At 62.3% G+C, this 57,671-nt stretch carries 43 protein-coding genes (1 of these 43 running past the window's edge); 13 read left to right on the forward strand and 30 right to left on the reverse strand.

Annotation, left to right across the window (positions count from 1 at the left end; translation table 11 throughout):
* Positions 1 to 81: 81 nt before the first annotated feature.
* Positions 82 to 3,528, forward strand: a complete 3,447-nt coding sequence (locus OCL88_RS08415; RefSeq protein WP_264962225.1) for a chitobiase/beta-hexosaminidase C-terminal domain-containing protein — start codon at positions 82 to 84, stop codon at positions 3,526 to 3,528.
* A 105-nt stretch (positions 3,529 to 3,633) separates the two neighbouring features.
* On the opposite strand, the gene OCL88_RS08420 is transcribed toward OCL88_RS08415, so the two are convergent.
* From OCL88_RS08420 to OCL88_RS08465, 10 genes are all read right to left on the reverse strand, one after another.
* A complete protein-coding gene (locus OCL88_RS08420) occupies positions 3,634 to 4,590 on the reverse strand; it encodes a glycosyltransferase family 2 protein (protein ID WP_021471890.1) in 957 nt (318 codons plus the stop codon).
* Positions 4,591 to 4,593: 3 nt separating this feature from the next.
* Entirely contained in the window at positions 4,594 to 5,079 is a 486-nt protein-coding gene (locus OCL88_RS08425; RefSeq protein WP_021471889.1) for a GtrA family protein, read from the reverse strand.
* A gap of 2 nt (positions 5,080 to 5,081) precedes the next feature.
* On the reverse strand, positions 5,082 to 7,193 hold the full coding sequence (locus tag OCL88_RS08430; protein ID WP_166183315.1) for a DUF6541 family protein: 2,112 nt from the start codon (positions 7,191 to 7,193) through the stop codon (positions 5,082 to 5,084).
* 73 nt (positions 7,194 to 7,266) lie between these two features.
* A complete protein-coding gene (locus tag OCL88_RS08435) occupies positions 7,267 to 7,998 on the reverse strand; it encodes an ABC transporter ATP-binding protein (RefSeq protein WP_021471887.1) in 732 nt (243 codons plus the stop codon).
* The gene (locus OCL88_RS08440; RefSeq protein ID WP_021471886.1) at positions 7,999 to 8,856 is read right to left on the reverse strand and encodes an ABC transporter permease; all 858 of its coding nucleotides are present in this window, start codon (positions 8,854 to 8,856) and stop codon (positions 7,999 to 8,001) included.
* A gap of 2 nt (positions 8,857 to 8,858) precedes the next feature.
* Positions 8,859 to 10,871 carry a glycosyltransferase gene (locus tag OCL88_RS08445; RefSeq protein WP_021471885.1) on the reverse strand — a complete coding sequence of 671 codons (2,013 nt, stop codon included), beginning with the start codon at positions 10,869 to 10,871 and terminating at the stop codon, positions 8,859 to 8,861.
* A complete protein-coding gene (gene glf, locus OCL88_RS08450) occupies positions 10,868 to 12,052 on the reverse strand; it encodes a UDP-galactopyranose mutase (protein WP_021471884.1) in 1,185 nt (394 codons plus the stop codon). The genes OCL88_RS08445 and glf overlap by 4 nt, the downstream gene beginning before the upstream one ends.
* 183 nt (positions 12,053 to 12,235) lie before the next feature.
* Positions 12,236 to 13,222: a Gfo/Idh/MocA family protein gene (locus tag OCL88_RS08455; RefSeq protein ID WP_021471883.1), complete on the reverse strand. Its 987-nt coding sequence runs from the start codon at positions 13,220 to 13,222 to the stop codon at positions 12,236 to 12,238.
* Positions 13,222 to 14,313 carry a DegT/DnrJ/EryC1/StrS family aminotransferase gene (locus OCL88_RS08460; RefSeq protein ID WP_201433421.1) on the reverse strand — a complete coding sequence of 364 codons (1,092 nt, stop codon included), beginning with the start codon at positions 14,311 to 14,313 and terminating at the stop codon, positions 13,222 to 13,224. The genes OCL88_RS08455 and OCL88_RS08460 overlap by 1 nt, the downstream gene beginning before the upstream one ends.
* On the reverse strand, positions 14,310 to 14,927 hold the full coding sequence (locus OCL88_RS08465) for an acyltransferase (protein WP_201434887.1): 618 nt from the start codon (positions 14,925 to 14,927) through the stop codon (positions 14,310 to 14,312). The genes OCL88_RS08460 and OCL88_RS08465 overlap by 4 nt, the downstream gene beginning before the upstream one ends.
* 177 nt (positions 14,928 to 15,104) lie before the next feature.
* On the opposite strand from OCL88_RS08465, the gene OCL88_RS08470 reads away from it, so the two are divergent.
* Entirely contained in the window at positions 15,105 to 19,304 is a 4,200-nt protein-coding gene (locus OCL88_RS08470) for an FtsK/SpoIIIE domain-containing protein (protein ID WP_264962226.1), read from the forward strand.
* A gap of 25 nt (positions 19,305 to 19,329) precedes the next feature.
* Here OCL88_RS08470 and OCL88_RS08475 read toward each other — a convergent pair whose 3' ends face one another.
* Entirely contained in the window at positions 19,330 to 19,839 is a 510-nt protein-coding gene (locus OCL88_RS08475) for a hypothetical protein (protein WP_316560299.1), read from the reverse strand.
* A 237-nt stretch (positions 19,840 to 20,076) separates the two neighbouring features.
* Between OCL88_RS08475 and OCL88_RS08480 the strand changes: the two genes are divergently transcribed.
* Positions 20,077 to 20,325: a WhiB family transcriptional regulator gene (locus tag OCL88_RS08480; protein WP_003804966.1), complete on the forward strand. Its 249-nt coding sequence runs from the start codon at positions 20,077 to 20,079 to the stop codon at positions 20,323 to 20,325.
* A gap of 116 nt (positions 20,326 to 20,441) precedes the next feature.
* Here the strand turns inward: OCL88_RS08480 and OCL88_RS08485 are convergent, their stop codons facing one another.
* Genes OCL88_RS08485 through OCL88_RS08500 form a run of 4 tightly spaced genes read right to left on the reverse strand, consistent with a single transcriptional unit; the run spans position 20,442 to position 28,795 of the window.
* Complete coding sequence (locus OCL88_RS08485; protein ID WP_021471878.1) at positions 20,442 to 21,911, reverse strand: sensor histidine kinase; 1,470 nt, start codon at positions 21,909 to 21,911, stop codon at positions 20,442 to 20,444.
* A 30-nt stretch (positions 21,912 to 21,941) separates the two neighbouring features.
* Positions 21,942 to 26,798: an NAD-glutamate dehydrogenase gene (locus OCL88_RS08490; RefSeq protein ID WP_264962227.1), complete on the reverse strand. Its 4,857-nt coding sequence runs from the start codon at positions 26,796 to 26,798 to the stop codon at positions 21,942 to 21,944.
* Between the two features lie 57 nt (positions 26,799 to 26,855).
* Positions 26,856 to 28,154 (reverse strand): AAA family ATPase, encoded by a 1,299-nt coding sequence (locus tag OCL88_RS08495; protein WP_264962228.1) that lies wholly within the window; start codon positions 28,152 to 28,154, stop codon positions 26,856 to 26,858.
* On the reverse strand, positions 28,151 to 28,795 hold the full coding sequence (locus OCL88_RS08500; protein WP_264962264.1) for a hypothetical protein: 645 nt from the start codon (positions 28,793 to 28,795) through the stop codon (positions 28,151 to 28,153). The genes OCL88_RS08495 and OCL88_RS08500 overlap by 4 nt, the downstream gene beginning before the upstream one ends.
* Positions 28,796 to 28,946: 151 nt before the next feature.
* Between OCL88_RS08500 and OCL88_RS08505 the strand changes: the two genes are divergently transcribed.
* Positions 28,947 to 29,162 (forward strand): helix-turn-helix domain-containing protein, encoded by a 216-nt coding sequence (locus tag OCL88_RS08505; RefSeq protein ID WP_021471874.1) that lies wholly within the window; start codon positions 28,947 to 28,949, stop codon positions 29,160 to 29,162.
* Between the two features lie 23 nt (positions 29,163 to 29,185).
* Here the strand turns inward: OCL88_RS08505 and OCL88_RS08510 are convergent, their stop codons facing one another.
* Positions 29,186 to 29,752: a hypothetical protein gene (locus OCL88_RS08510; RefSeq protein WP_264962229.1), complete on the reverse strand. Its 567-nt coding sequence runs from the start codon at positions 29,750 to 29,752 to the stop codon at positions 29,186 to 29,188.
* A gap of 635 nt (positions 29,753 to 30,387) precedes the next feature.
* Between OCL88_RS08510 and OCL88_RS08515 the strand changes: the two genes are divergently transcribed.
* Together OCL88_RS08515 and OCL88_RS08520 are read left to right on the forward strand one after the other, a co-directional pair.
* Complete coding sequence (locus OCL88_RS08515; protein WP_236593328.1) at positions 30,388 to 30,603, forward strand: LysM peptidoglycan-binding domain-containing protein; 216 nt, start codon at positions 30,388 to 30,390, stop codon at positions 30,601 to 30,603.
* 140 nt (positions 30,604 to 30,743) lie between these two features.
* The gene (locus OCL88_RS08520; protein ID WP_062097266.1) at positions 30,744 to 31,166 is read left to right on the forward strand and encodes an Rv3235 family protein; all 423 of its coding nucleotides are present in this window, start codon (positions 30,744 to 30,746) and stop codon (positions 31,164 to 31,166) included.
* A gap of 81 nt (positions 31,167 to 31,247) precedes the next feature.
* On the opposite strand, the gene secA is transcribed toward OCL88_RS08520, so the two are convergent.
* The 7 genes from secA to mtrA all read right to left on the reverse strand — a co-directional run bounded on the left by secA (position 31,248) and on the right by mtrA (position 41,821).
* Positions 31,248 to 33,989 (reverse strand): preprotein translocase subunit SecA, encoded by a 2,742-nt coding sequence (gene secA / locus OCL88_RS08525; RefSeq protein ID WP_021471870.1) that lies wholly within the window; start codon positions 33,987 to 33,989, stop codon positions 31,248 to 31,250.
* 42 nt (positions 33,990 to 34,031) lie between these two features.
* On the reverse strand, positions 34,032 to 35,321 hold the full coding sequence (locus OCL88_RS08530; RefSeq protein WP_264962230.1) for a winged helix-turn-helix domain-containing protein: 1,290 nt from the start codon (positions 35,319 to 35,321) through the stop codon (positions 34,032 to 34,034).
* A gap of 31 nt (positions 35,322 to 35,352) precedes the next feature.
* Positions 35,353 to 36,081 carry a ribosome hibernation-promoting factor, HPF/YfiA family gene (gene hpf / locus OCL88_RS08535; protein WP_021471868.1) on the reverse strand — a complete coding sequence of 243 codons (729 nt, stop codon included), beginning with the start codon at positions 36,079 to 36,081 and terminating at the stop codon, positions 35,353 to 35,355.
* A gap of 142 nt (positions 36,082 to 36,223) precedes the next feature.
* On the reverse strand, positions 36,224 to 37,240 hold the full coding sequence (locus OCL88_RS08540) for a ComF family protein (protein WP_319951647.1): 1,017 nt from the start codon (positions 37,238 to 37,240) through the stop codon (positions 36,224 to 36,226).
* 123 nt (positions 37,241 to 37,363) lie between these two features.
* Positions 37,364 to 39,082 (reverse strand): LpqB family beta-propeller domain-containing protein, encoded by a 1,719-nt coding sequence (locus OCL88_RS08545; protein ID WP_264962231.1) that lies wholly within the window; start codon positions 39,080 to 39,082, stop codon positions 37,364 to 37,366.
* The gene (gene mtrB, locus OCL88_RS08550; RefSeq protein WP_264962266.1) at positions 39,079 to 40,998 is read right to left on the reverse strand and encodes an MtrAB system histidine kinase MtrB; all 1,920 of its coding nucleotides are present in this window, start codon (positions 40,996 to 40,998) and stop codon (positions 39,079 to 39,081) included. The genes OCL88_RS08545 and mtrB overlap by 4 nt, the downstream gene beginning before the upstream one ends.
* 148 nt (positions 40,999 to 41,146) lie before the next feature.
* Positions 41,147 to 41,821, reverse strand: coding sequence for an MtrAB system response regulator MtrA (mtrA, locus tag OCL88_RS08555; RefSeq protein ID WP_021471864.1), 675 nt, complete (start codon positions 41,819 to 41,821; stop codon positions 41,147 to 41,149).
* Between the two features lie 223 nt (positions 41,822 to 42,044).
* On the opposite strand from mtrA, the gene OCL88_RS08560 reads away from it, so the two are divergent.
* Genes OCL88_RS08560 through OCL88_RS08585 form a run of 6 tightly spaced genes read left to right on the forward strand, consistent with a single transcriptional unit; the run spans position 42,045 to position 48,273 of the window.
* Positions 42,045 to 43,280 (forward strand): glycerophosphoryl diester phosphodiesterase membrane domain-containing protein, encoded by a 1,236-nt coding sequence (locus tag OCL88_RS08560; protein WP_264962232.1) that lies wholly within the window; start codon positions 42,045 to 42,047, stop codon positions 43,278 to 43,280.
* Positions 43,277 to 43,969: a DUF4129 domain-containing protein gene (locus tag OCL88_RS08565; protein WP_243541098.1), complete on the forward strand. Its 693-nt coding sequence runs from the start codon at positions 43,277 to 43,279 to the stop codon at positions 43,967 to 43,969. Before OCL88_RS08560 ends, OCL88_RS08565 begins: the two co-directional genes overlap by 4 nt.
* Entirely contained in the window at positions 43,966 to 45,183 is a 1,218-nt protein-coding gene (locus tag OCL88_RS08570) for a DUF4350 domain-containing protein (RefSeq protein WP_264962233.1), read from the forward strand. The genes OCL88_RS08565 and OCL88_RS08570 overlap by 4 nt, the downstream gene beginning before the upstream one ends.
* Positions 45,180 to 46,244: an AAA family ATPase gene (locus tag OCL88_RS08575; protein ID WP_166183346.1), complete on the forward strand. Its 1,065-nt coding sequence runs from the start codon at positions 45,180 to 45,182 to the stop codon at positions 46,242 to 46,244. Before OCL88_RS08570 ends, OCL88_RS08575 begins: the two co-directional genes overlap by 4 nt.
* Before the next feature lie 14 nt (positions 46,245 to 46,258).
* Entirely contained in the window at positions 46,259 to 47,551 is a 1,293-nt protein-coding gene (locus OCL88_RS08580; RefSeq protein WP_217376307.1) for a DUF58 domain-containing protein, read from the forward strand.
* A 17-nt stretch (positions 47,552 to 47,568) separates the two neighbouring features.
* On the forward strand, positions 47,569 to 48,273 hold the full coding sequence (locus tag OCL88_RS08585; protein ID WP_166183350.1) for a DUF4166 domain-containing protein: 705 nt from the start codon (positions 47,569 to 47,571) through the stop codon (positions 48,271 to 48,273).
* An 81-nt stretch (positions 48,274 to 48,354) separates the two neighbouring features.
* On the opposite strand, the gene OCL88_RS08590 is transcribed toward OCL88_RS08585, so the two are convergent.
* The 6 genes from OCL88_RS08590 to OCL88_RS08615 form a co-directional block, all read right to left on the reverse strand.
* The gene (locus OCL88_RS08590; protein ID WP_201433429.1) at positions 48,355 to 49,380 is read right to left on the reverse strand and encodes a hypothetical protein; all 1,026 of its coding nucleotides are present in this window, start codon (positions 49,378 to 49,380) and stop codon (positions 48,355 to 48,357) included.
* A gap of 2 nt (positions 49,381 to 49,382) precedes the next feature.
* Complete coding sequence (locus tag OCL88_RS08595) at positions 49,383 to 49,772, reverse strand: chorismate mutase (RefSeq protein ID WP_264962234.1); 390 nt, start codon at positions 49,770 to 49,772, stop codon at positions 49,383 to 49,385.
* A gap of 41 nt (positions 49,773 to 49,813) precedes the next feature.
* A complete protein-coding gene (locus OCL88_RS08600) occupies positions 49,814 to 51,532 on the reverse strand; it encodes an ABC transporter ATP-binding protein (RefSeq protein ID WP_264962235.1) in 1,719 nt (572 codons plus the stop codon).
* Positions 51,529 to 52,497, reverse strand: coding sequence for an ABC transporter permease (locus OCL88_RS08605; RefSeq protein WP_264962267.1), 969 nt, complete (start codon positions 52,495 to 52,497; stop codon positions 51,529 to 51,531). The genes OCL88_RS08600 and OCL88_RS08605 overlap by 4 nt, the downstream gene beginning before the upstream one ends.
* Before the next feature lie 44 nt (positions 52,498 to 52,541).
* On the reverse strand, positions 52,542 to 53,633 hold the full coding sequence (locus OCL88_RS08610; RefSeq protein ID WP_021471853.1) for an ABC transporter permease: 1,092 nt from the start codon (positions 53,631 to 53,633) through the stop codon (positions 52,542 to 52,544).
* Positions 53,634 to 53,769: 136 nt separating this feature from the next.
* Positions 53,770 to 55,398, reverse strand: coding sequence for an ABC transporter substrate-binding protein (locus OCL88_RS08615; RefSeq protein ID WP_062097280.1), 1,629 nt, complete (start codon positions 55,396 to 55,398; stop codon positions 53,770 to 53,772).
* 204 nt (positions 55,399 to 55,602) lie between these two features.
* Here OCL88_RS08615 and OCL88_RS08620 point away from each other — a divergent pair, with 204 nt between their 5' ends.
* Positions 55,603 to 56,430 (forward strand): caspase family protein, encoded by an 828-nt coding sequence (locus OCL88_RS08620; protein ID WP_166183362.1) that lies wholly within the window; start codon positions 55,603 to 55,605, stop codon positions 56,428 to 56,430.
* A gap of 73 nt (positions 56,431 to 56,503) precedes the next feature.
* Here the strand turns inward: OCL88_RS08620 and OCL88_RS08625 are convergent, their stop codons facing one another.
* Positions 56,504 to 57,671, reverse strand: partial view of a hypothetical protein gene (locus OCL88_RS08625; RefSeq protein WP_166183364.1) — the 3' portion only. It continues 464 nt past the right edge of the window; 1,168 of the gene's 1,632 nt are visible here — the last part of the coding sequence; its start codon lies beyond the right edge, outside the window — the gene reads right to left on this strand; its stop codon occupies positions 56,504 to 56,506.

Here is a 57,671-nt window from a genome sequence, read left to right on the forward strand (position 1 = left end):
AGACGCAGCCGGAAACGGCGTGGGGCGAATAACCAATGCATGCGGAGCTGGGGAGCATCCGAATGAAGTGGGGATCCCTCGGTGGACACGCGCAATCGCAGTGTTCTTCAGCTTGGTTTGGCATGTCTTGCACTCGCCGGTCGCTCAAGAACCTCTCATAAGACCCTCCCGCGCCCTGATCGGGCCAACGCCGGCGACGGACGCCGCCGTCGCAAGCTCACAGCCCTGGTGGCCGCGGCCAGCCTTGCCACGGCGAGCCTCGCCGGCTTGGCGGGGGCGGGACCCGCGGCAGCCGACCAGGCGCGCCAGACCCTGGCAGTAGGCCTCACCAAGGCAGCCGGATCCATCGTCGATCCGGATGGCCGGATCTGGGTCTCCGATGCCAGGGCCGGTTTTTGCCGTGTCACGGAGACTGCCGGCGCTGTTACGGGCGGATTGGAAACCAACACCTGCCTTGGGGGCACCCTGGCCGGAAGTGATGACGGAGCGAAGCTTCCGGGAGCCCCTGCGATGGTGGACCCGACGCCGGGGAATCCGGGCAGCGGTGACGAGATCGCTTTCATTCCTGATGCCGCCGTCGGAAGTTCCGAAGTGGTGCGTGCTTCGTGGAACTCCGGAAGCAGTGTCTTCGAGTACGACAGCCGCCTGACCATTTTCGACGGCGACCTTCGCCCGAATGCGGCCAGCGACGGCCCTGACGGGAATATCTACCTGTCGTTCGCCAACGCCAGGATGATCCTCAAGATCGTGGACCCCACGGCGCTGCATCCGAGTATCGAAAACATAGCCTCCGTTAACTCAAGTGCCTTGGGACTGGCCGCCACGCACCGCAACAGCGCCGGTAACGTCGTGGTCTATGTCGCTGAAACCTCGGGGCTGACAGTCTTCACCGCACCCGATGACGGGGATCTCACCAACTATGTCCCCTCGCCGCTGTACAACGTCGGCAAGCCGACGGCCATCTACTACGACTGGGAGTCACCCCTCGTCCTGTACACCGGTACGGGCGGCGGCACCACAACAGCTGATGCGGGCAAAGACACCATCTCCCGGATCGACCTGAGCACAGACACGGTGGACAACCAGTGGGCTTTGGGCTTCAGCAAGATCGGCGGGCTTCACATTCGTGACGGGAAGCTGCTGGTGATGGAAGACCCCGGCCAGCTGGAGACGGCCAAGCCGACCCAAAAAGGCAGGCTCTTGAGCCTTGGCGGTGTTGTTCCGTCCATCGTTAGCGGTCCGACCGCCGCAAACGGCGGCCAGGCACCGAACCCGGCCTTCACCAACGACTCCACGCCTACCTTCACTGTGGCCTCGACGCCGCCGGGAGGAGCACTGGAATGCAGCCTCCAGTTGAGCACTGCCACCCCGGTCTGGCAGGTTTGCACCAACGGAACGTTTACGCCCTCTACCGCCTTGGCGGCAGGCGCCTACACGTTCTCTGTCCGGGCCGCTCCGTCGGGGACGCCGGTCTCCAGGTCATTCACCATCGACCTGACGGCACCTGCAGCCCCCGTCATTACGTCCCCCGCTGCAGGAGCAACGGTCAATGGATCGCCGGTCCTCGGGGTCACCTCGGAGGCTGACTCAGTCCTGGCCTGTTCCATCGATTCCACAACCACGTTCACGCCCTGCGCCAACGCGCAGACGTTGACCCTCTCCACCGCCGGCCAGCACATCATCAGGGTCCGGGCGACGGACAGGGCCGGCAACGTCAGCGCTGATGCCGCTGTGACGGTCACGGCGGACCTGACGGCACCCCAGGTCAGCATCACCTCACCGGCAGAGGGAGCAACGGTGGGCCTCTCGCCGTCGTTCGTCTTTGCCTCCACATCAAGCGACGTGGCAGGCTTCAGGTGCAAGCTGGGATCGAACGCCTTCACGGAGTGCACCTCGCCCAAGACGTACACGGATGTTCCGAGTGGCCCGGCGACGTTCACGGTCGAAGCCCGTGACCAGGCAGGGAACACCTCCACGGCCACCCGAACGGTGACGGTCTTCGCGCCGGATACTGCGGCGCCGGTTGTCACGGTGGACCCCCCGGCAGGAACGTACGGTCCCAACAGGACCATCACCCTGTCGGTCAACGAAGCCTCGAGCATCTACGTCACCACGGACGGAAGCACGCCAACAGCCTCCAGTCCGGTGTACTCGGGACCAATCCCCCTGACCACCATGACCCTGAAGTACTTTGCGCGGGACACGGCAGGCAACTCGTCAGCAGTGGCTACGCAGGCCTACGTCCTGGACAACACTGCTCCGTCGTTGACCATCACCCCGGCTGACGGAGCTTACGCCTCGGGCCAGCTGGTCACCATGACGGCCAGCGAGTCCGGCAGCACCATCTACTACACAACGGATGGGTCCAACCCAGGCACGGCGGCGGGTGGAAGCACCAAGGCCTACGCTGCTCCGTTCGCGATCACCGGGAACACAACGGTCAAAGCCTTGGCAGTGGACGCCTTCGGCAACTCGTCAGCGGTGGCCACGCGGACCTACACGGTCCTCGATACGACGCCTCCCGTGGTGACCGTCAACCCACCTGCTGGAAGCTACCCGGCGAACCAGCAGATCACGTTGACGGCCAACGAAGCAGGATCGAGCATCTACTTCACCACGAACGGCACCAACCCCACGGCAACGGCCGCCCACAAGTACTCCAGCCCCATTACGCTAACGTCGTCGATGACACTGAAGTACTTTGCAGTTGATCCAGCGAACAACAGTTCCGCGATCGTCACCCAGGCCTACACAGTGACCGTGCCTCCCTCCAATACATGGAAGGACTACAACGGCGACGCCAAGAACGACGTCGTGGCACGCGACAATGGCGGCACGCTGTGGCTCTACCCCGGAAACGGCTCCGGCGGTTGGCTCACACAGCGTTCGATCGGGACCGGTTGGAACTCGCTCACATCGATTGTGCCCACCAAGGACTTCAACGGCGATGGCCGAAGCGACATCCTGGCGCGGGATTCCAACGGCGTTCTGTGGCTCTACCCCGGCAACGGCAGCGGCGGTCTGCAGCCACGCGTCCAAGCCGGGACGGCGTGGAACGGAATGACCATGATCATCGCACCCGGTGATTTCAGCGGCGATGGGAAAGCCGACCTGCTGGCCAGGGACTCGTCGGGCATTCTGAGGCTCTACAGGGGGAACGGCACCGGTGGTTTCGGTACCGTCTCGCAGGTGGGCACGGGATGGAACGTCATGTCAGCCATCCTGAGCACGGGTGACTTCAACGGGGACGGCAAAACCGACGTCCTCGCAAGGGATACGTCCGGACTGCTGTGGCTCTACCCGGGCAACGGCGCCGGAGGCTGGCTTAGCCGTGTACAAGTGGGAAGCGGTTGGAATTCCATGACGGCGATCCTCGGCCCTGGCGACTTCAACGGGGATGGCAAGAACGACGTTCTGGCCCGTGATTCCGGCGGCAGCCTCTTCCTATACCCCGGAAACGGAACCTCCGGCTGGCTCCCAAGGAGCCAGGTCGGTTGGGGCTGGGGAGGATTTACTTCCCTTCCATGACGCCCTGGCAGGCGATCCCCGCCGAACCGTAACCCGGCGGATAGGAAAGGCCCGGACACACACAGTGTGTCCGGGCCTTTCGCTGTCGTGGAGCCTGTTACGGCGTCAGGCACGTTCCTTCATGGGATGCATCGTTGGCCTGTCGGGACTTGCCTGAATGTCCAGTTGCAAGGAAACGAGCAACATCTGCACACCCAGCACAAAGGGCACCACAGCAAGCATCACCGACCCCGCCGTCGGAGAACCGACGCTGGCCGCGAGCACCCAGGCACCGACACCAAGGCCCATGACGATCAGCGCCAGGCCCGCGATGAGAAGCAAGGCAACGGCTGAGAAGGACCACACCATGTACTTCCACCAGACACGGCGCCAGAAGCCGCCGAACAACATGGCAAGAAGTTCGGGAATGACCTTCCGCAGCTTGATGCTGGAAACTTCATTTCCATACACGGCCGGGATGGGAACGTCGACGATCGGGACATCAAGGATGTTGAGGTGGATCAGGAGGTCGTTCTCAAAGCTGTAGCGGGCCGCCACTTTATTCATCGGAAGCCGACGGAGGACCTCGGTCCGGATGGCCGTGTAACCGTTCTGGGGGTCGAAGATGTGCCAGTACCCCGAAGCCAACTTGGTCATGAAGGACAACACGATGTTGCCGAAGATCCGGTAACCGGGCATTCCGGCAAAGGACTCGCCGGAGAAGAAGCGGTTGGCCTTGGCGAAACCGTAGCCGTCAACCACCGGGTCCAGCAGCTGGGGCAGGTACTCCGGATCCATCTGCGCGTCGCCGGCCATGACCACGTTGATGTCCGAGCCCAATTCCATTGCGGCTTTGTGGGCCGTCAGGACAGCCCCGCCAACACCCTGGTTCACTTCATGGCGGATGAGCGTCACGCGTCCGTCATCGGCGCGCCGGGCAGCTCCCGAAGTGTCGTCGGGGCTGCAGTCATCGACAATGACGATGTGATCGACGAAATCCGGCATGGTCTTGATGACCTGGCCGATGTGGTTCTCTTCTTTGTAGGCCGGTACGACCGCGGCTATTCGAACGCCTCGATACATCGCTTATCCTTCGCTGCTCTTTGGTGTGAGGTTCTGTGGTGGTGCGTCGGTTCCGGACACTCCACCGGACTTGTGGCCGGCATCCGGCACAGGCTTCTTGTGCGGAAAGATCCAGTGCTTGTAGATGAAGTAGTTCCAGCCCATGGTCACGGCTGTCGCCACTACTTTACCGATGACGTAGCCGGCTCCCAGGAACTGGAAAAGCTCAACGATTCCCATGACGGCCAGGGTGTTGAAAACCAAGAGGACCGAGTACCGGAGCACACCGCCCAAGGCCGTCCCGCCCCCGCCAAAGGCGAAGTGGCGCTGCAAGAAGTAATTGAAGAAGAAACTTCCCCAGAAACCTGCGCCCGTGGCGAGCCACAGCGGCCAACCGAAGACCTGGAAGCAGAGAGCCAGCAGCCCCAGGTCAACCAGGAAGCTGAGCCCGCCGATCAGCAGGAACCGGAACAGGCTGGAGGTGAAGAACTTGGTGATGAAAGCCTTCATTGTCAGCAGATCCTTCCAAGCGGGGCGATGCCGTCAGGGTTCCGGTTCTCAAGGATTCCCGGAACGCCATCGACTTGGACGCGATCCTTGGCGGCCGCATCGAAGGCTTCTTTGCCACCGGGCAGTTGGGCCCAGTCGATCTTGTACAGTGCCGCATTGCCCTCGCGGGCAACAAGCTGCAGGTAGGGAATGGAGTCCGGCTGGGTCAAACCCTCTTTGGGCTCATCCCACGCGCGGATCCGGCCATCGGCAATGTAGACCCATTCGATGCCGAGTTCAGCCGCAGCCTCACGCGCTGCTGCATCCGTGGCCAGCTCCGGGAGCTTCTGCAGCACCAGCAATTGCCGGTTGGTCGGCAGGATCTCGAAGTGCCGGATCATGGGCATCCGGTTTCCGAGGGCGTACATCCACACGGAGCCGTCGCAGGAGTCGTTGAGGACAGTGGCCTCTTCGGGCACGTACTGGTCCATCCTGCTCAACAGATCCACTTCGTCGACGCTCAACGTGGGACCGTCCACCTTGGTGTTGATATTGATGCGTTCGGCATTCTGCTTGAAGTAGGGAATGGCAGCAATACCTGCTGCCAGCAGGACCACCGACGCCGCTGCCACAGCCACAAGGCGACTGGGCCGCCGTCGAACATCGTGTCCGGCCTCAGGGGACTGCCGACGGGCGCGGACCCTGCGGACCACCCACTCAGTTGCCTCCGCGGCCTGAGCAACACCCAACCCTGCCAAAGGAACCAGCAGCATGACCAGAATCCCGAAGATCCGCCATTGGTCGTCATAGAACGGCGCCGTCAGGTTCAGGAAGCGGGGGCTCTCGCTACCCATCGTGTAAACCGAGAGGAAAGCGAAAGCAAGAACGGGTCCGAAATACCACCACATGCGGATCCTGAAAACGACCGCAAGGCACCCCAACGCCACCAGTGCAGTCAGGACGGGCATGGCGATGGAGCCGTGGTGAAGGAAGATGATGTTTTGGATGGCGCCGTTACGGTCGGTATCCGGGGCCCACATCATCTTGGAGACACGTTCGGACTCCTTGAGCATCTGCTGGATGATGGGCAAGCCCAACACAACAGCCAACACCCCGGCGACGGCCAGGTAGACCGTGATCCCCAGAACCCGGCCCTTTCTCCTGACCAAGGCTGACAAGAACCAGAAAATCAGGAGCGGCAGGACCACGAACGCCAAGGAGGGGTGGACTGCAATGAGGCCTACGGCCCCGAAGGAGATGCCCGGGATCCAGAAGTATCGTCGCTCAAGGGCGCCCTTGATGGCCAGGAACGCGAACGGACCCACCAGGACCATCCCGGCAAAGAAAGGAATCAACGGCCCACGCCACAGGAGGTCATACGGGTAGACGGTGAACCAGCCTGACACCGCGCCTGCTGCAGCAACCGCGATCGGCCGCCGGGTCAACACCATGGTTAGCGCCATGGTGCTCAAAGGCAACTGCACGGCCATCATGACCAGGACGAACACATTGAGGAAGACGGGGAGGCTGACCCCGGTAAACGGCCAAACCAGGGAAAGCAATGCATGGAAAGCTATGGGGTAGCTTCGAATCGGAGCCTCCGGTATGGAGGTGTCGTAGTAGGCGAAGTTGCCGGCAATCCCCGGGTCCCATTCATGGTTTACCGAAATCAGGCGAATCATGTTCGCGTGCCACGGGATGTCCCAGTCCTGGTTGATGCCCAGGAGGCCTTCCGTGCCCACGGTCCAGGAGCCCGCCGCAACGGTACCGCCGGCCACGAGTCCGGCCAGCAGGATCCACCAGGCCCCGGCGATGTGGTGCTTCCCGAAGAGCCCGGCGCGACCCGGATCGTGCGTGCCGAACCTTTCCGGGAATCTTCGCTCAAGGAAGATCCGAAGGGCGAAAAGCACGACTGCCAAGAGCAGCAGGACTCCGGCAACGGGCAGGAGCTGCCAGCTCATTCCCAGGGAATGGCCGGTGACGCCAATGACTGTCAGGGCTCCCATTCCGAGCAACGGCGCCACGACAGGCAGGACGGTGCGACGAATTCCCAGTGCTTCACCAAGCAGCCAGCCCGGCCCCCACCACAACACGACAATCAGGAGTACACACAACAGCAGCGGGCCGATACCCATTCCTACGGTCGCCTTTCTTAGATGCTTCCACTAGCCATCCGTTGACAGACGACTTTTGGCGTTTGGAGGCCGGTTAGTTACGATCCCTCAGCCAGGCCACGGCCTGGTCCGCTGGACCTTCGAACTGGACGGTACCGGAAGAAAGGACCACTCCCCTGTCACAAATGCGGGAGATCATATCCAGGTCATGGCTCACCACTACCAGTGTGCGGCCCTCATCAGACAACTGCTTGATCTTGGCCAGGCACTTGCGCTGGAAGGGCTCATCACCGACAGCCAGGATTTCGTCCACGAGGAAGATATCCGGCTGGGTGTGCACCGCCACCGCAAACGCGAGGCGGAGGAACATACCCGAGGAATAGAACTTCACCTCAGTGTCGATGAATTGTTCAATCTCCGAGAACGCCACGATTTCATCGAACTTGGCGTTGATTTCGTCTTCGGTCATCCCAAGGATGGCTGCATTCAGGAACACGTTCTCGCGACCGGACAAATCAGGGTGGAATCCAGCGCCGACCTCAATGAGGCCCGCGACCCTTCCCTTCGTGCGGACTGTGCCCTTGTCCGGAAGGATGACGCCGGAGATCAGCTTCAGCAGCGTGGACTTGCCTGAACCATTGAACCCCAGCAGGGCCACTGTCTCGCCGGACTGGATCTCGAAGCTGACGTCGTGAAGGGCGTCGAACTTCTTGGAGAGGTCCCCTTTGCGCCCCTTCGCGAGCCACACCAGCGTCTCTTTCATGGAATGCGAGTGCCGCAGGTTGAAGGTTTTCTTCAGGTTCTTGACGATAATTGCGGCGCCCACTCAGACCTCCTGCGCGAAGTGGCCCTCAAGCCGGCGGAACACCAGCTGGCCGATGATAAGGAACAGGGCCGCCATGCCAAGACCGGCGAAGCCGGTCAACAACAAGTGCGGAGGCAGCTCTACAGGCTTGGTCACCGTCGGGTACCAGAAGGCCCAGTGGAACAGCTCCACGGCCACCGTCACCGGGTTCAGCTGGTAGATCGTCAGCGCCCAGTCAGGAGCCAGACGACGGATCATGGTCCAGTCGTAAAGGACCGGTGAAGTCCACGTAACCACCATCATGAGCATGTCGACGATGTTCTCGGCATCACGGAAGAAGACGTTGATGGCACCTGCCAGCAAGCCAAGGCCGGTAGCCGTGACGGCAACAATCACAAAGCCCAGAGCGGCCCCGAACAGCTGGACCGCGTCGGGTCGCCACCCGTTGAGCAGGGCCGCGGCAAGCAGGACGACCAGCTGAGGCAGGAAGTGCACCGCTGCAACCCACACTGATGCCACCGGGAAGAGCTCCCGGGGAAGGTAGATCTTCTTCACCAACGGCGCGTTCCACACGATTGAACGCGTTGCGTTGGAGAAGGCCTCCGTGAAGAAGTTGACCACAATCACGCCGGAGAACATATACAGCGCATAGTTCGGGATCTGGTCGCCCACCCGGAGAACGATGCCCAATGCCAGGAAGAGCACGACGTACTGCACGAGTGGCTTGACGTAGGACCAGGCCAACCCGAGTACAGAGCCCCGGTATCGGACCCGGAGTTCCTTGCGGACAATCAGTTTGAGGAGGTAACGGCGCCGGAAAACGTCCAGCAGTCCGGCACCAACCCCGGGAACAGCATATGTATCAGTCGAGTCGGCCATTGCTACTGTTTGGGCTCCGAAGCTTCAAATGTTTCACGCCAGGAATCCATGGAGGTGATCTCCGGCAAGGCATCGCGGTACTGGGCACGAAGCGTCTCCCAATTGGAGAAGAGCTGCGCGTGCAACTGTGCCGTTTCGGCGAGCATCTTGCGAACGAGCTTCGGATCGCGCCGGTACCAGGATGCGCCTGTTCCATCGGCGTTTGAGACCACTGCGCTGTCCAGGTGCGCCAGGCTCCACCACTTGCCGTCCTGGTGTGCGACATGTGCCTCAGGATTGCTGTGTGCCGATTCACGCACCGGTGCAATGGTCTGCTTCAGGACAGTCTTGACTGCCCATGGAAGGAGGCCAAGGGCACCGGGCTGCTTGTACGTCTGGGGTTTCTTGGGCGGGCGCTTCCTGAAGACCTCCGGGAATGCACCGGGATCGGTCTTGACCTGCGAGTCGACGAAGTCTTCACGCATTGTCCTGAGCTTGGGCATGGTGGTGGGCAACTGCTCATGCAGTTTGGACGGGCCCTCAAGAACATCGCGCAGGGCCATGAGGCGGGCCTGCTCGGGGTAGTACTGCATGGACACAAGATGCTTGATGTCCGTGTTCAGGCTTTCCCGGAAGATCCTTCCACCCTTGGGGAAAGGAGAGTGCAGCAGTGCGGCGATCAGTCGGTTCCGCTCGTGGTAATAGGCCTGCCAGTCAACGGAGTCGTCCTTGTCTGCCCAGGAGACGTGCCACACGGCAGCACCGGGGAGCGTGACGGTGGGGTATCCAGCGGCACGGGCACGCAGCGAATACTCGGCGTCGTCCCACTTGATGAATACCGGCAGCGAGAGGCCGATCTTCTCCACGACCGCCTTGGGGATGAGGCACATCCACCAGCCGTTGTAGTCCGCGTCCCACCTGCGGTGCAAGAGCGGCGTCGAGCGGAGCCCTTCAGCCGAGAAATCATGGTTGCCCAGGCCTTCCACAGGTCCCCAGAGGAACCTGTAGAAGTTCACTACCTCGGCGTACGCGTGCAGGACGGACTTGTTGTACATGTCGAACATGTGGCCGCCCACAATCGTGGGCTTGCGGCAAAGGTCCGCGAAGGCGACCGCGCGCATGACGCCTTCGGTTTCCAGTTCAATGTCATCGTCGAGGAGCATGACGTAATCGCTCTTGTCCGAGACGAGCATCTCGTACATGTTGCGGGCAAAGCCGCCGGAACCGCCCAGGTTGCCTTGGTTGATGATGCGCAACTGGTCACCCATCGAGGCTGCCACCGAGTCGAAGCCGTCCTCGTCGGCAACCTTCTTGTTGCCCTGGTCCACGATGATCAGCTCAGCGAGGATCCCGCGCAAGCCCGAATCGGCGTCAATCGCCTTAATGGTTTCCAAGCAGTAATCGGCACGGTTGAAGGTAGTCACGCCAAGCGTGACCTTACCCTGCGGCCGGCCTTCGGAAGCAACGGCCCAGTGGGCTTTCTTGAGTGTCATCCCGTCGCCGCCGGCAATCAGGTCGAACCAGTACCAGCCACCGTCACCGAACGGTGCGAGGGTCAGCTCAAAGTCGTTCGACGCGTTGCCCTCCACCAGGATCGAATCAACGCGCTGGGCAGCACCCCTGGCGTTGGAACGGTAGACGATGACTGTGCCTTCGCCTTCGGTCTCAATGTGGAGCACGGTTTTGGTGGCTATGGTCCACTTGCGCCAGTAGCTTGCCGGGAAGGCATTGAAGTAGGAGCCGAAGGAGAGTCGCTCGCCCCTGCGGACCTGAACCGAGCCGCGGTCCAGGATGTCTTCCGGGTGCAGTTTGCGGGCCATGCCCACGGCTTGCACGACGGCTGCACCGTTTTCCTCCTGCTTCCGGATCTTATTGGTATCCGGGTCCACGTACAGCGGCAAGGTATCGAGGTCGCGGTTAGCAGGAAAAACCACCCGCTGGACGATGCGAAGATCGCTCTCCCGGGGTGCTGCTTCAGCCTCGGCTTGCGTCGCCGTCATGTTCGTCTCCTGGCTTTCGTTCGTCGTGGCGGTCATGCGTCCACTCCACCGCTTTCCAACTTTGCGCCGCCGCTGAAGTGCGGCTTGATCTTGTTGTCGAACATGGACAGGGCCGAACCGATGGCCATGTGCATGTCCAGATACTTGTACGTGCCCAGGCGGCCGCCGAACAGCACTGATTTCTCGCCGCGCGCCAAGTCGCGGTAGGCCAGCAGTTTGCTGCGGTCATCGGAAGTGTTTACCGGGTAGTACGGCTCGTCGCCCTTCTCCGCAAACCGGGAGAACTCGCGCATGATGACGGTGGCGTCCTTGGTGTAGTCACGCTCCGGGTGGAAGTGACGGAACTCGTGGATGCGGGTGTAGGGAACATCGGCGTCGGGGTAGTTCATGACGGCACAACCCTGGAAGTCCTCAATCGGGAGGACTTCTTCTTCGAGGTCGATAGTGCGCCAGGAAAGATCACCTTCGGCATAGTCGAAGTAACGGTCCACGGGGCCGGTGTAGATGACCGGTACCTGTCCCAGCACGGACGAGCGGCCGAACTCTCCGTCATCGAAGAAGTCCGTATTCAGGATGACCTCGATATTCGGGTGGTCCGCCATTCGTTCGATCCACGCCGTGTAGCCATCCACGGGAAGGCCCTCGTAGGCGTCGTTGAAGTACCGGTTGTCGTAGTTGTAGCGCACGGGCAGCCGGGAAATGATTTCAGCCGGCAGGTCCTTCGGATCCGTCTGCCACTGCTTGCCCGTGTAGTGCTTGATGAACGCCTCATAGAGCGGGCGTCCAATCAACTGGATTCCCTTGTCGTTCAAGTTCTGCGGATCGGTGCCTGCGAGTTCGCCGGCCTGTTCCGTGATCAGGTCCCTGGCCTCGGCCGGGCTCATTGCCGAGCGGAAGAACTGGTTGATCGTGCCGAGGTTGATCGGCATGGGGTACACCTCGCCCTTGTGGCTGGTGTAGACCTTGTGCTGGTATTTCGTGAACTTGGTGAACTGGTTCACGTAGTTCCAAACGCGCTCATTCGACGTGTGGAAGAGGTGCGCCCCGTAGCGGTGGACCTCAATTCCTGTCTTGGCTTCGTTCTCGCTGTAGGCGTTTCCTCCAATATGGTGGCGGCGATCAAGAACCGCGACCTTCAGCCCCAACTCGGTAGCGGCGCGTTCTGCAATGGTCAGGCCAAAGAAACCCGAGCCGACGACGACGAGATCAGCGTTCACAAACTCTCCTGTGTATTGGCGTGCGGGCACAGAAGTGCCCACGTCTACTGGTCAAGGCTACCCGACGAGCCGCGGGTTCCCCGTATCCGCGGCCCTGCCGGCCGCTCACGGGCGCAGTGCCGGAACGGGAAAGGGAGGCCGGCAACAGCCGGCCTCCCCCACAACCCGAACCCGGGATAATCGCTAAAGCGCGACGACGGTACCCGACTTTGCGGAGTCCAAAACGGCCTCCGCGACGCGAAGGGTTTCAAGGCCCTCGGCCATGGTCACGATGTTCAGGGACTTGCCCAGAACAGCGTCCCGGAACGCTTCATGCTCCATCTTCAGCGGCTCGCGCTTGGCAAGCGCAAAGCGCGTGGACGAACCTTCCGATACGCCGCGGAAGGCGGCGATGGAATCCCAGTCGGTCTGGAACGTGCCGTTCTCCACGAACGTCAGGTCTGCCGAGATCGTATCGGCAATGAAAGCACCCCGCTCACCGAGGACAACGGTGGTGCGCTCCTTCATGGGCGAGAGCCAGTTCACGATGTGGTTGGTGACCACTCCGCTCTTGAGGTGGCCGATCGCAGTCACCATGTCTTCATGGTCACGGCCGCTTCGGGAAGTTGTGTGCGCCACGACGTTGACGAAGTTGCTCTGTGCCAGCCAAGCCGTGAGGTCGATGTCGTGGGTGGCAAGGTCCTTCACGACGCCAACATCCGCAATACGAGCCGGGAACGGTCCCTGCCGGCGCGTGCTGATCTGGTAAACCTCGCCCAGGTCACCGTTCTCAAGCCGCTCGCGGAGGCTCTGCAACGAGGGGTTGAAGCGTTCGATGTGACCAACGGCACCGATGAGGCCCTTGGACTCGAACGCTTCAGCAATTCTGCGTCCGGACGCCGAGTCATTGGCAATCGGCTTCTCGACGAGGCAGTGGACTCCGGCCTCAGCCAGCTGCAGGGCAACTTCCTCATGCAAAATCGTGGGGACGGCGGCAACTGCCATGTCGATCCCCTGCGCAATGAGTTCCTCGACCGAGCCATGGACTGTCAAGCCGTCGGCTACGTTGTGCGGATCGCCATATGAATCTGCCACCGCGACGAGGTCGACGCCTTCGAGCTCGCGGATAACCCGGGCATGATGGCGGCCCATCATGCCCAAGCCAATGAGGCCTGCGCGAAGATTAGCCACTAGCTGCCTGCCTTCGCCACAGCGTTGACGGCAGCAACGATGCGTTCCAGGTCATCCTGGCTCAGGGAGGGATGCACGGGGATCGAGAGCACGTGGGACGCGGCCTCTTCCGTGACCGGGAGGTCGTCCGACGTCTGGAACGGCGCAAGGCGGTGGTTGGGAATGGGGTAGTACACACCGCAACCAACCTGGTACTCCTCGCGAAGGGCCTTGGCGAAACCGTCGCGGTCATCGGCAATCCGGATGGTGTACTGGTGGTAGACGTGCTCGTATCCTTCGGCGACCTTCGGCGTGGTGACGCCTTCAATATTGGCGTCGAAGAAGGCTGCGTTGTCCTGCCGGGTCTTGGTCCAGCCGTCAACCTTGGTCAGCTGGACACGGCCGATCGCTGCGTGGATGTTGGTCATACGGCAGTTGAAGCCCACCAGCTCGTTTTCATACTGGCGTTCCATGCCCTGGTTCCGCAGAAGGCGAAGGCGACGTTCGACGTCGGCCAGGCCTGTGCTGACCATGCCGCCTTCCCCGGAGGTCATGTTCTTGGTGGGGTAAAGGCTGAACATGGCGAAGTCACCGAAGGTGCCTACCTTACGGCCGTTCACCGATGCCCCGTGAGCTTGGGCGGCGTCCTCGAATACCTTTACTCCATGCTTTTCGGCGACTGCCCCAATGGCATCAACGTTGAACGGGTGGCCGTAGAGGTGCACGGGCATGATTGCCGCCGTGCGATCGGTGATCCTGGACTCAACGGAGGCTGCGTCCAGGGTGTAGTAGTCAGGGTCAACGTCCGCGAAAACCGGAGTAGCTCCGGTCAGGGCGACGGAGTTGGCGGTGGCCGCAAACGTGAACGAGGGAACAATTACCTCGTCACCGGGACCAATTCCCGCAGCCAGGAGTCCCAAGTGCAGGCCGGAAGTTCCGGAGTTGACCGCTACGGCCGCCCGCCCGTCCAAGAGAACCTGGGAAAACTCCTGCTCGAAGGATGCAACTTCGGAGCCCTGGGCCAGCTGCCCGGAGGCCAGCACCGCCTGCACGGCTTTGGCCTCATCGTCACCGATGATCGGTTTGGCCGGGGGAATGAATTCGGGGCTCATGCCTCTACCTCTCGAAGGGTTTCGTTCTGTTCAACATACGTGGCGCCGGTCTCGGGGCAGACCCAGTTTTCACCGCGGCGTTCCAACGGGAAGCCGGCCTTGCCAACCCATCCGCGCCGCCTGGCAGGAACACCTACCATCAGGGCGAAGTCGGGGACATCCTTGGCCACCACTGCCCCGGCCGCGACGGTAGCCCAGCGCCCAATGGTTACCGGAGCCACGCATACGGCGCGCGCACCGATGGAGGCACCCTCACGGATGGTGACTCCAACGGGTTCCCAGTCATGGGCACTTTTCAGGCTTCCGTCCGGGCTGACTGCGCGCGGAAAGGTGTCATTGGTGAGCACCACTGCCGGGCCTATGAAGACACCCGCTTCCAGATCAGCCGGCTCGTAAACCAGCGCATAGTTCTGGACCTTGCAGTTATCCCCCATCTTTACTCCGGTACCAATGTAGGCGCCGCGCCCAACGATGCAGTTGGCACCGAGTTCGGCCTTCTCGCGGACTTGGGCCAGATGCCAGATCTTGGATCCATCACCAATTACCGCCTCGTCTGAAACATCGGCGGTCTCTGCAACCACTATCACCGGTGAAGGTCCTTCCTCATTGAGCACACGGGACAACGAGTTTCATCTTAGCGGAGACGTACACAGCGTTCGTATCAAGGTAGCTCCGCCGGTGCCGCCGTTCGTTTTCCACATAGCAGATGTCGTCCGTAGTGGCCTGCCGGCTGTCCGCGTAGCGTCGGGACGAGCAGGCGAACCTGCTCCGGACTACGAAAGGATCGGCCAATGCCCTTGCAGTGCACTTTGGCCCGGGGTCCCCTGGCTGCCACGCACGGGCCGCCCAAGGAACTCACGATCCACCTTCCGGAGGGGACGCCGGGAAGGAAGCTGGCGGCGCTGCTCGCCGATACCCACGGAACCGGCAGGATCCATGTTGCCGGGGAAGACTTGAGGACCTTGGTAGTTGGTGTCCCTCCATTGGTGAACGGTTCGGTCCTTGTGGACGGAGGTCAGGGCGGTCATGCACAGGCCAGCCCGCCGGCCATGCTTCTCGTGGCGCATTCCGGCCCGGCGGCAGGGGCAATGTATCCCGTTCTCCGCGGACGGAACCTCATAGGCCGCGGCACGGCCCACATTTCAGTCCCCGACCCTGACATTTCCCGCGAACATGCAGCACTGGACGTCTCTCTTGCGGACTTGACGCTGACCCGCCTGCCGGCGAATCGTTCCCCGGAGCCGAATCGCCGCCCGGCCACCCCGGAACCATCGCTCATGATCGACGGGAAACCCACGAACCTCGGCCCCGTCAACACGTCATCAACCATCCAATGCGGAAATTCGATATTCTCCCTGCTCGCCTCAAAAGCACCGGTGCCACTGCCCGGTACGGAGGCCGGCTGTTCAGTGCACCAGCCATTGGAGGTTCACCGGCCCACGGGCGGCGGCAACCGATGGGCGGGCCTTGTCACTGGCCTTCTGCCTTTGCTCCTCGGCGTCGGACTTGCCTTGGCTACAGGATCATGGATGTTCCTGAGTTTCACCGCGATCTCGGCCGTCAGCCTGTCAGTGGCGGCATTCTCCGGAAGACAAGCCCGCCGCGAGTTTCGCCGCGCCCTCGGCCAAGCCGTGAGTGAGGACATAAAACGTCGGAATCGTTCGTCGCCATCCGCTGCCGGGATTGCGACGGCGATACTCCTGGAGACGCCCCGGCCCCCGGCCTCTGCTGCTGGTCCCGGCGATTCCGCTTGTGGCGCCGCGGCCCCTGCTGACAGTGAAGGCCGTGCCCTGGCCCGCGTTGCGAAACCAGGTTCCGGCGGTCCAAGAACATCCGGTATCTGGCTGCGCCTTGGTTTGGCCTCGGTTCCGGCCAACATCCGGCTGCTTCCAGAGGACCCTCAGTTCCGCCCTCCCACTTTGGCAGGCGTTCCCCTGACTCTGCCTCCTTCCGCGGGGCAGATTCCGGTTACCGGCGACCCCCTCCACTTCGCTGGTCTGGTCCGCTTGATGCTTATGCAGCTTGCCGCGTATCCCGCAGCCGTTGGTGTCCCCGTGATCATCCTGGGCAGCGGCGCGAACGTGCCTCTTGCTGCCCGGTTCCTGAAGGACTGCCTTGTGGCGGCCACTTCTGAAGCTGCACTGGCGGGCTTGCATGCCTGCAGTGGCAGGCTGCCGGGAAGGCTCTTCGTGTTCAACGCCCCTCCCGCCGGTTCCTCCGGGGTGGAAGCATTGGTGGAGGCGGCCGTTCGAGCGGACTGGCAGGTGGTCAGACACGAAAGAGTCCACCCGGCCGGGTCCAGTGCGTGGACAATCGACATGGATCCGTCCGGAATATCGGCCACTCTGGGTTCTCCCGGCGCGCGGCAAAGATTCATTCCCGACCTGGTACCCGAGCCGGTCTTTGACCGCTTCTGCCGGGCAGTTTCAGCGCGACAAGCCACGTCAGCCGAGGCCGGCCCGCACCTGCTGCCGGATGAGTGTTCCTTGGAGGAAATCGTCCCAAGGGGTCCACGCAGCCTTGCCTCGAGATGGCACAAGAACAGCGGGTCCGGCACATTGAAAGCCGTTCTGGGTAGGGACGGCCACGGTCCGGTGGCCTTCGACTTCCTTATGGACGGTCCCCATTTGCTGGTAGCCGGGACCACTGGCGCCGGCAAGTCCGAACTCCTGCGGACCCTGTCGCTTTCCCTGGCAATGAATTACCCGCCCCAGGAATTGGTGTTCCTCTTCGTTGACTTCAAAGGAGGATCCGGCTTGGGGCCGCTGGAACGCCTGCCGCATTGCGCCGGGTTGGTCACCGACCTTGGCGGTCTGGGCATAAAGCGCGTCCTGGAATCGCTGCGCAGTGAAATCCGGTACCGCGAAGAAGCATTTCACGCCGGGGGCGTTGCCGATATCAAGGACTACCGCCCTCCCGCTTCGGGATCCGGTGGACCGATCCCCCGTTTGGTTCTGGTCATAGACGAGTTCCGGATGCTGGTGGATGAAGAGCCCGCAGCCCTCCGGGAGCTGATGCGGATAGCAGCCGTCGGCCGTTCCTTGGGCCTCCACCTGGTCATGGCCACGCAGCGCCCCCAAGGGGCACTTACGGCCGACATCCGTGCCAACGTAACCACAAGCATTGCCCTTCGGGTGCAATCAGAGGCCGAGTCAACAGACATCATCAAGACAGGGGCAGCTGCCGGGATCCCTGTGCGCCTCCCGGGTCGGGCGTTCCTGGCCAGGGCCTTTGGTGCGCCGGAAGAATTCCAATCCGCGTCCGTTCTGGTTGCACATCGCGGTCACTTGGATGAGACCTGCGTGCAGCCCGCCCTCGATGGCCCTGACACCCGGGACCGCGATGATTCGGATGCCTGGGAGGAAGCTGCCCCGGGGTCGGACAATCCGGGAGTCGGTCGCGACACCCCGCACCGGGCACCCCGCGGCAGATTGGCGGAGCAGGGTCTTCCGGCGTTCGTGGCAATGATTCAGGCGGCGGCAACCACTATGGGCGCAGGCAGCGCTCCCCGCCGAATCATTGCCCCGCCCCTGCCGACGGAGATTCCGTGGGACCCGGGGCCCGCTACTTGTGACGGCGTGACCACTGCCCCCAAGGATGTTCACAGTGGGCACGGCACCGGCCCTGGCATCGGTCTTGGCCTGGTCGACCGTCCCGAGGCCCAGACAGTCGAGCTGTTGTCGTGGACGCCGTCAGTGCATGGGCACTTCGCGATGATCGGCAGTACGGGCAGCGGCATGCCTGAAGCATTCAGGGCCGTCTCGGCGCGGATCGTCACTACCGACCCCGCAGTCCACAGCTACATCCTCGACGCCACTGGCACGTTCCAGGTACTGCCTGAATCCGACCGGTACGGCGCGGTGGCACACCTGCACCAATTGGCGTTCGCTGTACGGGTCCTTGAGCGGATAAAAAGCTTCATGGCGGACCGGCGCAGCTCAAGCGACGGGCCCGTTGCGAGCCAGGGAATCCTGCTCATCATCGCTGGATGGTGCACGTGGGTCTCTGCCATCAGGAACAGCCCTTACGCCTGGGCAGAAGACGTCTTACGCGACATCATCCGGGACGGAACGCCTCTGGGCGTGACGGTATTGATTTGCGGTGAACGCGAACTCGTCAGTTCGCGGTTCTTTGCGACCATCCCGAACCGTGCTTTCTTTCCGACCGGCGCCACCGAAGAATCCACTTTCCACTGGCCGAAGCTTCCCCCCGTCGATCCCCTCCCGGGACGCGCGGTGGCTCTGGGCAGCTTCGTTCAGGGGAAGAGTGCCGTCGCCCAATTCCAAAACACACCTGGCGGAAAGGTCTGGCCATACGGCCCCTTGGCTGCAGACTCCCCTGCCCCTCTGCGCCTCCAGCCTCTTCCTGCCTTCCTTGGGACTAAGGAATTACCGGAGCAGCCGCCTACCTGCGGTGACGCGGTGTCGGCAGCATGGTTTGGCGTAGGCGGTGACGACGCCGCGCCACTGGCTATTCCCCTCCGCCGCGGGGGCATTACCTTGGTCCTAGGCGGGCCGGGCTCCGGCAAGACCTCATTATTGCGAACACTCATGTCGGTCAACTCCACTGTGCCGTGGATCTCCCCGGAAGAGAACGTCGGAGACGGCGCATTCTGGACCGACCTCGCGGAAGCGGCGTCGCTTGGAGCCTTGAATAAGGACACCGTGTTGCTGGTGGACAACGCCGACACCTTGGACCCCCAAGCGCGCCAGTCCTTGGCCGGCTTGGCGGGTTCAGTAGGCGCGATAGTCATGACAGCTACCACTTCCCCGACGCTCCTGCACCGTCTTCCGTTCGCCGAGGTTGTGCAAGCCACCAGGTCGGGCCTTGTCCTCAGCCCCCGCACACCCTTGGATGGCGATGTTTTCGGAGTACGGCTGAACGTTGAGTCATCGGATCCCCCTGCCGGCCGCGGCATCCTCATCCGTGGGGCCAGCCAAATACCCTTTCAAGTGGCTTACGCCGGCGGGCGTTTCGAGGGGCGGGCTTGACCTGCCGAGGGGACCGGAACACTGGCTAGAGGGCGCCTTCGGTGCCACCAGTCCGGGACGCGAACGAAATAACGTTTGGCTGAAACAGGAAGAGGATGGCAGCCAGGGCAGGCAGAATCATGGCAAGTCCCGGCAGGATCAAGCCGCTGGTCGCCGTTGGAAACCCGATAGTCAGGACGAACAACTGCGCCACCAAGGCAGCGGCCCTCGTCCAACGGTAGCCGCGGAACAAGAAATGGCCCACCGCAAAGAGCCAGGCTGAGAACGCCAGCAGCAGACCCAAAGTGAACACTGCTCCCCAGAAGGTGAGCACAGGCGCTCCCGTCAGCAACTCGAAGGCGTACCACGCAGCTGCAGTCAGCAACGCAAGAGCTTCCAGCAGTACAACAACGGAAATCACCTTGATTCCCGGAGGACGCTTGGTTTTCGGCAGGGAACCATCAGCGGGACGGCCTACGGGAGCCGCAGCTGACCGGTCCTCGTTTCCATTGCTGTCAGGGGGCGGCTGGGCGGGGTTAGCGGGAGGTCTTGACACACTGGCACACTACCCGAGATAGTCGTTTAGCAGTGAGGGCACTGGCGGCTGGTGTGATGCATCGCTCACGGATTCCGGGCATTTCAACGACGAATACCCCTTGTTTACAAGGCGTTAACATGAAACGCTTGACTCAGACGACCAAGGGGGCCCATGCGGGCCCCTTTCCTTTGAAGCCTCTCGTGAATGTTTTCACAAGGGGCCCCCTAGTTCTCACGAATGGAGTGACTGATCAGCATGGATTGGCGTAATCGCGCAGCCTGCCTCGACAAGGACCCGGAGCTCTTCTTCCCAGTCGGCAACACGGGACCTGCACTTCTCCAAATTGAGGAAGCAAAGAGCGTTTGCCGCAGGTGCCCCGTGGTGGACACGTGTCTGCAGTGGGCCTTGGAGTCCGGCCAGGACGCCGGCGTCTGGGGAGGCATGAGCGAAGACGAGCGCCGCGCGCTCAAGCGACGCGCCGCCCGCGCCCGCCGCGCCTCATAAGCACAGGAAATACGTAAGGCTCAGGCCGCGGACCGAATGGTCCGCGGCCTGAGCCTTTTTGATCCGCTCTTGCCCACCACGGTGGGGAATCAGTGCTTTTCGGGAAACGGTGTCAGTTATCCCCTGGCCAGATTCAACACGATCTCGACGGCGGTACCGCCGCCGTCCCGCGGGCTCCACTGGATAGAGCCGCCAAGCTCGCTCGTGACGAGTGTCCGAACAATCTGCAAACCCAGCCCTTCCGTGTATTGCCCTTCGGGAAGTCCAACACCGTCGTCGGCGACGGTCACCGTCAAGAACTCATCGTTGCCTTCGCCGGGAGTGCGGTCGGCCAAGAGCCACACGGTACCGGTTCGGCCTTCCAGCCCGTGCTCGACGGCGTTGGTGACCAATTCGTTGATCACCAACGCCAGCGGCGTTGCAAAATCGCTCGGAAGCTCACCGAACATGCCTGAACGCTCCGTGCGGACATGTTGCGATGGAGAAGCGACCTCGGCTGAAAGCCGGAACTGCCTGCCAATCAATTCGTCGAAGTCGACACTCTGGGTCAGTCCCTGCGACAAGGTCTCGTGGACAAGGGCAATCGTGGCTACGCGCCTCATGGCTTGCTCAAGTCCCTGCTTCGCCTCATCACTGACCATCCGCCGGGACTGCATTCGTAAGAGAGCAGCAACAGTCTGGAGGTTGTTCTTGACGCGGTGATGGATCTCCCGAATGGTGGCATCCTTGGTGACGAGTTCCATCTCGCGCCGCCTCAATTCCGAGACGTCCCGGCACAGGACCAGGGCACCAAAGCGATGCTGTTCGTCCCGCAAAGGGATAGCCCGGAGGGACAGGCTGACGCCCCGGGATTCGATCTCACTCCGCCAAGGCATCCGGCCGGTTACCACCAGCGGGAGCGTCTCGTCCACCATCCGGCGGTCCTTGAGCAGCCCTGCCGTGACCTCGGCCAGCGACCGTCCCTCCAGGGACTCCACTTCTCCGAGACGACGGAAGGCGGAGACTCCGTTCGGGCTTGCGTACTGGACCACTCCGTCCGCGTCGAGTCGGATGAGTCCGTCGCCCACACGCGGCGCGCCACGCCGTGACCCGGTGGGCGATGCGAAATCCGGCCAAAGACCCAGGGTTCCCATCCTCAGGAGGTCGTAGGCGCACTGACGATACGTCAGCTCAAGCCTGGAAGGCATCCTGGAACTGGACAGGTCCATGTGCGACGTAACCACTGCAAGTGTCCTGCCGTTCCGGACCATGGGAACGGCCTCTACCCGCAATGCCATCTCGCTGCTCCAACTGGTCTCGCTGGAGCGTTCGATCGAGCGGCTGTTCCAGGCCTTCTCAACGAGGGGCCTCAGGTCGGAGCGGATGCCCTCACCCACGAAGTCCGCGTGGAACACCGTATGCGATGTCGAAGGACGGACGTGGGCGAGGGCAATGTAGCCCAGCTCCGGATGCGGAAACCACAGTGCGAGGTCCGCGAATGCCAAGTCGGCGACCATCTGCCAGTCACCGACCAGGAGGTGCAGCCATTCGGCATCTCCAGGCCCGAAATCAGCGTGTTCCCTGATGGGGTCCGTAAAGATTGCCACTGCACCTCCATTTTCGACGCCGGCTGACAGCTAGCGTCGGACGATTGACCTCAAGAGCCTTAATGCTACCGACAGTGAGGCCATGTCATCGGCCTCGAGTGCGTTCACTTCGTCGAACATGGTCTTCGCCCGCCCGAGTTGTTCAGCATTCTGCCCTTCCCAGGCCTTCAGCCGGTCCTCCGCGGAGGCGCCCTTTTCCGTCGACTCAAGCACCGACGTCGTCATGTCCGCAACTGTGGAATAGAGATCATCCCGTAACGCAGCCCGCGCCAGTGCCTGCCAGCGGTCATCCCGGGGCAAGGCGCTGATGCGCTCCAGCAGGGCGTCCACGTGGAACCGGTTGAACACCGTGTAGTAGACATTGGCCACGTCCTCGACGTCGGCGCTGCGCGAGGTGGCAATACGGGAGATATCCAGGAGGGCGTAGCTCTCGAACAGTTCCGCCCAACGGTGTGCCAGGTGGTCCGGGAGGTCCCAGGACAGGGCCTTCTCCAACCACTCGGCCACGCGGGCCTTGTCGTCTCCACGAAGGTAGTCCAGGAGCCGGGCACGCAGCGGCACCATCATCGGCTTGAAGGAATCCACGACGTCGGCGATCGGTTGGGATGCGATACCTTGCCCCAGCACCCAGCGGACGGCCCGGTCAAGGAGCCTGCGGATGTCCAGGTGGATCTCGCTCCAATGCTCCGTGGGGAAGGATGCCGGCAACGCGTTCAGCTGGTCCACCATCGAATCGAGCTCATAGATTTCCCGAAGGGCAACGAACGCTTTGGCGACGGCGGCCTCGTTGGCGGACGTCTCCTCAATGGCACGGAAGGCAAACGTGATGCCCCCGAGGTTGATGATGTCGTTTGCCACCACAGTCGCGATGATTTCCCGACGCAAAGGATGGGTATCCAACTCCGCATCGAAACGCTCGCGCAGTTGCTTGGGGAAGTACTGGCGGATGGTGTCCTTGAACCAAGGATCCTCTGAAAGGTCGCTCTCACGCAGCGCGGATGCCAGCTCGATCTTTGCGTAAGCAGCAAGGACCGAAAGCTCGGGAGAAGTCAGTCCCTGTCCCTGGTCGAGGCGCTGCCTCAGCGTGTCCGTGGAGGGCAGCGCCTCAAGATCACGCTTGAGGTCGGCCGACTTCTCCAGCCAGTCCATAAGCCGTTCGTAGCTGGGGCTCCACTCCGCCACCCGCGTGCGGTCGTTCAGCAACAAGATGTTTTGGTCGATGTTGTCCTGCAGGACGAGCCGCCCTACTTCTTCGGTCATGTCCGCAAGGAACCGGGAGCGTTCGGACTCCTCCAACTTCCCGGCGGACACCATCCGGTCGACGAAGATCTTGATGTTTACTTCGTGGTCGGAGCAGTCAACGCCGGCGGAATTGTCGATTGCGTCCGTATTGAGAATGACGCCTTGCAAGGCGGCCTCGATGCGGCCACGCTGCGTCAGGCCAAGGTTGCCGCCTTCACCGACGACCTTGACCCGCAGGTCCCGTCCGTCGACGCGGATGGCATCGTTTGCCTTGTCCCCTACGGACGCGTTGGTCTCCGTGCTCGCCTTGATGTAGGTGCCGATGCCGCCGTTGTACAGCAGATCCGCCGGTGCCAACAGGATGGCTCGGAGCAGCTCGGGCGGGCTCAGCTGGGTTGTTCCGTCGGGCAGTCCGAGTGACTGGCGGACCTGCTCGGAGACAGGAATCGTTTTCGCCTGCCTCGGGAAGACACCGCCGCCTTCGCTGATGAGCGCGCGGTCGTAATCGTCCCACGATGACCTGGGCAATTCGAACAGGCGCTGCCGCTCGGCGAAGGAAGCCGCTGCATCCGGCGTCGGGTCAAGAAAGATGTGCCGGTGGTCGAAGGCAGCCACCAAGCGGATGTGCCGGGAGAGGAGCATGCCGTTGCCGAAAACATCGCCCGACATATCCCCGACGCCCACCACCGTGAACTCTTCGGTCTGCGTGTCCAAGTCCAGCTCGCTGAAGTGCCGCTTGACGGACTCCCAGGCGCCGCGGGCGGTGATGCCCATGGCTTTGTGGTCATATCCAACCGAGCCTCCGGAAGCGAAGGCGTCACCCAGCCAGAAACCATACTCTGCCGCCAGCCCGTTGGCGGTATCCGAAAACGTCGCTGTTCCCTTGTCCGCGGCGACCACCAGGTAGGAGTCGTCGCCGTCGTGCCGGACAACGTCCGACGGCGGAACCAGCCTTTCGCCTTCAGGCGAGGTGACGAGGTTGTCGGTGATGTCCAACAGCCCACGGATGAAGGTCTTGTAGCTTTCGATGCCTTCTGCCATCCACGCGGCGCGGTCGACGGTGGGATTCGGAAGCTTCTTGGCGAAGAATCCTCCCTTTGCACCCGTGGGCACGATGACGGCGTTCTTTACGGTCTGGGCTTTGACGAGACCGAGGATCTCCGTTCGGAAATCTTCCCGGCGGTCGGACCAGCGGAGGCCGCCACGCGCCACCTTGCCAAAGCGGAGGTGGACACCTTCGACCCGTGGCGAGTAAACCCAGATTTCGTACATCGGCCGCGGGAAGGGCAATCCCTCGATGCTCGTCGGATCAAGTTTGAAGCTGAGGTAGCCCTTGTTCTGGAAGTAATTGGTGCGAAGCGTCGACTCGATCAGGTTGACGAAGGTCCGCAGAACACGGTCAGCATCCAGCGTCGCAACGTCTTCGATGGCTTCGGCGAGGGCGGCGCGGGCGGCAGCCTGGCGTTCCTTGCGTTCGTCCTCTGAAACTTCGGGATCGAACCGTGCAGCAAAGAGTACAGTCAGTCCGCGGGCGACTTCAGGGTTGGACAACAAGGTGTCGGCAATGAACCCGAACGAGTTCGTGTTGCCCATTTGGCGCATGTATTTGGCATACGCGCGAAGCACCGTGACCTGGCGCCAGTGCATCCCTTCCCGGAGCACCAAGCGGTCAAAGTCGTCGGACTCGACTGCACCTGTCACCGCGGCGCCGAAGGAATCAGCCAAGAGGTTGCCCGTGGCGAGAGGATCAATACCTGTGGGGTACTTCAGGCCAAGGTCATAGAGGAAGAAGTCGCGGTGGTCGGCGGTTTCGATTTCGAAGGGCCGTTCATCGAGCACTTCCAAGCCCAGGTTGTGGAAGTAAGGAAGGATCTGACTGAGGCTCTTGGGCTCCATGAGGTACAGCTTGACGCGGGCGTCTTCTTCAAGGGACTCTCCCGCCCCCTCCGGAAGGTAGACATGGACACCCGGACGCAGGTTCGCGTTGGTTTCCCCGTTGCGTTCCGCCTGGGCGCCATACTTCTCGAAGCGTTCGATGTCCTCGAGGGCGTCCTCCACCTCGTAGTCCACGCGGTAGCCGGCAGGGAAAGCTTCGGCCCACAACCCTGACAGTACGTCCGCTTCTTCTGCGGGCCGGTTCTCGCGGAGGACTTCGGCTATGCCTTCGCTCCATGAACGGGAGGCGCGCATCAACCGGTGTTCCAGCTCAGCAACGTTCACTTCTGCCATTTCAGCTGTTCGGGGTAGCCGGATCCGGAAGAACACGCGGGCGAGGGCCGACTCGGTGATCCTTGCCTCGTAGTCAATGCTTTCGGCCTGGAAGGTTTCCCGCAGCTCCTGCTCGATCCTGAGGCGGACGCTGGTGGTGTATCGGTCGCGCGGCAGGTACACCACGGCAGACATGAATCTGCCGTAGATGTCGGGGCGCAGGAAGAGCTTGGTCCTTCGGCGTTCCTGCAGCCGCTGGATTCCCGTCGCTGTGGCAGCAAGGTCGGGAACCTCGATCTGGAAGAGTTCGTCGCGCGGGTAGGTCTCCAGGATGCCCAGGAGGTCCTTGCCCGAGTGGGAGTCAATGGGGAACCCCGCGTTGCGAAGCACTGCATCCACCTTGTCCCGGACGATGGGAATGTTCCGAACGGATCCTGTGTACGCACTCGTGGCAAAAAGGCCAATGAAGCGACGCTCGCCGTTAACGTTGCCGGCGGCGTCGAAGCTCTTCACGCCAATGTAGTCAAGGTATGCCGGACGGTGAACGGTCGATCGGGAGTTGGCTTTAGTGATGACCAGCGCCCGCTTCTCCCGCGCACGCTTACGGCCGGCGTCGGTAAGGTGTTGGATTTGCCGGGTATTGTCGCCTGCACGCAGCAAGCCCAGGCCGCTGTCCTCGCGAAGCTCCAGGACATCCTCGCCGTCCTCATTGATGAGGTCGTACTCCCGGTATCCGAGGAACGTGAAGTTGCCCTTGTCCAACCATCGCAGGAGGTCCTGGGCCTGGCGGAGTTCGGCAATTTGCTCCGGGTGCGAAACGGTGCCCAACGCCTCGGCAAGTTCCAGGGCTTTGCTCCGCATCTTTGGCCAGTCCTCGACGGCGGCGCGGACGTCCCCCAAGACGCGCTGCAGGCCCTCGACCAGCTCTTTCCGCGCGTCGTCGTTAACGCGGTCAATTTCGACGGCGATCCAGGATTCCATGTGCGAGGCGTTGTCGCCGTTCCCCAGCAGGTGCGCCACGCTGGGCAATGCTGCGGTGTCGCCGCTTGAGATTCCGACGTTGGAGGGGACGCGCGAAACGCTGGCCAGATCCCCGGTTTCACGGTTGCGGGTAGCCACGAACAGGGGGTGCATGACCAGGCGGATGGCGCAGTTCTGCCGCACCAGTTCAGCGTTGACCGAGTCGACGAGGAAAGGCATATCGTCCGTGACAATGTAGACGACGCTTCGATCCGCCTCCCCAACGACTTCTACTACTGCATTTCCTGGCAGGCGGGAGGACGCCAGCTCCTTGTGCTTGTTGGCCCGGGCAATCAGGACCTCAGGAGAGTAGCCTCGGGAATCCTCCTCTGCGAGGTGCTCGTAGTAGTCACCGAAGAAACCTTCGCGGACAACTGCTGCATCGGACCGATCCTCCACACTGGACCCTGACGACATCTACAAACGCCTCCATCACCTGTTGATTGCTGCGACTCTGCAGCCCACAAAATGAGCCTAGCGCTTAAGGAACCCAAGGGCTCTGGTATTTCGTCCAGCGGATTCTCGATTTTGCTGGATATCTGCACAGGACAGCTCCGCAATGGCTTTACGAAGTGCGGAGTCGGGGGCGGACTCCAGGAGCACCGTTCCCGACAAGAGCGCCGCATCGCAGGCAGCAGGGTCTGAGGGCAGGTAAGCGGAAATGGCCATGCCCGGCCCGAACCGTTCCCAGGCTTGCAGCAGTTGTTGCCTTGGTCCCCGACCTACCGAAGATTGCCTGACCTTATTGAGGACCACCCGAATGTTGGCCTGTTCAGCGGCGTCCTTCAGCTCCCCAAGACCCCGGACGAGCCTCGGGATGCCCACGGCATCCGCCGCTCCGACTGCAATGACCTCGTCTGCGAGCTCCATGATTTTCAATGCGGCTCCGTTCCTGCGCGGGGTCATGGAGTCAAAGCTCAATTCCTCGTCAGCCTCCAGGCAAAACCCGACATCCACCACCACAACGTCCGCAAGCTGCTTGGCCCGCTCCACTACGGCTGACAGGGCAGAAGGCCGAAGTTCGGTCCATCGATCAGCGCGGGTAACGCCCCCAAGGAGACGGAAGCTGTTACCCCGCACATGCACCTCCTCCGCTATGCGGGTGAGTCCAGCGACATCCAGGACACCCTGATCTGCCAAGCGGCATGCCTGGGCAAGCCCAGCAGATTCATCAAGCAGACCCAGCATGGCTGATGCACTGGCACCGTAGCTGTCCGCATCCGCAAGAATGACTGAGCTTCCCCGGGCAGACAGTTCGGCAGCGACATTGACCGCAACCGTGGTCCTCCCCGGCGCTCCCACCGGTCCCCACACTGCGATGACCCGCCCTGCGCCCTCCCGGACCACCTCAGCTGCAGGCAGCTGCACCTCCGCATCCGGGATGAGCCCGGCGAAAGCCGTTCCTGCAGCAGCACGGGGGCTCTCCCTCTGCCGGTCAACCGCACGGGAAATGCGGTCGGCAAGGTCGGCGGCGGCTATGTCCGCCCGCTCCGGCAGCACGCCGATCGCTTCCAGTCGGAGCATTTCCTCAGCGTCATCTGTCAGCACGACAACGGAGACACCCACGGCGTCCAATCTCTCCACGAGGCTGGACGAGAGGTCTGAGGTGTCGGCCGAAATGACGGCGGCCATGGCCAAGCCACTTTCGCATGCTGCGAGCAGCTCCGTCAGTTCCGTGCAGCGCCGAACGACGGTGACCGGACCGTGCAATCGCTCAAGCCCACCCACCACGAACTGTTGGTCGGGGCCGAAGGTGACTACCGGAATGCTCATTGCCGAACGCCTGAAGGGTTCCAGACCGCGGATACCTTTGCGCCGTTAGCCTGCGCGCCCAGCAGCTCGGGCATCTGTTGATCTGTCACAAGGACCAGGAGAACTGTTGACTTGGACGCCCCCAAAGAACTGGAACCGGGCGTAACCGCGGTCACTTCCGCCCCGGGGAGCAACAGGACGGGCCTGTCGAAGCCGCGTGCAGAGTCCGGTTTCGAAACCCAGACGTCCACCCTGGCCCCGGGAACTACTTGGTCCGGCAGCGCTGTGTCCACAGGGATGGCCACGGGTTTGCGGTCCAAAACATCTGCCCGCCCGAGGCTTTGACGAGGCACCAACTGGTGCTTTTCGATCCGCTGAAGCGCCACGTCGCCTTCTGCAAGGCCGGCTGAAACCGTTAGATAGAACGCCTCCACATCTCCCAAACGCACATCAACCGCTTCGAGGTCATCGGCACTTATGGACTGGCCGACAGCGATTGGCTCCTTAGCCGCGTACAGCTTGTTGGTCTTGTCAGCGGAGCCGATAACGGCCACGACTCCTGACACGGACAGCAAGACCAACAGAATCCCGATGAGGAGCCTGGGGTCCTTCCATGAAGGGGCTTTCAATCGCGCCGTTCCGGTAGGTGACCCCTGCTCCATCATTCATGCTCCCCCGTCAGTCGTGACATGCGGCTGTTCCGCCACTTCATTGTCCGGGGATTCCATCACCAAGCCCAACCGAAGTGCCATGAAAAGCATGAAACTGTGGATAACTGCACCAAAGCCTGCATTTCGATGGCAAAATGGTCCCATGCCCCGTTTCTTGACCTTGGCCGACGTTGCCGAACAACTCCAGATCAACTCCCCCCAGGCCTACGCGCTCGTTAGGAGCGGAGAACTCAAGGCCATACAGGTAGGCGGCCGCGGCCAGTGGCGGATCGAAGAAAAGATGTTGGAGCAGTACATCGAAGAGCGCTATGCCGAGGCGAGCCGGATGATCGAGAAATCCAGGTCCAAATCTGCCTGAAACCGGCAGCGGTCCACCTACCTCTAATACTCGCGTCGCGAAGCAGAGCGCACCCCGAGCAGAGACCTAAAGGCCACGGTAGCTACAGCAGTCACGGCGGTGGCACGGCGCGCCTCTCCTCCTGTGACAGCGATCTCCAGGAAGTCCTTGCCCACCCTGTCGATGACTCCGCTGAGCACACGCCCCGCAGCGCCTGCCGCCACATGGACCTCAACACTCAGTCTTTCGCGGGCGAGGCCCCGAAGGGCACTGGCCAAGGGAAATACCAAAGCGGGCCCGTTCACAGGCTTCCGGGCCAGCCTGCCAAGATTCTCGAAATAGCTCACGGAATGCAGCGGAATGAGCCACTGACGGGTGGCAGTGTTGAGCACCAACCAGTCCGCCCCGACCCGCCCCAATGAACCGGCTTCCTTGCTGCCATCGTTCAGCGTGATCGAGACTTCGCGCCCGAGGGCGCCGCGTAGCCTGTCGGCGAGTTCGAACTGCGCGACCTCCACGCGGGCACGTTCGGCAACCTCCGCTTCCCGCGCCAACGTGCGGTCAGCAAAAAATTGCGCCTCCATGTCACCAAAAAGAGAGTCCCATCTCATCTGCTCAGGCTAGGCTCTGAAGAAACAAGCAGCAACACCACGGCGCGTAACAATTGGACACATTGCATCAAAGAAGTTCAAACTGAACTAATTGCATCAAATGACATCAAACTGCTGTGGGGAGCACGAGTCCGATGAGCCAGGAACTACGACCACTCCGGAACGACGCCGCGTTGGCCTTTGCCATCTTGTTCATCGGTTGCCTTTTGGTGGCTGTCGGCGGGCCTTGGCCACGTATAAAAGCGGTGCCGATTGACGCACTGACGTTTGACCAGCTCTTCGGCCTCGGCGCGAACCTCGCGGGTCTGGCGGTCGTGTCCTGGTGGTTACTCTCCTTTGTTCTCGGCCTCATGGCGAATGTCTTGAAGCGAACCGGACAAAGTACTGCCGCGCGAGTCACCTCCCAAGCCACTCCTGCTTTCATGATTCGCATCGGAGCAGCCGTTCTGAGCGTGAATCTTCTAGGAGGCACCGCGGCCTTCGCCGCTTCTGTTCCCGATCCGGGGTGGAGAAGCACGTCCACAGCACAGTCACCCGATGCCGCTTGGACGAAGACAGGCCTGAGCGTGACACCCGGGTGGAAGCCCAAGGCTCCAATCATCGACCCGGGTTTACTCAGTCGGTCTTCTGCACGCGTGGCAACGCCACGAGCTTCGGACGATGAAGGCGTTGTTGTCATGCCGGGCGACACCCTATGGTCCATCGCGGCCAGCCGGTCAGGACCATTCGCCAGTGACCTCGATATCGCCCTCGAGTGGCCCAAGTGGTACGCGGCCAACAAAACAACGATCGGCGAGGACCCTGCTGTTCTCCATCCCGGACAGGTCCTGAAACCTCCGCCGCGAACCTGACCATTCGTCCCACTCCAGCAAATCTGCCCGCTCAGGGGCATTTAGATCCAATTTCACCCCTTTCAGGGTCATCCCAGATAGCACTGGAGCCAGGCAAACCCCATGCCCGGCTCCCTCAAGCAACTCTCTGAGGATGGACCATGAGCGTAAGCACTACCCAACGACTGGGCGCCAGGCCAAAACCGAAACGCAGGCTTCCGGTCCGCGGCTCCGGCGGCAACAGTATCGATGTCCGGTTAGTTGCCCGCAGCATAGCCCAGGCAGTCGTGGAGGTGCTTGCCGGAACGCGTCCTATACAACAGCTGGCAGTTTCCTTGTCTGATGACTGCTATTTTTCGCTTCAACACAGAGCTGCCTTGACCCGTGAACACGCCGCGAAATCGCGCGCATCACAACGCATCCACCTCAGCCCCATGGTCCGCTCGGTACGTGTGTGCAGTATTTCCGACACCATCTGTGAGGCCTCAGTCGTGGTGGCGGAAGAGCAACGCTGCCGGGCTTTGGCAATCCGTCTGGAACTGATGGACGATGTGTGGCAGGTGACCGCGCTCGAGATTGGATGAATCTCTCGCCATCAGGCAAAAAGAAGTCCGGGATCGCTCGCATTGAACGATCCCGGACTCTCACGATTCGAACGAACCGAACTAACGCCGCTTCTTCTTAGCGGGCTTCCGCGGTTCCTGGGTGGCTGCCTTCGCCGGGTTTCCCGAACGGCCTGAAGACCTTCCCTCAATGCGCGTCTGGGTTCCTCCGTCTTCGCCGGGCGCCGTGTACTGCAGCTGAGCCGGCTTCTCAGGCGCTTCGAGGCCTGCCGCCCGGATTTGAGGCTCGTGGTGTTCGGTATGCGTGCCACCAACAGAGTCGTCGGCCACCACAACGTCTTCCGCCGGGGTTACCTCAACCTCGAGGTTATAGAGGAACCCAATGCTCTCTTCGCGGATGGCCTCCATCATGCTCTGGAACATGACATAGCCCTCGCGCTGGTACTCCACCAACGGGTCCCTCTGCGCCATCGCCCTCAGGCCGATGCCTTCCTTGAGGTAATCCATCTCGTAAAGATGCTCTTGCCACTTCCGTCCCAAGACCGAGAGGACGACGCGACGTTCAAGCTCACGCATGCTTTCAGAGCCGATAGCTTCTTCGCGTGCCTGGTAGACCAACTTCGCGTCGGAGAGGATCTCATTCCTCAGGAACTCGACCGTAACCTTGGACTTGCCTCCAGCTTCATCAATGATGTCCTGGGCGGTGACCGTTGCCGGGTAAAGGGTCTTAAGGTTCGACCAGAGCTGGTTGAAGTCCCAATCGTCGCCGGTACCTTCGGCAGTCGCGGCGTCTATCAGGGCGTTAATTGTGTCTTCCAGGAAGAACTGAACCTTTTCGTGGAGATCGTCCCCCTCAAGGATCCGACGGCGGTCACCGTAGATAGCCTCGCGCTGGCGGTTCAGGACATCATCGTATTTGAGGACGTTCTTGCGCTGTTCCGCGTTGCGGGCTTCCACCTGGCTTTGGGCCGAGGCGATGGCGCGGGATACGAGCTTCGATTCCAGGGCAACGTCGTCCGGGACCGAACTGTTCATGAGCCTTTCGGCTGCACCGGAGTTGAACAGCCTCATGAGGTCATCGGTCAGGGAGAGGTAGAAGCGGGACTCACCGGGATCACCTTGACGGCCGGACCGTCCGCGAAGCTGGTTGTCGATGCGGCGGGATTCGTGGCGCTCAGTGCCCAGGACGTAGAGACCGCCCAGATCCAACACTTCCTCATGCTCATCCTTGACGGCCTGCTTGGCCGCGGCGAGCGCCTCCGGCCAAGCGGCCTCGTACTCGTCCGAGTTTTCCTCGGGGTCGAGTCCGCGCTTGGCCAACTCGGCAATCGCAGTGAACTCGGCGTTTCCGCCCAACATGATGTCCGTGCCGCGGCCTGCCATGTTGGTAGCAACAGTCACGGCGCCTTTACGACCCGCTTGTGCCACGATCGAGGCTTCCCGGGCGTGGTTCTTTGCATTGAGTACCTCGTGGCGGATGCCTTCTTTACCCAGCAACTTGGAGAGATACTCGCTCTTCTCCACGCTGGTTGTACCCACAAGGACGGGCTGGCCCTTCTCATGCCGCTCGGCGATGTCCTTGACCACCGCGTCGAACTTCACGATTTCGTTCTTGTAGACGAGGTCGGGCTGGTCAATGCGCTGCATGTCCCGGTTGGTCGGGATGGCTACTACGCCCAGCTTGTAGGTGCTCATGAACTCTGCGGCTTCCGTCTCAGCCGTACCGGTCATGCCGGACAGCTTGGAATACATGCGGAAGTAGTTCTGCAGGGTGACGGTGGCGAGAGTCTGGTTCTCTGCCTTGATCTCGACGTTTTCCTTGGCCTCGATCGCTTGGTGCATGCCCTCGTTGTAGCGGCGTCCGGCGAGGATACGTCCGGTATGTTCATCGACGATCAGCACTTCGCCGTCCAGGATGACGTAGTCCTTATCCCGCTTGAAAAGCTCCTTGGCCTTGATGGCGTTGTTAAGGAATCCGATCAAAGGAGTGTTGGCTGATTCGTACAGGTTCTGGATGCCGAGGTAGTCCTCGACTTTTTCGATGCCGGATTCCAGCACGCCTACCGTGCGCTTCTTTTCGTCGACCTCGTAGTCAACGTCCGGCTGGAGGCGAAGAACAACCTTGGCGAACTCGCTGTACCAGCGGTTGGTGTCCCCCTGGGCGGGGCCGGAGATGATCAGCGGTGTACGTGCCTCGTCGATCAGGATGGAGTCGACTTCATCCACAATCGCGAAATGGTGTCCTCGTTGCACAAGCTCGCTGGCATCCCAGGCCATGTTGTCGCGCAGGTAATCGAATCCGAACTCGTTATTGGTGCCGTACGTGATGTCCGCAGCGTACTGTTCCCTGCGCAAGGCCGGATCCTGGTTGGACAGGATGCATCCGCTGGTGAGGCCCAGGAAGCGGTAGACGCGGCCCATCAGCTCGGATTGGTACTCGGCAAGGTAATCGTTGACCGTCACAACATGGACGCCCTTGCCGGTCAAAGCATTCAGATAGGCAGGCGCCGTTGCGACGAGGGTTTTACCTTCACCGGTCTTCATTTCGGCAATGTTGCCCAAATGGAGTGCGGCGCCACCCATGAGCTGTACGTCGAAGTGGCGCATACCCAGGGTCCTGGACGAAGCCTCCCGAACTGCAGCGAAGGCCTCGGGGAGAAGATCGTTGAGGGTTTCTCCGTCTTGGTGACGGGCGCGGAGCCGGTCGGTCTCTTCACGGAGTTCGGCATCTGAGAACGTCTTGAATGAGTCTTCAAGGGCATTGATGGAATCGGCATAGTTCCGCAGTTGCTTCAGGGTTTTTTTGTCACCCGTGCGGAGAAGTTTTTCGATTAGTGATGCCACGTGAAATTGCTCCCAGTCTCATGCTGCCGAATTCTGGCTGTTTCAGTCTACGGGAGAGACCAAAGCCACGTAGCCTGTTTCCCCTGTCAGCGGACTGACGCGCCCGCCGAACGGATCCGGGGAGGGGCGACGGGCCGCAATGGCCTCGTTGAGCGTACGGGCCAAGTCTCCGGCAGGCGACACCACCACTTCCTGGAGCCCAAGCCAATCCCTCATGAGGCACAGCTCTGCCGCCAGTTCCTCAGCAGTATCCGAGGGCGCCGAGGGTTCGGCATGGGCAGAGCGAACCAACAGCCTGCCCCCTGTCCGGTCAGCCTTCAGGTCTACCCGCGCAACGATCGCTTCGCGAAGAAGGAATGGCAACACGTAGTAGCCGAAACGGCGCTTGGCCGCAGGCGTGTAGATCTCGATCCGGTAGTGGAAGCCGAAGAGTTCTTCAAGGCGGCGCCGTTCGAAAACCAGCGAATCGAAGGGACTGAGGAGCGCGCGCCCTTCTGCCCGGCGCGGTATTTTTGCGTCAACATGCCGGAAAACGTCGCGGTCCCAGCCCTTCACAGTGACGCGCTCGAGTCGGCCGGCCCTCAGGAGGCGTTCCACGGAGGCCTGTCCGGCTTTGGCCGGCGTGCGAAAGTAGTCTGCGAAGCACCGGACCGTACCAATCCCATGAGCCTTCGCCGCTGCTTCGATCAAACGGTCCATGGATGCCTCGGGATCCATCCACTCCGGTGTTCCTCCGGGGTACACACGGGACGTCAGTGCGTACCGGCGTTCAAACTGGGCGGTTCGGGCAGCGGCTGAAACGCGCCCTTCCTCGAAGAGATGTTCAAGAACGCGTTTGACGACGTTCCAGTTCCAACCCCAATTCGCCCGGTCCTGGACTTCATCATGTCCCAACTTGGCTGTCAGTTCCGAGGCGGTCATCGGCCTGCTCGTCGCCAGTACTGCGAGGATGCGGTTTTCCATGTCAATTCGCACCTCCTCGTCCAACGAGTGGGCGCCCACCCAGTACCGCTTCTGCCAGGCAAGCAGATCGGGGAAATGTTCCGGCCTGATGAAACTGGCTTCATGGGCCCAGTACTCCATCATTCTTCGAGGCGCCCTCCCTGCCATCGTCTGCAGGATCGCGGTGTCATAGTTACCCAGCCGGGAAAAGAAGGGGAGGTAGTGACTGCGGGCAAGGACATTGACCGAATCGATCTGCACCAACTGCAATTGGGCAAAAGTCCGGCCCACCGCCCTCGCTGTTACGGGGGTGGTGGGCCGGACCCTTGCTAATCCTTGGGCCTCAAAGGCCATCCGCCGCGCCTGTGACAGGCTCAGCGAAACGGTCATGGGAGTCCTTTCACTACAAGCAGCGTGCCGATTACCGTGCGCTTGCTGCTTGGTCGTCCGAGCGGTACGCGTGGATCTTCTCTTCGACGGCCTCCTGGCCGGGCTCACAGGTGGAATCGAGGGAGATCACACCATAGGTCCAGCCGCTTCGACGGTACACAACGGAGGGTGCGTTGGTTTCCTTATCGAGGAACAGGTAGAAGTTGTGACCCACCAGTTCCATGTTGTCGACGGCGTCGTCGAGCGTGAGCGAGGCTGCCGGGAAAACCTTCCGGCGGATCAGCACGGGGGAATCACCGGCGGGAATATCGTTTTCGATCTCGTACGGCGACCGCTCGTCGGGTTCGGCTGCAGCGGTTTCGCTGTTACCGGCCACCTCGTAAATAGGAGCCGTTGTACTGGCAGGCTCCAGGGATGCCGTTGCTTCGCGAACGGCCTTGGGCGTGTGGCGCCCGTGGTGCACCTTTTTCCTGTCCTTCGCCCGCCGCAGACGCTCAAGAAGCTTGTTGTAGGCAAGATCGAAGGCAGCAAATTTGTCAGCGGCTGTGGCTTCGGCACGAATAACAGGGCCTCGGCCCAAAACTGTCACTTCAACGGTAAGCTGGCCGGGCGTCTGCCGGGGATTGGTCTCCTTGGAAACCTTGGCGTCAACCCGCTGGACCTTGTCCCCCAGGGATTCAATCTTTGAGATCTTCTCGCCGGCATATTCGCGGAAGCGGTCGGAAACTGTCAGATTTCGTCCGCTGATCATGAACTCCATGGTGCCCTCCAATAACTCAGGTGACACGACAACGACGCTTCTTGGGGCCGGTCTGACAGACAGTCGAGCCCCTTTCCGAGCCGCTATCGACAGGTACATCTGTTCTTGGTACCCACAACCGACGTTAGTTCATCGGCACGAGTTATTCATCCTTTGGCAACTTATTTTTTGATTTGGTCACAAGGACCCCGGGGGACTCGTCGCCGCCCGGCCCGGAGGCGTAGGCTGGTGGCCTCGTGGCCGCCAACACGATGGCTCCGCACACGATGCCGCCGGCTGCGGACAGCGCTCTGGCTGATTCGGCGAGCGTCGCCCCCGTGGTCAGAACATCGTCAATGATCACGAGCCTTTGCCCGTTGATCTTCTTCGTGGACCGGGACGGCACCTGCATGGAGCCGGCGACCCTCCGGGCCCGTTCTCCGCGCCCCAAGCCCTTCTGTCCGCCGGCTTTCCTGATACCGCCGCTTCTTCCCAGAACGCCGGCGAGGTACTGGTGGATACTCCGCGGCGAAGCTCCCCTACGGATCAACGGCACAAGCCCGGGGCGTTTCCGCAGGACGTCCACTACCGGAAAGTCCGGGAGCAATCGGCGGCGCCGCGTACTGGCCAGGAGGAGTCGCACGGGGCTGAAACCACGTTTCCTGAAAGCTGCTCCGCTGCTGGGCACCGGAACAAGGCAGTAGCTTGCTTTTCCACCGGCGGCAGCTCCCACCGCCCGCGCCAGGCACGCGCCGAGGACATTCGCCAAGCGCCATTGGCCAAGCCGCTTGAACGACAACAACGCCTGGCTGAGTTCCTCACGGTACGGGCCCGCTGCCACGACTTCCAACGTCGCGGTCCCATCGATGTCCACTAATGCCGGCGCCTGTTGCTCCGCACGGAAAGGACTGGCACACAACAGCCTGACTTTCTTTGCACACACGCCGCAAATGACGGCGTCCTCCACTCCACAGCAAACACACTCAACAGGAACGAGCAGCACGAGCAACTCGCCACAAGCGCGCTGAAAGGCCGCGGCGCACTTGGCCGGCACGGCACGGTACTCGCCGCGCCTGCGGGCAGCTCCGGGATCCCGGGAGTCCAGGTCAGGGTCGCGGCGGGCAAGCAAAGACGTGGCCGGACTGCGGGGACTGCGGACCGCGGACGTCACAGCAGCCACCGCCCACGGATGGCGTATGTGTTTAGCATGTCCCAAGCCTGACGCGCGGGTGGCTTAACCGGCAGCCACCCGCGCGGCTATGTGAATAACCTTGAAGCGTGAATAACCTTGAAGCGGCGGACCTCATCCCGGGAAGGAAGGCTCCGTTGGTCCTTTGAGTTGGAGCTCCCAACCGTTTCCTACGCGTTGGAAGACCCCGGCCTCGGATTGGCCGAATATTTGCTCCGGGCCATTGCCGGCGCTCAGGCTCGTGAGACCGTCCCAGGGCGCAAGCTGCTGGGGATCCCCTGATGCCAGGGACAGCAGTTCCGGAACCACGGTTGCCGTGGCGGACCCCGCCATCACTGCCACCGAAGAACCATTGACCCACACGCCTTGGTCCGGTTCGGAAGAGGTGACCAGGTTTACGGGCACCGTAAGGTCCTTCGGAGTCCCGTCGGAATTGCGAACTATGCCGGCCACCTGTACCGCCGTCTTTCCGTTGGCTTCGGAAATAACCAGCGCCCGGGTCCCTTCCCTGGAGACACGGAAGTCCTTGACCGTCCTGCCCGACAACCAGGCCGGGGTCATGGTCACTGACGGTACAGCCATGCCTGCTGCAACGCCCGTGGGTTTGAAGGCCACCACTTCCGTGGCACCGCTGGCACCGGGACCGGCAGTCCAAACCCAATCACCGGGACTGAAAGAAGGCCCGGTGAGGGCGCTCCTGGTGGTCAGTTGCCTGGCCGTTTCCTGTCCGGGCTCTATGACGTACAGGGTGGTCTTGTCTCCGTTGAGGAACGCGATGGTTTGGGACACCGGCGACTCGGCCGGTGCATGCGGCCCTAGCCCCGCCACCGAACGAATGTCAGGCAAGGGTGAGATCCTGTTGTTCTCGTAGCGGACCAGTTCCCCGTTGTTGATGGCTATTTGGCGGGCGGGAACGCTTCGGTCAACCACGGGCGGGAGGACGGAACCGTCATCATCCACCCGGACCAGGTCCTGGTCTGCACGCAGTTGGACGTTTATCACGTCCGGTTGGCTCCTGAATGTCAAAGCCAACTGGTTCTGCATGCGTTGGCGGTCCTCGGCCGAGGCGTCAAAAAGCTCCTTCGCCGAGAGGTCCACCTGGGCCGACCCGGACACGACGGGGACCGACTCTCGGGCCAGCTTCATCCCGGACGGAAAAGCGCTGACGACGGCGCCCCGCAAGTAGGGTGCGGGACCGGCGAGCAAGGCGCTGGTCATGGACTTGACGGTCTTCTTCTTGATGAACCAGCGGTAGTCCGGCACCGCATAAGTGAAGGTGGGGTCGTAAAAGTAGATGGGATAGGCACCGTAGATGACCTTGAAGGTTTCTTCGGGTATGGCTGTCCCGTCCGGCACCTTGGAAATCCGCCACTCCCCTTCCACTTGGTCCAGGGTGACGGGAATGGATTCCTTCGTTCCAGCCGGGTACTGGGTTGCTATGCCATCGGCATCCACGGAATAGGCAACATCCAGCTGGTAGACGTATTCGTTTTCAATGGCCGTCTTAACAACCTGCGCCTCACGGAACACCAAGGCACGTTTGTCAGGCTTCCAGGTGACGGACTGCGCCTGGGTGAGGTACTGGCGTGCCACAGGGTAGTCGTCCTCGTAGCCGCTGCCCGCCATGTAGAAGTCCTCGATCACGGCTTCGGGACTTGCTCCGGCGCGAGGTGCCGCCGGAAAGAAGACGGGTGCGTTGGCGTTTCCGGCGCCCTCATCCTTGCTCTTGCCAACCGGTCCTGACCGGGGAATCTGCGCACAGGAAGCCAGCAGGACCATCAGGAGCGCCAGCATGGCCACGAAGGCGCGTTTGCGGGCTTGTTGGCGATTCACGACGTCGGTCCTTTCCCTTGCTCCGGCCGGTCTTCAGCGCCGGGAACGTCATGGTTCCCTGCCTCGACGTCGTCGGCGCGGGTGCCGTGTCCGGCGCCGTCAACCGCACCCGGGTTCTGGTGTTCGGCAGGTGCGACGCCGGCGTTCCCAAGGGGCGCACCCATCTCATCCGAGGCCGGCCCGGCCGTGGGGTCGTCCGCTGCTGCGCTGAGCAACAGCACTTGCCGTTCGAGCACTGCCCCCGGCTCTATGCCGCTCACGGCGAATTCCGCGGGTTCAAGTTGGAGGGGCGATTTGAGGATTGTCCCTCCCTGCCGCAGCGGCAAGGTCAACCTGAAGTTCGAACCAACGCCCTTGCGGCCCCAAGCCTGCAACCACCCATTGTGCAGCTTGGTGTCCTCGGCGGCGATGGACAGGCCCAGGCCGCTTCCCCCGGTTGTCCTGGCGCGGGCGGGGTCGGCCCGCCAGAAGCGGTCGAACACACGGGCCGCCTCCGTGGGGGTCATCCCGATTCCGTGGTCACGGACCGCGATGGCCACAGCATCCTGGTTGGCTGCAACGGAAATGTGGACCGGCCGGCCTTCACCGTGTTCGAGAGCGTTCAGTACCAGGTTCCGAAGGATTCGGTCGATGCGCCTCGAGTCCATTTCCACGATGATGCTCTTCTCGCGGGCGTGCAGGAGGACCTCGGAACCATACTCCTCAGCCACCGGAGCTGCGCCTTCAATGACTTGGGCCAGGACTTGGAAAATATCCTGCGGCTCGGCGTCCAGGACGGCCGCTCCCGCGTCGAAGCGCGAGATCTCCAGCAGGTCCGAAAGAAGTGACTGGAAACGTTCCACCTGGTTGTAAAGGAGCTCGGCCGATCTCTTGTTCATGGGATCGAAGTCTTCGCGGGCGTCGTACAGGACTTCCGCGGCCATCCGCACGGTGGTCAGCGGGGTCCTCAACTCGTGCGAAACGTCTGAGACGAAGCGCTGCTGCATCTGGGAGAGAGTGGCAAGCTGGGTAATCTGCTCCTGCAGGCTCGCGGCCATGTGGTTGAAGGATGCTCCGAGGCGGGCCACCTCGTCTTCCCCCTTGACCACCATCCGCTCCTGCAGTTGGCCTGCCGCGAGCTTTTCGGAAACGACGGCGGCATGGCTGACTGGGCTGACGACGTTCCGGGTGACGTACCAGGCTACGGCACCGATCATGAGCACCAGTGCTGCGCCGCCGGCCAGCAGGACGTTCTGGATCTCGTCCAACGTCTTTTGCGCCGTGTTGAGGTCATAGATGAGATAGAGCTCGTACATGGTCCCGTTGAACGTGACCTTGTTGCCCACGGCGATGCCGGGACGGTCCTCGTTGCCCACCGGGAACTCCATGGAAGCCCAGAATTGTTGCTTCCCTCCTTCCTGCACCGCTTTGCGGAGTTCAGGAGGGATGACGCGGACAGTCAATTGGTCCGAAGCGCGTGACTCGACCCATCGGTTGCGGGGCTTGGTCTGTTCCGGGACGGCTTCGAAGACGTAGCGGCGCTGGATGACCGAACCCCGGCCTTCCACCGCAGTGAGGGTGTCGTACACCAGCGTGATGACGCTGGACTGATCCGTGACCTGAGCACCGTCGAAAGTGTCCTGGACCTGCTTGACGTTGTAACGGGACTCCGATTCCGCTTGGGCGAGGCGTTCCTGGAAGAGGTTGTTGGCGATCTGGTTCGAGAGGTATGCCCCGACGATGGCAAAGGACGTCACCGCCAGCAGCAACGTGGTGAGGACAGTCCTGAACTCAAGGGATCGCCGCCACCTCTTAAGCAGTGAGCGCCAGAGGAAGCGCAGTCCAGGCCGGATCTGCCGAATGCCGATGGAAACCAGCCGCGACACCCTGAGCACCAGTATGAGGCCACGGCGTGTCCAGATACGCGCGCGCGACATCAGCCACCGCACGTTCCGCTCTTGGCGGTGGCTGGAGGTAAAGGCCCCTTCCGACGTCGGACGTTCCGCTTGCGGAACGTCCGACTGTGTACCGGTGCCGGCGGGAGGCTGTTCGGTTTCCTCTTGGCCGGCCTTACCGGGGGAAGACTCAGGAACCTGCTTTATATCCGACACCACGAACCGTCAATACAACCTCAGGCGCTTCGGGATCGCGCTCGATCTTGGAGCGCAAACGCTGGACATGAACATTCACCAACCGGGTGTCCGCGGCGTGCCTGTAACCCCAGACCTGTTCCAGGAGCAGCTCACGCGTGAACACCTGCCAAGGCTTGCGGGCCAAAGCCACCAGGAGATCAAATTCCAGGGGCGTGAGCGAAATCCTCTCACCACCGCGGGTGACCATGTGTCCGGCCACGTCAATGGTGACATCGGCGATCCGCAGCGTTTCAGGTGCCTTTTGCTCACCGGGACGGAGGCGGGCCCGCACCCGCGCCACGAGCTCGGCAGGTTTGAACGGCTTCGGCACGTAGTCATCCGCGCCGGATTCCAGGCCGCGAACCACATCCGAGGTGTCCGACTTGGCGGTGAGCATGACGATCGGAACGTCCGATTCCCCACGGATCTGCCGGCACACCTCAATGCCGTCGGATCCCGGAAGCATCAGATCCAGGAGCACGAGATCCGGCTTTGACGAACGGAAGACATCCAGGGCCTGACCGCCGTCTGCGCAGAACACCGGTTCGAAGCCGTCGTTGCGCAGCACAATGCCAATCATTTCCGCGAGTGCCTCGTCGTCGTCAACTACCAGAATGCGTGCCTTCATAGTTATATGTTCCCTTATCCACATGCCTTTGTCCTGCTGGGCGGGCGCACGGCATGGCGCCCCACAGGCCTCTTCCACCGTACTGCAAAGCCTTCAACCGGGCCGCCACGAAAGGCCGGAAGGTCATGCTAGGAGGTATGGCGCCGTGACTATAGGCTGGGGTCCGAAGGTCCGTTTGGGGGACGTCGATAAGCGGCGGGCCGGGTCTGATGGGGAGGAATTCGTGTCACAACCAGAGCACGGCCAGCAGCCACCTGCCGGTGCCCAGCCGGGTTGGGGTGCCCAGCCGCAGTGGGGAGGCACCCCGGTGTGGCCCACTCCCCCGGTATCCCCGCCGGCACACCAGCCGGCGGCCGGACAACAGCCCTGGCCGGCCCAGCCGCCAACGGGTTGGCCGCAGCCGGGCATGCCCCCCGGACAGCCACCCTATGGACAACCCTTATATGTAGCACCTCCCAAACCAGGCATCATCCCGTTGCGTCCGCTGCAGTTCGGGGAAATACTCGACGGTGCGTTTCAGACCATCCGCCGCAATGCCGCGGCCATGGTCGGTTCAGCGTTGATCGTCCAAGCCATCAGCCAGACCCTGCTGGGGGCCGTTTCCTTGGGCTTGCTCCAAGCGGTCGATTCGCTGGATACCGTGGAATCACGTGCCGAACTGGACGGCCTCCTTGGCCCTTTCATCGGGATGATGGCCGGGGCGCTTGGCATCACCATGCTCATGGCATTCCTGGGGTCAGTACTCCAAGGCGTGCTGGTGGTCCCGGTATCCCGGTCGGTGCTGAACCGGAGGACAGGCTTCAAGGCCATGTGGAAGCTGGCCGCCCCACGGATTTGGCCGTTGCTGGGCGTCGCTGCCCTGCTGACCTTCGTAGCACTCCTGGCCATGGCAGCCGTCGCCGGCATCGCCGTGGTGCTGCTGATGAATTTGGGCCCGGCCGCTTTTGCTTTGGTCATTCCTTTGTGGATTGGGGCGTTTGTTTTGTACCTCTGGATCGCCATCAAGCTCATGTTCGCACCGGCGGCGATCGTGGTTGAGCAGGTGGGAATCTACCAGGGCCTGCTGCGATCCTGGCAGTTGACCAAGAACAGCTGGTGGCGGATTTTCGGCATCACGATCGTCGTGAACCTCATGGTTGGGGTTATTGGCTACGTCGTCCAGATCCCGGTGCAGTTGGCTTCGGGCGCGGTCGGCTCGGTGGTCTCGCCGCATCCGGATTTCGCTTCCATGAGTTCGGCCCTGCTGGTAACCACCATTATCTCCACGGTCGTTTCAACGCTGGTAGGTTCCATAACCTTCGCCTTCCAGACTTCCGTCTCCGCCCTGATCTATATGGACCTGCGGATGCGCCGGGAAGGACTGGACGTCGAGTTGATGAGGCTCATGGAGTCCGGCGCCGACCCAGACGGGATTCCCGGTGCCCCGCGAGGGAGAAGTGCCGGGTGGCCGTCGGCATGACGGGAGCTTTCCTGCGGATTCCCAGTGCAATCGCTGTCTTGGAACCACCGGTTAGTCCGGACCGGAACGAAGCACGGCGATGGGCAGAGGAAGAACTGTCCAAGCCCAAATACCCGGACGCGCAGCCAAGCTGGCTGGAGCAGGTATGGCAGGATTTCCTGGACTGGCTGGCTTCCCTCGGCAGCGACTCCGGGTCGCCGGGCAACGGAATCGCCGTTCCCGTCATCATCGCCCTGGCCATTGCGCTCATTGTGGTGGCCGTCATCGTGGTCCGTCCCAGGCTGAACGCGCGTCGCAGGAAACCTGTTCCCGACGTGTTCGGCGATGAGCAGGTGGTGGACGCTGCGGTATACCGGCAACGGGCGGCGGCTGCCGCGGACGACGGCGACTGGCGGGCCGCCGTCGTCGAACAGTTCCGCGCTGTGGTCCGGTCCTCGGAGGAACGCGACATCATTGAGGCGAGGCCCGGCCGTACGGCCGATGAAGCAGCCGCGCAACTGGGCGGGGTCTTCCCTGCCGCGAGGCTGCGCCTGGCGGATGCGGCAAGAAGCTTCGACGCCGTCCTCTATGGCGGAATGCCTGCGCACAGAGCCGCTTATGAGGCCGTATGCGCCGTTGATTCCGATCTTCTTGGCATGGCACCGGAGTTTGGCGCACCTGCGGCCACGGGATTCGCGGTGCCTCGATGAGCCGCACCGAAACCCTGGCCGAAGCCCGGACGGGAGAACCCGAGACCGAACCCAATAAGCCACCACACCGCGACCGGCATCCCCGGGCCGGACAGTGGTTCCGGAGAAACGCCCTGTGGATCATCCTGGCTTTGCTCTTCGCCGGGCTCGTCACCTACCTTGTGGTGGATCGGCAAGCAGCCGCCCAGGACTCCAGGCGGTTGTCCGCCAACAACCCCGGTCCGGGAGGTGCCATGGCCGTGGCTGAAATCCTCAGCCAGCACGGGGTGGACGTCACCAGCACCGACACCTTGGAGGAGACCACAGCCGCGCTGGAACGCGATCCGGACGCAAGCTTGCTGCTTTATGATCCCCGGGGTTTCCTCGACGGCGAACAACTGTCCGGGCTGCGGGACTCCGTCAACCGGATGACGGTGGTTTCTCCCCGTCTGACCGTTCTGCGCGCCCTCGATGCCGACATCCGTCCGGGCGGCGTGGTCCCGGAGGACATAACGACGTTGAATCCCGCCTGCGGAGTGGAAGATGCGCAGGCTGCCGGTCCCGTCGCAGCCCGGGGAGCAGTGTATTCCGGTCCCGCCGTCTGCTATCCGATCCGTGACGGCGGACCGGGACTGTATGCGGCGGTCGAAGGGGGCAGGCTCGTGGTCTTGGGCAGCACCGACCTGCTGGACAACCAACACCTCGCCGATCAAGGGAACGCCGCCCTGGCGATTCGTACGCTGGGTACCACGGAGAAGCTGGTCTGGTACTTGCCCTTCGTGGCCGATATCCAAGCAGATCGTTCGGCCCCAACCCTCAGCGAGCTTGCTCCCCCGTGGGTGGCCGTTGCCGGACCGTGGCTTGGGTTTGTGGCGTTGCTTGCCATTGCGTGGCGGGCACGCCGGTTGGGGCCCTTGGTTTTTGAGCCCCTGCCGGTCGTCGTGAAAGCGGCTGAGACAGCCGAGGGCAGGGCGCGCCTTTACCAGGACTCACGGGCTTTGCGGCTCGCTGCCGACACCCTGCGTGCCGGCACCCTCACCAGGCTGGCCAGGCATTTCAAGCTGGGAGCCGACGCCACCCCAGATGCGGTTGTTGATGCCTTGGCGCATCGCCTCGGCAGGCCGGTACCGGAGATGCAATCATTGCTGCTCAACACCCATCCGGAGACTGAAGGACACCTGGTCCAATGGGCCCAGCGCATGGAACAAATCGAACAGGAGGCCATGGGCCGATGAACAACCAGCCGAGCAGCTACGCGGAAACTACCGGCACGTACCCGGACAACGCGGTTACAGCGGGTGGTTCCCCGGCCGTCGCCCCGGAGCACCCTCACCAAGGCCATCGGGAAGATCCTGCACGGGAAGCCTTGTTGGATGTCCGTCGTGAAGTGGGCAAGGCCGTCGTAGGCCAGGACCCTACTGTCACAGGCATGCTCATCGCCCTGCTGTGTGACGGACATGTCTTGCTGGAGGGCGTCCCCGGGGTGGCGAAGACCCTGCTGGTGAGGGCGCTCTCCACCGCGTTGAGCCTGGAGACCAAGCGTGTCCAGTTCACGCCGGACCTGATGCCGGGCGATGTCACCGGATCCCTGGTCTACGATTCCCACTCTTCGGAGTTCTCCTTCAGGGAGGGTCCGGTGTTCACCAACATCCTCCTCGCCGACGAGATCAACAGGACTCCGCCCAAGACCCAGGCCTCCCTCCTGGAAGCCATGGAAGAACGGCAGGTTTCCGTGGACGGGGTCTCCAGGCGGTTGCCCGAACCCTTCATCGTGGCTGCCACCCAGAACCCGGTGGAGTACGAAGGAACGTATCCCCTCCCCGAGGCCCAGTTGGACCGTTTCCTTTTGAAACTCACCATGCCGTTACCGGACCGGATGGAGGAAATTGAGGTGATTCGCCGGCACGCGGCGGGCTTTGATCCTCGCGACCTCGGCGCGGCCGGAGTGCGTCCGGTGGCGGGAGCAGCCGAGCTTGCCCGTGCGCGCGAAGCGGTGGCGGCGGTTTCCGTTGCTCCCGAGATCCTCGCCTACATCGTGGACGTTGTCCGCGCCACCCGATCGGCTCCATCCTTCCAGCTGGGCGTCTCGCCCCGTGGCGCCACCGCTTTGCTCAACTCCGCAAAGGCGTGGGCTTGGCTGTCGAACCGGACGTTCGTCACGCCGGATGACGTCAAGGCGTTGTCCCTGCCGTGCCTCCGGCACCGTGTGGGGTTGCGGCCTGAGGCCCAGATGGACGGTATCAAGGTCGATGATGTGTTGGGCAGCATCCTGGCCTCCGTGCCGGTGCCCCGATGACCAGGACGTCCTGAATGGCAATCACGGGCCGTTTTGTCCTGTTGGCGTTCGCCGCGCTGGCTCCCTTGGTGCTCTTTCCTGCATGGACCACAGTGCTGCTCGTTGCCGGAGTGCTCCTGCTCTTCCTGGTCATCGATCTGGTCCTGGCTGCGTCACCGGCCAAAGTGACGTTGGAGCGGCGCCAGCCACCCAATGTGACTCTTGAAAGCAGCGTCACTGCCACGCTGACGGTGACTAACGGAAGCCGGCGCAGGCTCCGCGCCGTGGTCAGGGATGCCTGGCAACCCTCGGCAGGTGCGGCCAATGCCGTCCAGTCGCTGGCAGTTCCGCCGGCTGAACGCCGTCGAATGACCGTGACGTTGTGCCCGAGCCGGCGGGGAGACTTGGAATCGCCGCACGTGACCATCCGTTCCCTTGGCCCCTTGGGGCTTGCCGCCCGGCAACGGACCCGTCCCCTGCCCGGCAAGCTGAGGGTCCTTCCGCCGTTCCATTCCAAACGCCATCTGCCCTCCAAACTCCGCAAACTTCGGGAGCTGGACGGTCGGGCAGCCGTCCAGATCCGCGGCGCTGGAACCGAATTCGACTCCCTCCGGGACTATGTGCGCGGCGACGACGTCCGATCCATCGATTGGCGGGCCACAGCCCGGCGTACCTCCGTGGTGGTTCGCACGTGGCGTCCGGAGCGGGACCGGCGGGTGGTGATCGTGCTGGACACCTCACGCACAGCTGCAGCACGGATCGCTGATGAGCCCAGGCTTGATACGGGCATCGAAGCAGCGCTGCTGCTGGCCGTCCTGGCTGAACGGGGCGGCGACAGAGTGGACTTCCTCGCGTATGACCGGCGGCTGCGCGCCCGGGTCGAATCGGCGTCGAAGGGGAACCTGTTGGGGCAGCTCGTCCAGGCCATGGCACCGCTGGACGCCGAACTCATCGAGCTGGATTGGCAACAGATACCCGGCCAGGTGCGGGCCGTCTCGGCGCACCGCTCCCTGGTGGTGCTCTTGACCGCGCTCGACGGCGGTGCCCCCGAGGAGGGCCTCTTGCCCTTGGTGGCCCGGCTGGCCACGCAGCATGTGGTGGTGGTGGCATCCGTACGTGATCCGCTTTTGGACGCGATGAAGGAAGAACGCACGACGGCGAGCCAGGTTTTCCGCGCCGCCGCAGCTGAACGGGCCCTCTTGGAACGGGCTGCCGTTTCAAACCAGCTGCGCCAACTTGGGGCTGAAGTAGTTGATGCGCACCCGCTCGAGCTGCCGCCCATGCTCGCCGACGCCTACATCCGGCTCAAAGCCGCCGGCCGACTCTAGGAAGGACTGACTGCACAATGAATCAACCCATCTACAAACTGGCCTTGGGCGATGCCTTCGAACAGCTGGCCCCGGAGCTTCAGGACTATTTCTCCCTTTCCGCGGGATCGGGCCACTACGGAGTAGGACAGGGTGTTTTCGATGTTGTGGGCTGCCGCCAAAAATGGTTGCGCCCCTTCCTGTCGCTGACTACCGGCGAGGAAGCGTTCTTCCCGGAGTACGGCGAGGGCATTCCCTTCCGGATCGAAAACCACGCCCATGTGGACCCCTTCAACCGTGCCGCGCTGACAGCACGGAGAGAGATCTTCTTTCCCTCGGGAACGCGGTTGTTTCATGACACCACCAGCGCGATCCCTGAAGCCGGGGCCCACCGGCTGGTGGACCACGTGGGCCGGTACCGGCGGCTTGTCACCGACCTCGAGGTCTCTGTCACCCCGGACGGAAAGCTCCGCGGAGTTTCGAAAAACAGCCGGCTGTTCCTGGGACCACTTCGGATCCCCCTGCCCAGCGCGTTGGATGCCCGCGCGTATGCCGAACAGTGGTGGGACGCCGAAGAGGGCAAACACCGCATCCAAGTGAAGGTGATCCAACCCCAGGTAGGCCTCGTCCTGGTTTACGCCGGCCGGTTCGACTACCGGCTGGTTCCCTATTTGCCCGGCAGCGCCGCCGGACAGTCGCTGCCCCGGTACGCTGAACCGGATCGCTGGGAACAGCGCATCTGAGCGAATCTGATCCCGTGCCCGGTGACAACCTGGCCGCGGACCAGTCGGTCCAGCCCAAACCGTGGGCCGGTTGTTCCCGTCCTAGCCGTGGGCCAGTTGGTCCAGTCCGTCGGCAACGTGTGTCAGTTTGGTGAGGACCGCCTGCGCTTCGGCAGGTTTAAGGTGCGCCAGGCCCGTGGCGGGCGTGACGCGCAGCCCGGACAATCCGGCGGCCGGGAGACCCAGCTGATGCCAAGGCCGCCAAATGCTGTCCACCACTTCGGCCGTCCTCGGCAGCGGCTTCTCCGTGCCAAGAGCCCCGGCCCACAGGCGTTTCCCGGCTTCGACGGCAACGGCCAGCTGTTCCCATTGGCGTGTGGTCAAAGCCTTGAGCGGCACGGCGATCCCGTCAGCCCCGGCAGTGATGATCCGTTCAAACGGCGCTTCGATCTCCGGCACCGAAATGACGGTCTCTACTGCCCCGGCTGCCTTGATCGCCTCGATGACCAGCCGCCATGCAGCGGTGACTTCTTCGCCGTCAATGGACCTGAGGGTTCGGTACCCGCTGGCGGTGGGAATGGTCCCGCCCATGACGGCTGCGATGTCCGGCTCATCCAGTTGGACCACGATTTCTGCGCCAGGAACGGCCGCACGAATACGTCCAAGGTGATCGGCCACCCCTGCTGCGAGCGACTCCGCGATATCCCTCCGCGCACCGAAATCCAACAGGGCCCGCTCGCCATTGTGGAGGTAAAGTCCGGCTGCCAGGCTCAGCGGCCCCACGAACTGGATCTTGATTGCGGACGCAGGATTCTCTTCGGCCCCTGCCACGTCGGCCAGCACATTGACGTCGGAGGCCAGCGCCGACCACGCCCGCTGGAGGTCCTTTCCCGGGCGGTCCACCAGCCGCCAGCCGTGTGGCTGGATGTCGATCGCGAGCTCAACCAGCAAGCTCCCCGTCCGGCCGATAGGGTCCGAGCCGACGCCCCGGTCCGGCAATTCGGGGAGGAACGGCACGTGCGGGTCCCCGAGTTCTCCGCGGATGGTGCGGAGCGCTTCAGCGGGGTCGTTCGCCGGCCACGGTCCCAGTGCGGTTGCGCTGGTCCGGTGTTGCTGTACTTCTGCCACGCCTAGACCTGCTGGTTGGTGGTCTGGTGGTTCTCGGCGATGGCCTCGTGATGCCTGATGACCTCGCTGATGATGAAGTTGAGGAACTTCTCGGCGAACGCCGGATCGAGGTGCGCGTCCTCGGCCAAGCGCCGCAAGCGGGCGATCTGGGCGGCTTCCCGTCCCGGATCACCCGCCGGCAGCTTATGCGTGGCTTTGAGGATGCCTACCTTCTGGGTGGCCTTGAACCGCTCGGCGAGCAGGAACACGAGCGTGGCATCGATGTTGTCGATGCTGGAGCGGATGGACAACAGTTCGTCCATGATGGCCCGGTCCACGTGTCCGGACAGGGAACTCGCTGCCGGGTCGAAGGATTCGGAGTCATCAGGAAGGACATTGTTCTGCTCGGTCATGCCTCCCAGTCTAGGGTGTGGCACTTGGCCCCGCGTTGTTGTTACCCCGGGGTCGCTCCGCCCAGCAGCGCGCGGTGGGCCTCCCGCCGTCGGGCCTGTTCCTCCGGGTCCGGCACCGGCAGCGAGGCGATCAGCCGCTTGGTGTAGTCGTGCTGCGGCGAGCCCATGACATGGTTGCCAATCCCCTGTTCAACCAGCTTGCCTTTGTAAAGCACCCCCACCCAATGCGACAACATATCCACCACTGCCAGGTCGTGGCTGATGAACAGCGCCGCGAACCCATACTCCTCCTGGATGTCCTTGAAGAGATCCAGCACTTTCGCCTGGACCGAGACGTCCAAGGCTGAGGTAGGTTCGTCGGCAATGAGCAGGCGCGGATTCAGCGCGAGGGACCGGGCCAGGGAGGCACGCTGCCGCTGGCCGCCGGACAACTCGTGCGGGTACCGCTGCGCGTACGACGCCGGCAACTGGACTGATTCGAGCAACTCGCCTACCCGCCTGCGCGCCTCGGCAGCGCTTGGCTTGGTATGGATCATCAGTGGTTCCGCGACGCATTCCCCAATGGTCAAGTGGGGGTTGAACGAGGCTGCGGGGTCCTGGAAGACGAAGCCGATGTCCTTCCTGAGGGGGCGGAAAGTGCGCTCCTTGAAGTCGAGCATCTCATAGCCGAGAACCTTCAGGCTGCCCCCGGTTACCCTGGTCAGGCCCGCAATGGCCCGCCCGATGGTGGATTTGCCTGACCCCGACTCGCCGACCAAGCCAAAGACTTCGTTTTCGGACACCGTGAAGCTGACGTCATCGACGGCCTTGAAGCCGTGCTTGCCAAACCGTCCGGGATACTCGATCACCAGGTTCTTCGCCTCAACCAGGACCTTGCCGTCCTGGTGCAAGCGTCCCCGGGCTCCCTCGGATGCTGAGTTCCGCCCGAGGTGGGGTACGGCGGCCAGGAGCTTCCGGGTGTACTCCTCTTTCGGTTCCGCGAACAGCATCTTGGAAGGCGCCTCCTCCACCACATCCCCTTGGTACATCACCACCACACGGTCGGCGAGATCGGCCACCACTCCCATGTTGTGGGTGATGAGGACGATCGAGGTGCCGTAGTTGTCCCGCAGATCGCGCAGGAGCTGCAGGATTTCGGCTTGGACGGTCACGTCCAACGCGGTGGTCGGCTCATCCGCCACGATCAGCCCGGGGTTCAACGCCAGGGCAGCTGCGATGACCACACGCTGCTTCTGGCCGCCCGAAAACTGATGCGGGTAGTAGTCAACCCTCGTCTCCGGGTCGGGGATTCCGACTTTCCGCAGCGCCTCCGTGGCACGCGCCTTTGCTTCCTTGGCGGAAACCCGGTGCCCGTCAGTACTGTGGGCCCGGATGCCCTCGGCAATCTGCCACCCCACCGTAAAGACCGGATTCAGTGCCGTGGAAGGCTCCTGGAAGACCATGGCAACGTCGCGTCCGCGGATACGGCGCAGGGCTGATGTGCCGAGGCTGATCACGTTGTTGCCTTTGATGAGGACAGCGCCGGAACTGATGGCTGTTTCGGGAAGCAACCCAAGAATGGTCTTGGCCGTGACGGTCTTGCCCGATCCTGACTCGCCCACAATGGCAAGTACTTCGCCGGCTCTCACGTCCAGGCTCACATCTTTGACCGCCCGGACGTCGCCGCCGTCCGTAGCAAAGGTGACCTGCAGTTTCTCAATGGACAGGACCGGTTCCCTTTGCGGGGCGTGGTCCTGGACTTCTCCGAGGTTGATGCTCATGGCGTTGGTCCTTCCGCCGGTGCGGTCCCGGTTGTGCCGGACTGTGCACCGTTGGGGTTGGTGGCGCCGGCCCGTTTGCGGCTCCGGATCCGGGGGTCGTTGAGGTCATTGATGCTTTCGCCCACCAGGGTCAGTCCAAGCACTGTCAGGACGATGGCCAGACCTGGGAAGACACCCGTCCACCAGATGCCGGAGGAGGTGTCCGCCAAGGCCTTGTTGAGGTCGAAGCCCCATTCAGCAGCCGAAGTGGGTTCGATGCCAAAGCCCAGGAAGCCAAGGCCGGCCAGGGTAAGAATCGCCTCCGAGGCATTGAGGGTGAACATGAGCGGCAGCGTCCGGGTGGCGTTCTTGAAGATGTGGCGGCTGATGATCCGCAGGCTGGAGGCCCCCAGCACCTTGGCCGACTCCACGAACGGCTCGGCTTTCAGGCGAATGGTTTCGGCCCGGATCACCCGGAAGTACTGCGGTACGAACACCACCGTGATGGCGAAAGCGCAGGAGAATATGCCGCCCCAGAAGCTGGACTGGCCACGGCTGATCACAATGGAGACCACAATGGCCAGCAAGAGCGTGGGGAAAGCGTAGATGGCGTCAGCCACCACCACCAGGATCCTGTCCAGCCAGCCTCCGAAGTAGCCGCTCAGCAGTCCAAGGGCCACCCCAAGGAACAGAGACATCGCTACGGAGACCACGATCACGGTGACAGCGGTCTGCGATCCCCACACCACTCGTGAAAGGACGTCATAACCTCCCACGGTGGTGCCCCAAAGGTGCTTGGCACTCGGTGCCTGCTGGGTGGGGAACGAACCGGAATCATCACTGAGTTGCGAATAGCCATAGGGGGCCAGCAAGGGGGCAAAGATGCTGGTCAGGACAAAGAGGCCGCTCAGGATGACACCGGCAATCAGCATCCCCCGTTGGAGGCCGACGCTCTTACGCAGGTGGGATACCACGGGCAGCCGCATCAGGAGCGGTTGCTTGGGCGCAGTAAGTTCAGGAGTACTCAAGGTCAGTACCTCACTCGCGGGTCGATGAGGGCCGCAATAATGTCGACAATGAAGTTGGTGACGGCAACGATCACGGCCAAGAGCACCACGATGCCCTGGACGGCTACGAAGTCGCGGGCGTTCAGGTACTGCACCAGCTGGTACCCGAGGCCCTTCCACTCGAAGGTGGTTTCGGTGAGGATGGCGCCGCCGAGCATAAGCGCGATCTGCAGGCCCATGACCGTGATGATGGGGATCAACGCGGGCTTGTAGGCGTGCTTGGTGACCAGTCGGTACTCGCTGACACCCCGTGAACGACCGGCTTCGACGTAGTCCTTACCCAGCGTTCCGATCACGTTCGTCCGCACCAGGCGGAGGAACACACCGGCGGTCAACAAACCCAAGGCGATGGCCGGGAGTACGGCGTGGGAAACGATGTCGCCCAGTGCCGTGAAGTTTCCGCTCCTGATCGCATCAAGCCAATAGATGCCCGATGGCGCTGCAAGGTTGCTCATGGCCAACTCGGTCCGGGTGGAGGCCCTGCCCGCCACCGGGAACCAGCCGAGCCATACCGAAAACGTCAGTTTGAGGAGAAGGCCCGAGAAGAAGACGGGTGTGGCGTAGCAGAGGATCGCGAAGAGCCGCAGGACCGCGTCCGAAGCCTTGTCCCGATGCTGGGCCGCGATGAGTCCGAACGGAATGCCGACAGCGAGGGCCACGACCAGGGCGTTGATGCTCAATTCCAAGGTGGCCGCGCCGAAGGTGAAAAGTACCTCGACCACGGGACGGCGATCGGTAATGGTAGTGCCGAAGTTTCCGGTGATCAGCTGGCCAAGATACTCGAAGTATTGGACCAATACCGGCCTGTCGTAGCCGGCCTCATGGATACGCTGTGCGAGGACGTCCGGTGGGAGCCGCCCGCCTTGGGCAGCGGTGATGGGGTCGCCGATGACCCGCATGAGGAAGAAGACCAGGGTCACCAGGATGAAGACCGTGGGGATGATCAGGAAGAACCTGACCACGATGTATCTGCCAAGTCCTCCCCCGGACCTGGATTTGCTTTTGGGTGTGACGACGCCGGGTTCGGCGTCAGGCACGTCAACGAGTGTTGTCATTTGCTACCTGCGATTCCTGCTTTGGTTCAGCGGAGTTTGGCTGGAGCGCCTGCCGGGCTTCGAGGAGAAGGTGGCTCAGCAAAGGGGGCGGGACACCGGATAAGTGTCCCGCCCCCTTCCCAGCGCAGAGGCGTGGTTACTTGGACACGGTTCCGAGGCGGAACTTGAAGGAAGCGTCCAACGTCTTGTCGACGCCGTTGACGCCGCTTCCGGCGATGGCCACCTGGGCGCCCTGAAGCAGTGGCAGCGTGGAAATATCCTTCGCCAAAGCGTTTTGGACCTCTTGGATGTCCTTCTCGCGCTTTGTCTTGTCGGCCTCCGTGAGCTGCTTGCTGATCAGTTCGTTCACAGTGGGGTTGTTGTAGTGGTTCTTGAGGAACCCGCCCTCGGGGAAGAACGGCGTCAGGTAGTTGTCAGCATCGCTGAAGTCGGGGAACCAGCCGAACTGGAACAGGGGGTACTCGTCGGCGCGGCTTGCCTTGCTGTACGTGACCCACTCGGTGGACTGCAGGTTGACGGTAAAGAGCCCGGACTTCTCGAGTTGTTCCTTGACCATCGCGTATTCGTCACCCGAGGATCCGCCGTAGTGGTCCGGGTTGTACTGCAGGTTGAGTGCCACCTTCTCGGTGATCCCGGCATCGGCAAGCACCTTCTTGGCCTTGTCGAGGCTGGGCTTGCCGTCCTCGCCGTAAGCATCCTTGAAGGACTGGTTTGCCCCGAGGAAGCCGTTGGGGACGTTCGAGTAGAGCGGGAGGTAGGTGCCCTTGTAGACTTGGTCGGCAATGGCCTCCCGGTCAACGAGGTGTGCGATTGCCTGGCGGACCGCCGTGGCCTTGGCGGGGTCGGCGTCGGCGGCTTTGGTGCCGAAAGGCATGGTGTCGAAGTTGAAGGTGATGTAGCGGATTTCGCCGCCCGGGCCGGTGACTACCTTGACCTTGGAGTCCTTCTTGAGGTCGTCGACGTCTGTGGCGCTCAGGCTCCGGAAGGCGACATCGATGTTGCCCTGCTGGATATCCAGCTTCAGGTTGGTGGGGCTGGCGTAGTACTTGATGGTCGCCTCGTCATTGGCCGGTTTCCCGAGGACTCCTTGGTAGTCCGGGAAAGCCTTGAAACTCACCAACTCGTTCTTCTTGTAGCTGTCAATCGTGTACTGCCCATGGAAAGCCTTGGCTTTGATGATGTCCTCATCAGGGAGCACAGCGTCTGCCGGGAAGACTTCGTCGTCCACAATCGGCGCGGCGGGGCTGCTCAGGATCTGCGCAAAGGTCTGGTCGTTGGCGAGCTTCAGTTTGAAGACCACGGTGTTCGCATCGGGGGCCGTGACGCTCTCGATGTTGGTCAGCAAGGATGACGGACCCGCGGGATCGGCAATCGCCACCTGCCGGTCGAAGGAGAACTTGACGTCCTTCGAGTCGAGGGTGTGCCCGTTGGCCCATTTCAGGTTGGGCTTGAGCTTGACGGTGTACTCGGTGGGCGCCGTAAAGGATGAGGACTCCGCCAGGTCCGGCTCGGGCTCCGCCCCGCCGGGTTTGGAGTTGAGCAGGAACGAATAGATCTGGTTCATCACCATGAATGAACCGTTGTCGTAGGAGCCTGCGGGATCCAAGGAGGTGACTTTGTCCGTAGTGCCATAAGCGATGGGTCCGGCTGCCGCCGGCGCGGAAGAAGATCCTCCGCCCGAGGGCCCTGTGCATGCAGTGAGTGCGAGCGCGGAAACGCCCGCGAGCGCGATAACGCCATGCAGGGCCTTCTTGTTCATTGCCATCTGTGAACCTTCTGTTCGATGGATTGGGCGCCCCATCAAGGGATGAATGTGACGGAGCGCACTCTTGATTCCACGATTCAATCAGACTTCCCACCCGAAAAAGCGGCAATTTTGTGATTCGAGATACAAAATTTACCTGCGAGTAGCTCAGGTGGAAGGGCGGGGACCATTGCCTGGCTCCCGCCCCGGGAATATCTTTGGCCCATGAGCAAGGCAGCCCTCTGCGTAGGCATCAACCAGTTCAAATTCCTGCCCCAATCAAGCTGGCTCCAAGGCTGCGTCAACGACGCCGAGGATCTGTCCGGCCTTTTGGGCTCCGCGTACGGTTTTCCCCCGAAGGAAGTCGTGGTCCTCCGGGATGCGAAAGCCACCAAGAAGAATGTCATGGCCGAACTCTCGCAACTGGTCGACAAGGCTGTGGACGGGACCGCAGACCACATCGTCTTGACGTTCTCCAGCCATGGAACCCAGATACCCGACACCAGCGGCGACGAGCCCGACCGCCTTGATGAGGCCTTCGCCTGCTACGACATCAACAATGCCGGCGATGCCTGGGATCCTGACACAGTGATCTCCGACGATGAACTGTCGGCAATTTTTGAACGCCTGCCCGATGGGGTCCTCATGGACGTCATCCTTGATACCTGTCACAGCGGAACCGGGCTTAAGTCCCTGGACCTGCTGCCCGGCAGGCGCCCGCGCTTCCTGCCGGCACCCACGCCCAAGGCCGTCATCGCCTCGGAAAACAGCGACGTCCGGACGCTCAGGGACATGGTCAAGGCGGCCAAGCACTCAAAACCCGTGCTGATGGCAGCTTGCAGGTCCGACCAAACAGCCGCCGATGCCTACTTCGACGGCCGGTATAACGGTGCCTTCACCTACCATCTGGCAAGGTCGCTCCAGAGTGACGGCTCGCTGGGACGTGCAGACCTCCTCAAACTCGTCAGCAAAGCGCTGAAAGCGGGGGGCTTTGACCAGGTGGCGCAACTGGAAGGCACGACGGCGGCCCGCAAGGCAGCGTGGGGAAGCTGACGTTGGGGCAGGCCGCAGGAGGGCAGACATCGGTTCACGAAGGTCCGTCCAGCGCTTGTATTCCCGGTGACGCCTACTCTCCGGTGGAGTGGAACTTGGCCTTGACTCCGGAGGAAGCGGCTTCCTCGATGTCGTGTTCCTCGTCCGAGCCGAACAGCAGCCCCTGCCGTTCCCTGTCCATGACGGGCTTCAGGGCCGCATAGACGAGGCGCCCGCCGGCGTCGAACCTCAGCAGCCCTCCCCCGCGGATGTCCACATACTCCCTGCGCGTTTTGAGGCCAAGCCGGACGAATGCTTCGCGCCTGCTCATCCGCACAGTCTGGATGAACGAGGCGCCGATTTCGGAAACAATGAACCCGTCCGGAGAGACCCTTTCCGATGTCCGGACACGGGTGGAACTCAATGGAGTACGGCGCTCCAAGCGGGCCGCGTCCAGGAGCCTCGGATTTTCCCAGACGAAACGCTGCACTTCCTGGGGGTCGGAGCCCAGCGCGGAAAGCCTGACGGGATAACGGAGCCCCTGGTAATTCTCCACGCCGCTGATGTTGTTCAATGACACCCGCCGGATGCCGATGGCTGAAAACTCGGCCTGCAGCGCTTCGCGGTAGCCATGCGGGTCCTCAGGCACCATGTCCAGGTCCGCCGCGATGATCCCGCGCAGGAGGTCACGCCACCCGACGTCAACGGGAGGCATATAGGACAGCCCCCTGATCACCATCCGCAAGACCCTCGTGGCGACAATCGAACCGGACTCCGCTTTTTGGTGCAGGCTCTGCGCTTCCCCGAAACGGTTGTTTCGCTCGGACCACAATTTCTGCACGGCACGGAGCACGGCCCCCACTACGACAGCTCCCCTCGCGTGGGGCTCCGGGAACTGCTGCCAGTTCTCCGGAATTGCGCCGACAAACGGCTCCCGCAACGGCCCGCGCGCGAACAGGTCACGGGCAAAGTCGAACAGCGAGCGCAGCAATAAGCCATCATCCACCGCCTGGCCCGCTTCGAAGCCTCCGGCAGCTGCCTCCAGCTGGCGGTACACGATGTCCCTGGAAGAGAAAACGGACAATATTGCCACCAGGTCGGCCAAGGCCTCGTGCATGGCCAGCTGCTCCAACGTAGCCAGTTGATCCGCCCAGGCCGGCCTGAACCCGTCGAGGATCGCGTGGGTCACCTCGTGGGCCACGATGTCCCGGTAGAGGGCCGTGGGCACCTTGTAACCCATACGGTCAACGGAACCGAAGCGG

The organism is Paenarthrobacter sp. PAE-2, assembly GCF_026013155.1.
In the GTDB taxonomy this organism is placed as follows: Bacteria; Actinomycetota; Actinomycetes; order Actinomycetales; family Micrococcaceae; genus Arthrobacter; species Arthrobacter ureafaciens.

Excerpts from the sequence above, each read along its gene's own strand:
- OCL88_RS08420 (WP_021471890.1), bottom strand. The coding sequence starts at position 4,590 with ATGTATCGAGGCGTTCGAATAGCCGCGGTCGTACCGGCCTACAAAGAA.
- OCL88_RS08425 (WP_021471889.1), bottom strand. The coding sequence starts at position 5,079 with ATGAAGGCTTTCATCACCAAGTTCTTCACCTCCAGCCTGTTCCGGTTC.
- OCL88_RS08430 (WP_166183315.1), bottom strand. The coding sequence starts at position 7,193 with ATGGGTATCGGCCCGCTGCTGTTGTGTGTACTCCTGATTGTCGTGTTG.
- OCL88_RS08440 (WP_021471886.1), bottom strand. The coding sequence starts at position 8,856 with ATGGCCGACTCGACTGATACATATGCTGTTCCCGGGGTTGGTGCCGGA.
- OCL88_RS08445 (WP_021471885.1), bottom strand. The coding sequence starts at position 10,871 with ATGACCGCCACGACGAACGAAAGCCAGGAGACGAACATGACGGCGACG.
- OCL88_RS08460 (WP_201433421.1), bottom strand. The coding sequence starts at position 14,313 with ATGAGCCCCGAATTCATTCCCCCGGCCAAACCGATCATCGGTGACGAT.
- OCL88_RS08470 (WP_264962226.1), top strand. The coding sequence starts at position 15,105 with ATGCCCTTGCAGTGCACTTTGGCCCGGGGTCCCCTGGCTGCCACGCAC.
- OCL88_RS08480 (WP_003804966.1), top strand. The coding sequence starts at position 20,077 with ATGGATTGGCGTAATCGCGCAGCCTGCCTCGACAAGGACCCGGAGCTC.
- OCL88_RS08490 (WP_264962227.1), bottom strand. The coding sequence starts at position 26,798 with ATGTCGTCAGGGTCCAGTGTGGAGGATCGGTCCGATGCAGCAGTTGTC.
- OCL88_RS08495 (WP_264962228.1), bottom strand. The coding sequence starts at position 28,154 with ATGAGCATTCCGGTAGTCACCTTCGGCCCCGACCAACAGTTCGTGGTG.
- OCL88_RS08500 (WP_264962264.1), bottom strand. The coding sequence starts at position 28,795 with ATGGAGCAGGGGTCACCTACCGGAACGGCGCGATTGAAAGCCCCTTCA.
- OCL88_RS08505 (WP_021471874.1), top strand. The coding sequence starts at position 28,947 with ATGCCCCGTTTCTTGACCTTGGCCGACGTTGCCGAACAACTCCAGATC.
- OCL88_RS08510 (WP_264962229.1), bottom strand. The coding sequence starts at position 29,752 with ATGAGATGGGACTCTCTTTTTGGTGACATGGAGGCGCAATTTTTTGCT.
- OCL88_RS08520 (WP_062097266.1), top strand. The coding sequence starts at position 30,744 with ATGAGCGTAAGCACTACCCAACGACTGGGCGCCAGGCCAAAACCGAAA.
- OCL88_RS08530 (WP_264962230.1), bottom strand. The coding sequence starts at position 35,321 with ATGACCGTTTCGCTGAGCCTGTCACAGGCGCGGCGGATGGCCTTTGAG.
- hpf (WP_021471868.1), bottom strand. The coding sequence starts at position 36,081 with ATGGAGTTCATGATCAGCGGACGAAATCTGACAGTTTCCGACCGCTTC.
- mtrB (WP_264962266.1), bottom strand. The coding sequence starts at position 40,998 with ATGTCGCGCGCGCGTATCTGGACACGCCGTGGCCTCATACTGGTGCTC.
- mtrA (WP_021471864.1), bottom strand. The coding sequence starts at position 41,821 with ATGAAGGCACGCATTCTGGTAGTTGACGACGACGAGGCACTCGCGGAA.
- OCL88_RS08565 (WP_243541098.1), top strand. The coding sequence starts at position 43,277 with ATGACGGGAGCTTTCCTGCGGATTCCCAGTGCAATCGCTGTCTTGGAA.
- OCL88_RS08570 (WP_264962233.1), top strand. The coding sequence starts at position 43,966 with ATGAGCCGCACCGAAACCCTGGCCGAAGCCCGGACGGGAGAACCCGAG.
- OCL88_RS08575 (WP_166183346.1), top strand. The coding sequence starts at position 45,180 with ATGAACAACCAGCCGAGCAGCTACGCGGAAACTACCGGCACGTACCCG.
- OCL88_RS08580 (WP_217376307.1), top strand. The coding sequence starts at position 46,259 with ATGGCAATCACGGGCCGTTTTGTCCTGTTGGCGTTCGCCGCGCTGGCT.
- OCL88_RS08585 (WP_166183350.1), top strand. The coding sequence starts at position 47,569 with ATGAATCAACCCATCTACAAACTGGCCTTGGGCGATGCCTTCGAACAG.
- OCL88_RS08595 (WP_264962234.1), bottom strand. The coding sequence starts at position 49,772 with ATGACCGAGCAGAACAATGTCCTTCCTGATGACTCCGAATCCTTCGAC.
- OCL88_RS08600 (WP_264962235.1), bottom strand. The coding sequence starts at position 51,532 with ATGAGCATCAACCTCGGAGAAGTCCAGGACCACGCCCCGCAAAGGGAA.
- OCL88_RS08605 (WP_264962267.1), bottom strand. The coding sequence starts at position 52,497 with ATGCGGCTGCCCGTGGTATCCCACCTGCGTAAGAGCGTCGGCCTCCAA.
- OCL88_RS08610 (WP_021471853.1), bottom strand. The coding sequence starts at position 53,633 with ATGACAACACTCGTTGACGTGCCTGACGCCGAACCCGGCGTCGTCACA.
- OCL88_RS08615 (WP_062097280.1), bottom strand. The coding sequence starts at position 55,398 with ATGGCAATGAACAAGAAGGCCCTGCATGGCGTTATCGCGCTCGCGGGC.
- OCL88_RS08620 (WP_166183362.1), top strand. The coding sequence starts at position 55,603 with ATGAGCAAGGCAGCCCTCTGCGTAGGCATCAACCAGTTCAAATTCCTG.